Raw genomic sequence first — 55,792 nt, forward strand, 5'->3', positions numbered from 1 at the left:
GACGGTCCTGCAAGGTGACCTGCGCTTCCTGATCGGCCCCAACGGCGCGGGCAAGACCACGCTCATCGACGCCATCACCGGCCTGGTCCCGGCGACGGGTTCCGCGCAGAAGTCCGGGACCGAACTGCTCGGCAAGAAGGTGCACCAGATCGCCCGCCTCGGCGTCGGGCGCACCTTCCAGACGGCCAGCGTGTTCGAGCAGCTGAGCGTCTTGCAGAACCTGGATATCGCGGCGGGCGCGGGCCGTTCGCCGCTGTCGCTGCTGCGCAGGCGCAAGTCGGTGCTGCCGAGTATCGAAGAGGCGCTGGAGACCACCGGTCTCACGGCGCTGCGCGACAAACCGGCGGGCGTGCTCGCGCACGGCCAGAAGCAGTGGCTGGAGATCGGCATGCTGCTTGTGCAGAACGCCGCGGTGCTGTTGCTCGACGAACCGGTCGCGGGCATGAGCGCCGAGGAGCGCGAGGAGACAGGAAACCTGTTGCGCCGCATCGGCGCCGAGCGCGTCGTGGTCGTCGTCGAGCACGACATGGAGTTCATGCGCTCGTTCGCCACCTCGGTGACCGTCCTCGCGGGCGGCCGGGTGCTCAGCGAGGGAACGGTCGAGCAGGTGCAGGCCGATCCGAAGGTGCAGGAGGTCTACCTCGGCACCGCGGCGGCCATCGGCACCGAACTCGAAGACGAAACCACCGCGCACAACGCCGAAACACGAGCGCAGAACAAGGAGTCCGCCGATGCTTGAACTGGTCGACGTCCACTCCGGCTACGGCCGGACCGAGGTGATTCACGGTGTGTCGCTGACAGTTCCGGACGACAGCGTGGTCGCGATCATGGGGCACAACGGCGCGGGCAAGACGACATTGCTGCGCACCGCGGTCGGGTTGGTCGCCACGAAGTCCGGGCGGATCACCTTCGACGGCGACGTGATCACCAAGCTCTCGCCCTCGCGCCGGGTCAAGCGCGGCATCGCGTATGTGCCGCAAGGCCAGCAGAGTTTTCCGCAGCTCACCACCGCGGAGAACCTGCAAGTGGTGGCCGACGGACGCAAGCGGGGCAAGGCGCTGATCGACGAGTCGCTGGATCTGTTCCCGGCGCTGCGTGAGTTGCTGAGCCGCAAGGCGGGTCTGCTCTCCGGCGGCCAGCGTCAGCAGCTGGCCATCGCGCGAGCGCTGATCACCGAGCCCAAGCTGCTCATCCTGGACGAGCCGACCGAGGGCATCCAGCCGTCAGTGGTCGCCGAGATCGAGCGCACCATCGTCGAATTGACGGGTCGCGGCGGGTTGAGCGTGCTGCTCGTCGAGCAGCACATCGGTTTCGCGCTCCAGGCGGCACAGCGGTATCACGTGCTGCAATCCGGCCACGTCACCTCGACCGGCGCGGGCGGGGCGGGTGCGGCGACCGAAGTCCGTGCGGCGATGGCGATCTGAGCTGGTTCAGCAGTCGGTCTGGAACGGATAGCAGTCGCGGGGCCTCGACGGCGACGGGGTCGGGTCCACCGTGGTGGAAGTGGTCTCCCGGCTGGGATGCGGATCGTCGCGCGCCACCGCCGTGGCGACGACGCCGAACACCACCAGCATGCCGATCAGGGCCACCGCGACGACGGCCCAGGTCGCGGCGTGCTGGCTGCGCGACGGCGGAAGCGGTGGTGGTGGGGTGCGCGGCGGTGGCGCGACGGGAACGGCGACTGGCATGTGCGAGTGCGGTGCGAGTTCGTCGAAGCCGTCGGCGATCAGTTCGGCTCGCGACGGCGCGGTCACGCCGAGCGCCGTGGCGGCCGAGATCACCTTGTCGGCGCTCCAACTGCGCGGTCCCGCCGCGAAACCCTCGATATATATTTGCAATTCGGTGGAGTCGGGCACGTTGGCGACGACGACGTCGATACCGGAGCGCAGGTTCGTCCGCGCGGGCCGCACCACAACGCCGCGCAACGGAACAAGCGCGACCACGCCGCACACGTGGCCCGGATCGAGCAGCGCCCGTTCGAGTTTGCTCTTGACCGCGTACACGCTCTGTTCCAGGCGTTCGGCCGGATTCGCGTTGTTCTCGTCGTCCAGCTCGGCGAGATTGTCGCTGATGGTCCACGGCTCGTCGGCCGACACGTGCAGAATGCCGCTCTGCCGCCGCCGGAAACCCCTGACCTCGGCCACCGTGATGCCGCGCGGAGTGATCAGCACCGCGTCGATCTGACGGGTTCCGTTGTCCCCCACGTGCGCATCGATCGCGGCTAGACCGGTCGTCGGAAAGGACCGCAGGCAGTCCACGAATTCCTGTTCGGCTCCGGAGAGCTGCGCTCCGGGCCTGATCTTCACCAGCATGTGCCTCGACCCCTGCTCAACCTGTTCGCCCTCGCGGCGCGGCCCGCCCACGGCCCCGGCGATCCGCACCGGTACTGATGATGCCGGTCCGCACCCGGGAAAACCACTGGAAAGGCGGAAAGCGCGGGTAGGCTCGGCTCTCGGTCCGGCGCCGGCGCCCGGACCCCAACCACGATGGCGCGGCGCACGGGGAGGCGCTCACCGCGCGGAAGGCGGGAAGCATGGTTTCGATGTCGCAACCACGGATCGCACCGGGACGGCTCAAGGAACTCGGTCCGGTGAATTGGGCTGTCTGGCAGGTGCTCTCGCGGGCCGCGGGCACTCCCGACGCGCATCTGTTCAGCACGCTCGGCCGCACCAAGGGACTGTTTCGCGGCTGGCTCCACTACTCCGGTCGGCTGATGCCGGGCGGACGGCTGCCGAGGTACGAATCCGAGCTGGTCATCATTCGCGTCGCCCACCTGCGCAGCTGCGAGTACGAGATGGACCATCACATCCGGCTCGGCCGCCGCGCGGGCGTCACGCAGGAGATCCTGGAACGGCTGCGCAACGGACCGGCCGATCCCTACTGGAACGACAAGCACCGCGCGCTGCTCGAAGCGGTCGACCAGCTCGTCACGACCCGCGACATCGACGACACCACGTGGACCCGGTTGGCCGAGCACTACGACGAGCGCGGCCTCATCGAGATCGTGCTGCTGGTCAACCAGTACGAGGGATTAGCGTCGACCATCACCGCGCTGCGTATTCAACGCGACGGGATCTGAGCGCCTCGGGGCGATCCAGCGCACGGCCGACCCGACGCGACAGCTCCTCGCGCGCCCGACCATGCAGCGCACGGCCATCCCGGCGTGACGGGATCTGAGCGCTCACACGATCCAGCGTGCCCGGGTCGTCGGGTGCGCGGGCGGCGGTGAACTCGACGGCGCGGTGATGCGCGTCCGAACACGAGTGATCCAGCTCATAGTGCAGACCCGTGGAAATTTCCCTACAAAGTACAGCGTACTAAGTAGAGAGTTTTACCGAGGAGGACGTATGCACATCACCGCTTCCGCCATTTCGCTCAACGTCGCGGACCCGCAGGCCTCGGCGAAGTTCGTCGTCGACCACCTCGGGTTCACCGAGAAGATGTCCGCCGACGGGTTCGTCTCGCTGGAGCGGCCCGACGCCGGAATGAACCTCATCTACCTGCGCACCGGGCTGAAGTCCTTCAAACCGGCGAGCGCGGCGGGCAGCGCGGGCGACGGGTTGCTCGTGGTGTTCGTGGTCGACGACATCGACGCGGAGTACGCGCGCCTCCAAGGCGAGGGCGTGCCGATCGTGACGCCCATCGAGACCGAGGAGTGGGGCGAGCGGTACTTCCAGATGTCCGACCCGAACGGGATCATTCTTCAGCTCGTGCAGTGGGTCTGACCCCGTTCGGGTAACTCCTCGCACACGTCGCACAGAGCCGACAACTCTGTGCGGCGTGTGACGGGCTCGGCCGCGACGCGGGAACACCACCCGCACGCGAGACAGGCTTTCGGCCACCAGCCTCGGTCGAGCGAGGACTGCGTGGTCCTCGGGTCAGCTGCGGGCCGAGCGATTCTCAGCTCGGGCGAAGCGCGGCGCGGAAGACCTCGACAGCCGGAGTCGCTGGGCGGTCCAGGAGTTTTTGCAGGTCGCCGGAGTCGACGTCGAGAATGCCCGAGGCGATGCCGGTGTCCGCGTCGGCCAGCGCCTCGGCGTACTGGGCGGGCAGTCCGGCCTGCTCGAGCACAGCCGCGTAGTCCGCCTCGGCAAGGTTCTCGTAGCGCACCGGCTTACCCGCCGCCTCCGAGATCGCCTGCGCCAGTTCGTCATACGTGAGCCGTTCGTCACCGCCGAGCTCGTAGACGCGACCCTCGTGGCCGTCGGTGGTGAGCACGTGCGCGGCGGCCGCGGCGTAGTCGGCGCGGGCCGCACCGGCCACCCGCCCCGCACCCGCCGCGCCGTGCAGCACGCCGGACTCCACCGCGTGCGCGAGTCCGCCCAAGTAGTTCTCCCAGTACCAGCTGTTGCGCAGCAAGACGTAGGGCACGGCCGACTCGCTCAGCACCGCCTCGGTGCCGCGATGCTCCTGCGCGAGGATCAGCGGGTTCTCGGTGGCGCGGGGAATGCTGGTGTACGCGAGCAGCCGGAGACGCGTGCGTTCTGCCGCGCGAATCACGTTGGTGTGCTGGTCGATTCGCTTGCCGAACTCGTTGCCGGAGATCAGCAGCAGCCGGTCGACGCCCGCGAGCGCGCGGTCCAGCGCGGCGGCGTCGCCGTAGTCGGCCTCGCGCACGTCGACGCCGCGGTCGGCCAAGTCGGCCACCTTGCCCGGATCGCGCACGATCGCGACGGGCGAAACGCCCGCGCGCAACAGTTCCTCGACGACGAGCCTGCCCAGCTGTCCGCTTGCCCCGGCGACGGCGACGGTCATGATTCCTCCAGGTGCTGATTCTGCATGTACTAACTATTAGTAAGCACTATGCATTCCACAGCCACTGCGGTCAAGGCGCGTACCATCGACGCCATGGACACCCAGCGCATCTCGGCCGAGGCCGACGACCCGACGCTGGAAGCCGATGTCTTCGCACGAAACTGCACGTCGCGGCCGGTTTTGCAGACAGTGGCGAGCCGGTGGGGCATCCTCGCCCTGGTGGCGCTGCGGGAGGGGCCGTACCGCTTCAGCGCGCTGCGCAGACGGGTCGACGGTGTGAGCGAACGCATGCTCTCGCAGACCCTGCAGGCGCTGGAACGCGACGGCATGGTGCACCGCGAGGTGCAGGAGACCATCCCGCCGCGCGTCGAATACACCCTCACCGAACTCGGCGCCGAGGTGGCCGACCAGCTCGAGGGGCTCATTCAGGTGGTGGAGAAGAACATGCCGCGGGTCCGCGAGGCCCAGGCCGCCTACCACCGCGAGTGATCGGGAACGACCGCGCCCGCCGATCGGTTGCAGGTGACATGGAACTCTCCGAAGCCGTCGATTTCGCCCGCTCCGCTCGCCGTTCCGTGCTGACCACCATCCGCCGCAACGGCAGGCCCCAGCTGTCCAATGTGCTGCACGTCGTCGGCGACGACGACATCATCCGCATCTCCATCACCGCCGACCGCGCGAAATACCACAACCTGCGCCGCGACCCCTGGGCCGCGCTGCACGTCACCCGCGACGATTTCTTCGCCTACGCCGTCCTCGAAGGCACCGTCGAACTCACCCCCGTCGCCACCGACCCCGACGACCCCACCGTCGACGAACTCGTCGCCTACTACCGCGCCGCCTCCGGCGAACACCCCGACTGGTCCGACTACCGCCGCTCCATGGTCGAAGACCACCGCGTCATCGCCCGCTTCACCCCGGACCGCGCCTACGGCATGCTCTGAACCCGAGACCGGCGCGACTCCACCATCACGAACCCGGCCTCGTCCCCTCGATAGGGTGATGTATGGCCACGTTGGACTCGGACGAGGAGCTCGCCGCCGCCACCGTCGGCAAGCTGACGCCGTACGCCGTCGAGATCGTCATCGAGGACTACAACCCCGAATGGCCCGCCTGGTACGCCGAGGACGAAGCCGCGATACGAGCGGCGCTCGGTCCGCTCGCGTTGCGGATCGAGCACACCGGCTCGACCTCTGTGCCCGGGCTCTCGGCCAAACCGCTGATCGACATCCTGCTGGTCGTCCCAGACGCCGCCGATGAGGCCGCCTACGTTCCGGCCCTCGAAGCCACCGGCTACGCATTACGGATCCGGCAGCCGGACTGGTACCAGCATCGCTGTCTCGTCCGGCGAGTGGAGGACGGCGCGCAGTGGAGCGTGAATTTGCATGTCTTCGACCAGGAATCGGGCGCACCCGAGATCGAACGCATCGTGGCCTTTCGCGACCGGCTCCGCACGCATGGCGACGACAGGGAGTACTACGAGCGAGTCAAACGGGAACTGGCCCGGCGTAACTGGAAGTTCGTCCAGCACTACGCGAATGCCAAGAGCGACGTCGTCGAGGAGATCCTCGGCCGAGCGCTTCCCGGTCGGACGTCACCGGGTGAGGAGTTGGGAGATGGGGAGGAAGGTGTAGCCGTCGGCGCGTAGTTCCTCGACTATGCGCGGGATGGCGGCGAGGGAGTCCGGGTTGCTCATGACGTGCAGCAGGATGATCGAACCCGGCCGCACCTGAGCGACGGTTTCGCTGACGATCTCATCGGTGGTGGCGATCTTGCCGGAGTCCGGTTCGACGTCCCACATGACGGTGGTGCGGTCGTGGTCGGCGAGGTATTCGGGCAGCGACCACAGTTTCTTGCCGTAGGGCGGGCGGAAGGTGATGGGTCCGCGATAGCCCGTCTTCGCGATCTCGGCGTCGGTGTCCTCGATTTCGGCGCGTACGGTCTCGTCGGAGACGAACACCATGCGGCGGTGGTTGTAGGTGTGGTTGCCGATCTCGTGACCGGCGGCGGCGATCGCCTTACCGGCCTCGGGCCGGGCCGCGAGATCACGCCCGTTCAGGTAGAACGTGGCCGGAATGCCCGCGTCCGCAAGGACTTTCAGCACTTCGGGCGCGTTGTCGGAGGGTCCGTCGTCGAGCGTCAGCGCGACCACTTTGTCCGCGGTGTCGACCCGATCGACCAGCCGCCCCGCCACTTGATAGGTGCGCGAGTTCATCAGGAAATAGGTGCCTGCCCCCAGCAGCACGACGAGGACCAGGGCGAGCGCGGTCCCGACCAGCAATCGGCGAAGCATCTTCGCTGTATACCAAAAACAATGGCGCCCGGCCCTTTCGGACCGAGCGCCACCGTTTCGCGCGGCTCAGAAGTTGATCATGTGGCCCGCGAGACCGTGGATGGCCTCCTGCAGCGCCTCGCTGAGCGTCGGGTGGGTGTGCACGTTGCGCGCGAGCTCGTTGACCGTGAGGTCCCACTTCTGGGCCAGGGTCAGCTCGGGCAGCAGCTCCGAGACGTCGGGTCCGATCAGGTGGCCGCCGATCAGCTCGCCGTACTTGTTGTCGGAGATCAGCTTCACGAAACCGGTCGCGTCGCCGAGGCCGTGCGCCTTGCCGTTGGCGGTGAACGGGAAGGTCGCGACCTTCACGTCGTAGCCCTCGGCGCGCGCCTGCTCCTCGGTGAGACCGAAGCTGGCCACCTGCGGCTGGCAGAAGGTGGCGCGCGGCATCATGCGGTAGTCACCGAGGGTGACGGTCTCCGCGCCGCCGATGGTCTCGGCCGCGACCACGCCCTGCGCCTCCGCGACGTGCGCGAGCTGCAGCTTGCCGGTGACGTCACCGATGGCGTAGATGTGCGGCACGTTGGTGCGCATGTAGTCGTCGATGGCGATGGCGCCGCGTTCGATCTGCACGCCGGTGTTCTCCAGGCCGTAGCCCTCCACCCGCGGCGCGAAGCCGACGGCCTGCAGCACCTTGTCGACGGTGACGGTCTCCACCGCGCCGGACTTGTTGTCCTTGATCGAGACAGTGACCTTGGACCCGTCGTCGTCGATGGACTGCACGGCCGCACCGGTGGTGATGGTGATGCCGAGCTTCTTGTACGCCTTGGTGATCTCTTTGGAGACATCGGCGTCCTCGTTGGGCAGCGCGCGGTCCAGGAACTCCACGATGCGCACGTCGACGCCGTAGTTCTTCAGGACGTAGCCGAACTCCATACCGATCGCGCCCGCGCCGACGATGAGGACCGAACCGGGCAGGTCACGGGTCATGATCTGCTCTTCGTAGGTCACCACGTTGGCGCTGAGCTGGGTGCCGGGCAGCAGCTTGGTGACGGTGCCCGTCGCGATGATCACGTTGTCGAACGTGACCGTCTCGGTGCCGCCCTTGGACAGCTCGACCGACAGCGTGTTCGCGTCGACGAAGGTGCCCTTGCCGTCGAACTCGTCGATCTTGTTCTTCTTCATCAGGAAGTGGACGCCCTTGACCCGGCCGTCCGCCACCTTGCGGCTGCGGTCGAACGCCGCGCCGAAGTCGAAGCTCGCCTCACCGGTGATGCCGAAGGTCTTGGCCTCTTTGGTGAAAATGTGCGCGAGTTCGGCATTGCGCAGCAACGCCTTCGACGGGATGCAGCCCACGTTCAGGCACACACCGCCCCAGTATTTCTGCTCGACGATCGCTGTTCGCAGGCCGAGTTGAGCGGCGCGGATCGCGGCGACATAACCGCCGGGACCAGCGCCGAGAACGACGACATCGTAGTGGGAAGTCACGCCACCGAGCCTAACTCCGTTGCCGGGAGTTCACCCACCGTGGTCCCGGTTCGGTGAGATGCGCGGCACACGCGCCATCGTCGGGACCGGACGAGCGCCGCCACCGCCGCGCCGACCTGGGCGGAAGCGGCCTCACCCGCGCCGCCGGACGCAGATGGCCGAGCGGATGCGGAGGTATGCGCTATCCACGCAGGCGGACGCAGTCCGACCGAAGCCCGCGCACGGCCGGAGCCAATGCGGAGATACGCCTACCCTGGCGTCGTGACGAACGGCGGATCGAACGGTGACGACGGGGTCCGGCCGCTCGATCCGATCGACGGCACCACCTCGACGCATCTCGTTCGCCTGGTCCGTGATGTCGTTCGGCTATCGGACGTCGACCCGGCGCGGCTGGCCCGCATTCCCGCGATCGACGACGCCGCGCTGGCCGGTGAGCTCAACCGGATTCCGCTGCGCTCGCTGGTCGACCTATGGGAATTGCTCGCGCGAGCGAGGCCGGAGCCGGGAGCCGGTCTGGCCGTGGCGCGGGCCGCCCCGCTCGGGACCCTGACCACCTGGGATTATCTCGTCACCACCGGTCCGACGCTGGCCGACGCGCTGCGGGCGGCCCAGCCCTATCACCGGGTGGTGACCGCCGCCGCCGAAGGCTTCGAGCTGGACCACCCCGGCGAACTCACCGTCGGCTACCGCACCACCGCGGGCGATCCCGACGTCGCCGCGGTGGTCAACGAGTACGTGCTGGCCTACTACCTGCGGCGCGCCCGCGAGGCGACCGGCCGACGCGTCGTTCCCGCCCGACTCACCTTCAGTCACGCCGCCCCGGCCACCCACGAGGTGCTGACCACCGCCTTCGGCACCGACCGCATCGAATTCGACGCACCCGCCGACACCATCACCTTCACCGCCGCCGACGCCGCCGCACCGCTCCCCCGCGCCGACCCGATGCTCGCCGACCTACTGCGCAGCCACGCCGACCTGGTGCTCGCCACGGCCAAGCCGGTCCCCAGCCCCCTCGAAGTCTTCCGCACCGCCCTGGACGCCGCCCTCGACCAGGGCGAACCTTCCCTCGCCTCGGTGGCCCACCGCCTGGCCGTGAGCCCGCGCACCTTGCAACGCCAACTCGCCGAGCACGACACCGGATGGCGGCACGAGGTCGACCTGGCCCGCTACGAACGCGCAAAAAGGCTTCTCGACCAAGGACTCACCACCGCGACCGTCGCCGACCGCCTCGGCTTCGCCGACGACCGGGCGTTGCGCAAGGCCTTCCGGCGCTGGACCGGCAGCTCCCCTTCGGCCCGTCGACACTCCTGACGCCGCCCAACTACCGGCGACGCGCACCGAGCAGTAGGGGGTGCCGCTTCAGCCGACGGGCGTACCGGGCGGTGGCGTGTTCGGACCGGTTGGTGGCGGCGGAGGACCTGGGAAGCCGTCCGAGGCGCTCATAGCGTGATCGGTGCCGGATGGAACAGTCCGGATCGTTCTCCGAGGAAGTGCGAAACAGATGACTGCACAGGCAATTTCGACCACCACATTGCCGGTCACGACGAGGGAGATTCACTTGGCGGCCCGGCCCGAGGGTGCGCCGACCCCGGCGAACTTCGAGCTGGTGACCCGGCCGATGCCGGAACTCGCCGAAGGGCAGATCCTGGTGCGAAACACCTGGATGTCGGTCGACCCGTACATGCGCGGGCGGATGGACGACCGCCCGTCCTATATCGCACCGTTCGAGGTCGGCGCGGCGTTGGAGGGGTCTGCGGTCGGCGAGGTGATCGCCTCACGGTCGGAGCGGATTCCAGTGGGCGCCACGGTGACCCACTTCGCGGGGTGGCGGGAACACTCGATCCTCGACGACGCACTCGCGACACCGATCGATACGTCGGCGGCCGAGCCCGAGCACTTCCTCGGTGCGCTCGGCACCACCGGGCTCACCGCGTACGCCGCGCTCACCGACGTGGCGCCGGTCCGGCCCGGCGACACCGTCTTCGTCTCGGCGGCGGCGGGCGCGGTGGGTAGCGTCGCCGGTCAGATCGCCAAGGCGCTGGGGGCGGGCCGGGTCATCGGCTCGGCGGGTGGCCCGGCGAAAACCGCTCTGCTACTGGAGGAGTTCGGTTTCGACGCCGCGATCGACTACCGCGCGGGCGACCTGGAAGGGCAGCTCGCCGCGGCCGCGCCGGAGGGCGTCGACGTCTATCTGGACAGCGTCGGCGGCGAGCACCTGCGCGTCGCGGTGGCTGCCATGCGGCCGAACGGCCGGGTCGCGCTGGTCGGCGCGATCAGCGGATACAACGGCGCGACCGGCGAGCAAGGCCCCGACCTGTATCTCGCTGCCACCAGGGAGGTTTCGCTGCGCGGCATGCTGGTGAGCAGCTACTTCCCGGTCTTCGGCGAGTACATCGCCAAGGCCGCCGCTTGGCTGGCCGACGGCACCCTGCGCACCAGGCAGACCGTGTACGAAGGCTTGGAGCAGGCGCCCGCCGCGTTCCTCGGCGTGCTGTCGGGCGCGAACACCGGCAAGATGCTCGTGCGCCTCGGCTGAATCAGTTTCGCCAGACCTGCTCGGCGACCCTGCGGAAGTTCTCGCCGAACACCGCGGCGCGCTCGTCTTCGGTGAACCCGCGCGCGGCCAGCTCGGCGTCCAGTCCGGGGCCGACGCCGATCCCGAGCAGGTCCTCAGGCGGAACCCATTGCAAAGGACCCCATTTGGTGTACGAATCGGAAAAGGCGCCTGGGTTGGCGAACAGCTCGGCGTTGAAATCCTCGCCGTCGAAGGAGTAGTCCGAGCCGATGCCGATGTGCTCCACACCGACGAGTTCGACGCCGTACTGGATGTGATCGGCCATGGCCGCGACGCGCCGGGCCCGATCGTCGGGTTCGTTGCGGCCCAAGAAGATGCCGACGCCGTTGACACCGATGACACCGCCGGTCTCGGCGCACGCCCTGGCCTGCTCGTCGGTGATATTGCGCGGGTGATCCCACAGTGCGGCGAAATTGGCGTGGCTGTAGATCATCGGCACGGCGGTGCGCGCGGCGAGGTCGAGCCCGGTGCGCCGCGAGCAGTGCGCGCCGTCGACGAACACGCCGACCTCGTTGAGTTTGCGCACCAAATCCTTTCCGTAGGGAGTGAGTCCGGTGTCCTCGGTATCGAGGCAGCCGCAGCCCGCCGCGTTGGCGTGGTTGTAGGTCGGCAGCAGCGAGCGCACGCCGAGTTCGTGGAACACCTCGACGTTGTCCAGATCGCCGCCGAGCGGCTCCGAGTCCTCCAGATCGAAGGCGAGCGCGATGCGTTCCGGATCGTCGAGGTCCTCGAGACCGACAACCAGGCGAAACCGTCCGTCCGCCAGCGCATCCCGACGAAACTGCCGCACCAGCGCAAGCGAATCGGCGGTGCTCTGCCTGGAGTAGCCGACGTTCACCGACAGGTAGGAGCCCAGCGGGTACCTGGCCAGCTCCGTGATGTCGGCGGTGGGCAGCAGCGGCAGACAGCAGTGCTGTTCCCACAGGAAGGCGGCCAAGGTCGGACTCCTGTCGTTCGGTACGGGATTTCGATCTTAATGAGCGCGGGCAGCGACGAATTCGAGACGCATCCGCGACACAACGGTGCCTAACGAATTGTCGGATCAGACCGATTTTCCGTGTGCTTCATCCCAACTGCCCCAAGGCGGTGCGACGTGCGTCGCTTCCTCGTCCTGATTTCCGCGCTTGCCGCCGGAATCGCACTCTTGATCATTCCCAACTCCGCCAACGCGACCCCCTCCTATTGCGGCTTGGTCTGGGGCTCGCTCGAGAAGACCGAGCCGAACCATTCGTCCGCGCCTGTCACGAACGTGCGCTCCGGTCGCCACCAGTGTTTCGACCGACTCGTCATCGACGTCGCCGGTCCGGTCACCGGCTACCGGGCGACCTACGTCGATTCGGTGAGCATGGACGCCTCCGGCGCGCCCGTGCCGCTGCGCGGCGGCGCGTTCCTGAGCGTGACGGTGCACGCTCCGGCCTACGACAACGCGGGCGATCTCACCTACGCCCCGGCCGATCGCGGCGAACTGGCGAGAGTCGCCGGCTATCGAACCTTCCGACAGGTCGCCTGGGCGGGCTCGTTCGAAGGTCAGACCACCTTGGGCGTCGGCGTGCGCGCGCGGCTGCCGTTCCGGGTGTTCACGCTGGACGGCCCCGGCGGCGGATCGCGAGTCGTACTCGACGTCGCACACTTCTGGTAACCGCGCACGCAGGGAGGACGCCGCTCAGCAACAATAGTTGACATGAGCGGCGTCGAGCAGAGAATGAACGATCCCTACCTGTGGTTGGAAGAGGTGACCGGCGATCGGCCACTGGAGTGGGCGCGCGCCCACAACGAGGTCGTCGGGGAGCGCTTCGCCTCGACCGAGCGGTTCACCGAGCTGGAACGCCGCATCCTCGACATGCTCGACACCGACACCAAGATCGCCTACCCGGGTCGGCGCGGGCGCTGGCTTTACAACTTCTGGCGCGACGCCGAGCACCCGCGCGGCCTGTGGCGGCGCACCACGTTCGCCGAGTACGCCAAGGAATCGCCGGACTGGGACGTGCTGATCGACCTGGACGCGCTGGCCGCCGTCGAAGGCGAGAACTGGGTGTGGGGCGGCGCCGCGGTGCTGCGGCCGGAACAGTCGCGCGCGCTCGTCAGCCTGTCCCGCGGCGGCGCCGACGCCAAGGTTGTTCGCGAATTCGACATCGAGCGAAAAGAATTCATCGAACAGTCGGACGGCGGTTACTTCCTGCCCGAGGCGAAATCGGAGATCCGCTGGATCGACGTCGACTCGGTGTACGTCGGCACCGATTTCGGACCGGGTTCGCTGACCGAATCCGGATACCCGCGCATCGCCAAGCGCTGGCGGCGCGGAACCGAACTCATCGACGCCGAAACGGTTTTCGAGGGATCCGAGGAGGATGTCGCGGTCTCGGCGGGCTACGACCGCACCCCCGGCTACGAACGCCATTTCGTGGGCCGCGCCACCGATTTCTTCAACGAAGAGGTCTACCTCATCGAAGACGACGGCACGCTGCGCCACATCGACGTGCCCACCGACGCCAGCGAATCCTGGTACAAGGACTGGCTGCTGGTCCGCTTGAAGTCGCCGTGGGAGGTGGGCGGCGTGACCTATCCGGCAGGTGCGCTGCTGGCCACCGACTTCGAGAGCTTCCTCTCCGGCGCAAGAGATTTCGAGGCGCTGTTCACACCCGACGCGCACACCTCGCTGCACGGCTACGGCTGGACCGAGAACCACCTGCTGCTCATCACCCTCCAGGACGTGCAGACCAAGCTGCACGTGCTCACCCCCGGCCCCGGCGGGTGGGCCGTCGAGCCGCTGGCCGACACGCCCCCGATGGCGACGACCAGCGTCATGAACCTGGACCCGCTGGAAGGCGGCGACGAGTTCATGCTCACCACAAGCGGTTTCACCACCCCCGCCACGCTGCTGGCCAGTGCGGTCGGCGGCAGCACCGAGCAGCTCAAGCAGGAACCCGCGTTCTTCGACGCCGACGGCGTGGAGACCGAGCAGTTCTTCGCCCGGTCCGACGACGGAACGATGGTGCCGTACTTCGTGATTCGGCACCGCGACCGCAAAGACGAGCCGGGCCCGACGGTCATGTCCGGCTACGGCGGTTTCGAGGTGTCCCGTACGCCCGCCTACAGCGGCGCGTCCGGTATGGGCTGGCTGGAGCGCGGCGGCACCTGGGTGATGACCAACATCCGCGGCGGCGGTGAGTACGGCCCGGAGTGGCACACCTCGGTGCAGAAGGCCAACCGCCACAAGGTGTACGAGGATTTCGCCGCCATCGCGAGGGATCTCGTCGACCGGGGCATCACCACCCCGCGGCAGCTCGGCGCGGTGGGCGGCAGCAACGGCGGTCTGCTGATGGGCGTGATGCTCACCAGGTACCCGGAGCTGTTCGGCGCCATCGTCTGCCAGGTCCCGCTGCTCGACATGAAGCGCTACCACCTGCTGCTGGCCGGCGCGTCGTGGATGGCGGAGTACGGCGACCCGGACAAGCCGGAGGAGTGGGAGTACATCGGCAAGTACTCGCCGTACCAGAACGCGCGCGCCGACGCCGACTACCCGCCCATCCTGCTCACCACCTCCACCCGCGACGACCGCGTCCATCCCGGGCACGCGCGCAAGATGGCGGCGCTGCTGGAGGAGCAGGGCCACACGTTCTGGTACCACGAGAACATCGAGGGCGGGCACGGCGGCGCCGCGGACAACAAGCAGATGGCGTTCCAGGCCGCGCTCATCTACGAGTTCTTCACCCAAATGCTCATGGAGAAGGGCGAATAGGACTCACGCGGTGGCGTGCTCGAGCTCGGCGAGCCCTGTCTCCAGGTGCCGGAGAATCCGCTGGAGGTGGGGCACGCTGCGGCGGCAGCCGACCACGCCGAAATCGAGGTTGCCCGCGTTGGACGTCACGGTGATGTTGAGCGCCTGGCCGTCCAGCACGATCGACATCGGGTAGTTGCCGTCCAGCCGCGCGCCGTTCCAGTACATCGGTTCGCGCGGCCCCGGCACGTTCGAGATGACGATGTTGAACGGCGGGCGCGTCACCGAGACGAAGCCGGGAACGGTGGACAGGCCGAGCGGCGCGATCATCAACGCCGACACCGCGAGTGCCTGCGTCTTGGGCATCTGCGCGAACAACCGCTTGCCCTCGCTCATGGACTCGCTGATCGTCCGCAGGCGCTCGACCGGGTCGGGCAGATGAGTGCCCAGGTTGCACAGGATGGTGCCGACGCTGTTGCCGCTCTCCTCGTCCCCGTCGTCGTGCCGCAGCGACACCGGGACCATCGCGATGAGCGACCGATCCGGCAGCGCGTCGTGCTCGAGCAGATAGCAGCGCAGCGCCGCCGAGCACATCGCGAGCACCACGTCGTTGACCGTGACGTCGGCCGCCGCCTTCACCGCCCTGATCCGCGCCAGCGGCCAGGACTGCGCGGCGCAGCGCCGCGCTCCCCCGATCCGCACGTTGAACATCGAGTCCGGCGCGTCGAACGGGAGGGCGAGCCGGTGTTCGGCGAGCGCCTGCTTGGCCAGCGCCAGGGTCGACGGTGCGATGCCGCCGATACCGCGCAGCGCGCTCACCGCGCGCCCGGCCAGCGACGGACCACCGCCGCGTCGGCCCGCGCCGGAGGAACTCCACGGCACCTGGACGTCGGTCGCGTTCGGGTCGGTGCTCAGCGTGCGCTGGAGCAACAGCTGCGCCGAGACGCCGTCGATCAGCGCGTGGTGCACCTTGGTGTAGACCGCGAGCCGACCGTCGTCGAGACCCTCGATCAAACGCTGCTCCCACAGCGGGCGGTGCCGGTCGAGCAGACTGCTGTGCAGCCGGGAAGTCAGGTCGAGCAGTTCCCGCACCCGGCCCGGTGAGGGGAGCGCGGAGCGGCGCAGGTGATAGTCCAGGTCGACCTCGTCGTCGTAGGACCAGGTGAGGCTGGAGATGCCGCCGAGCACGGTGCCCGGACGTTTGCGGAACAGGCGCTTGCGCACCGGCATCGCGAGCATCTGTTCGTGGATGGTCCTGGCGAAATCGGGACCCGCGTCGTCCGGCGGCTGGAACAGCTGGAGCGAACCGACGTGCATCGGATGCTCCCGCGACTCGTTCACCAGGAAGATCGCGTCGGGTGGAGATATCAACTCGACCATGTGCCCGTCCCTTGCCGAACCCGAGTCGAAGAAATGTACCGCTTTCGTCCGCCGCCCTCGGCCGGATTCGGTCGCACCGTTGCGTGTTCGCGGTCATCGCGCGGCAAACGTCTACGCCGTAGATGGTATCTACAACGTAGATGCGAACGGTCGGCGTCTACCATGACCCGCATGCCCGCCATGTCCTCACCGGCTGTCCCGGTGCGTCGGTCCCCGGCGTGCATCGTCTCGCGGCAGGTTTCGCGACGGCTGGTCGCCGGATGACGCCGCGCAAGCGCACACCGCCCACCCGCACCGCGCTGAACCGCGACTACATCGCGGCGGTCGCGCTGACGGTCATCGATGAGACCGGGCTCGACGGGTTCTCCATGCGCAAACTCGGCATCGCGCTCGGCGCCGACCCGATGGCGGCGTACCGGCATTTCACGGATCTGCAGGATCTGTTCGACGGGATCGCGGCGGCCATGTTCGCCGAGCTGGAGATGGAAACCCTACCGTGGCAGGAGGATTGGCGCGACCTGCTGCGCGCGTACGCCCGCAGGCTGCGTTCGACATCGCGCAGGCATCCGAACGCGGTGCCGGTCTTCGCCACCCGGCCGGTGCGCAGCCCAGCCGCTACCGAGATCGGCAACTGGATGATCGAGCGGTTGCAGGGCACGGGATTCGAGCCCGATCACGCGCGGCAGCTGACCCGCTGCCTACACGACTACGTGATCGGGCACATTCTGAGCCAGGCCGTGGCAGCGGCGCGCGACGGCGATGCGACACGGCGCGGGCCGAAGTCCGGTGCGCGCGAAGACGTCACACTCGCCGAAGGCGGCGACTACTTCGAGATCGGCGTCGAGGCCATGCTGGACGGCTTCGCGGACCGGTTGGCGCGCAGCCGCTGAGGTGATCAGCGGTCGCGCAGCCACTTCTCGATGCGGTCGACGGTCGAATTCGGATCCGGGATCCAGCCGTTGTGCCCCAACCGTTCCGGCTGATGCCAGGTGGTCAGCTCGGCGGCGGGCATCTTGCCGAGCAGATGTTCGGCCGAGCCGCGCGGGGTGAGCTCGTCGCCCGCGATGGTGATCGACAGGACCGGCAGCTTCAGCCGGGCGATGCGCTCCTCGTAGTCGATATCGGCGCCGACCGGCACGAACCTGCCGGTGCGCGCCAGCCGCGCCCAGTCGGAGATGAGCACCTTCGACTGCGGTCCGAAGCCGCCGACGGTGATCCGGTCGCCGGGCCAGAAACCCGCGAGGCTCGCGGTCAGCGAGGCGGCGGCGGTGCCGAACAGCATGCCGGGACTGAACAATCCGCGATAGCCGCGGTAGTACGGCGTGCCCGAGGCGACGAGGATCAGCCCGCCGAGCCTGCCGCGGACCCGCGCCGCGTACATGGCGGCGAGCTGACCGCCCATGCTGTGCCCGAGCAGGTACGGCGTGCTCGCCGGAAACCGGTCGCGCACCACTTGCAACATGGCGGGGAAGTCCACCGAGACCAGCTCGTGGTAGCCGTAGGTGCTGGTCGGGCTCGGTCGCGGGCGGCTGTCGCCGTTGCCGCGCAATTCGCCGATGGCGGCGTCGAATCCGCGCGCGGCGAATTGCTGGGCGACCAGTTCGTAGTACGCGCCCGGCACGCCGAGCCCGGGCACGATCACCACGACGGGGCGCGGCGCGTCGGGCGTCACCGGATGCCGGTGCTGACCCTCGGCCGGAATCAACCGCACCGGAATGGTGCTGCCGTCCGGCACCTGGATCGGAACTGTCTCCATGCTGCGCACGCTACCGCGCGGCGTCACGTACCGCCGCGTCGGCAGCCGACCACCCGGTCTGCTAGGCAGGGCCTATGCGCCGACCGCGCCCATGATCACCCGGCTCAGCACGCGGATCACGTCGTCCAGCGGCGGGCGCGGATCCGAGCCGCTCCACGAATCCACCACGTAGTTGACCGCGCCGATGATCGCCAGCACCCGCATTTCGTAGTCACCCGGCGGGATTTCGCCGTGCATGGCCGCGTCCTCCGCGGCGCTCGCCAGTAGCGAGCCCCACACGCGGCGTAGCTCCAGGCGGAATTTCTCCACCTTCGGCCCGGCGCCCACCACCTCGACGAGCGCGACGCGTGCCTTGCGCGGATCGGCGCCGATGGACTCGACGTAGGCGCGCACCGCGGCGTCGATGAGCTCCAGCGCGGACGCGTCGGTCTTCTTGTCGAGCGCGACGGTCACCGCTTCGCGCGACTCCTTGTCGATTTGCTCGTAGAGCTCGAGTAGGAGTGACTCGCGCCCGGTGAACTCCTCGTAGAACTGTCGTGAGGAGAGCCCGGCGTCTTTACAGATGGCGCCCACCGAACTATTGGCGTATCCGTCGCGCGCAAAGACCGTCAGGCCCGATTCCAGAAAACGCGCACGCCGCTGGCGTTGCCGGTCCTCTACGGGTTGCCCGGCATACATTCGTCCCGTATTCGCATCCTGTGACATTGGGGCAGACAATACCGAAGGGCCCGATCCCCTCGTCATGGATCGGGCCCTTCGTCTCAACCTTCGACCGACCGCGCGTTAGCCGAAAGTTGGCAGCCTGGTAGCTAGATCAAACATTCCTCCGATCCGACCATCGCAACTCCATTGTCACTGGCTGTTTGCCGACACGGACGATACCGAGCAATCCGCCGCGCCGGAAGGCTTTTGGAGGAATTTCGTAGAACTTTTTTCGAACGGACCGGTCCCAATCTTCACCCGGCGACGCCGCTGGTCGACAGCAGTTCCGGCAGTGCGGCCACGGAGTCGATCACGTGGTCCGGCGCGAGGTCCGAGGCGGCGAGCACGCCCGGCCGGAACTTTCCGGTGCGGACGAGCACACCCGTCATGCCGACCGCTTGCGCGGCCAGCACATCCGAATGCAGGTCGTCGCCGACCATCACGATCTCGGCGGGCTCCAGACCCATGAGCTGCGCGCAGGTGCGAAACCCCGTCGGTGCGGGTTTGCCGATCACTTCGATCTCCGCGTTGCCCGCCGCCGAGAGACCAGGGAGATACGCGCCCGCGTCGATACGCAGGCCGTCGTCGGTGGCCCAGGTGAGGCCGCCCCGCATCGCGACGACCGGCACGCCGTCCAGCATCAGCTCGACCACTCTACTGAGCGCGCGGTGCGTGAATTCCGTTCCCGCGCCGCCGATCACGACAACGTCGGGATCTTTCTCGACCAGTTCCAGTCCGGCGAGATCCGCTTCGATGTCGCCGTGATTCAACACCCAGACGCGGGCATCCGAATAGCGGCGCCGCAGGAATTCGGCGGTCAGCCTGGCCGCCGTGACGATTTCCGCCGTATCGATCTCGAATCCGGCCGACTTCAACCGACTGCCGATCTCGGCGCACGTACGCGATGTGGTGTTGGTGAGAAATGCTCGGCGCAAACCCTTTTCGCGCAATTCACGCACGGCGTCGCGCGCTCCCTCGATTGCGCGCCAGGAGGTAACCAGCACGCCGTCGATGTCGTAGAGCACGCCCTCGATCTCGCCGCGTGACATGAATTCAGCCTACGACTGGAGTGGGTGGTATACCCGCGGAACGGGCGGACGGGTGCTGACGGCGGGACGACCGACACCTGAACTCGAGTCAGCGGATCGGGGCGGGATCTGGGGCGGGTTCGATTGCGGCGGAGCGGGACAGGGCGAGGGTGGCGGTGATCATCGCGGCCAGGGCGAGGGCCAGCAGGACGACCTGAGGGCCGTCGACGTCGAAGTACTCGTTCAGCAGCAGGATGCCGAGGGCCGCGGCGACGACGGGTTCGGTCACCGTTGCGGCGGGCAGCGAAGCTTGCAGTGCCCCTGCCTGATAGGAGTCCTGCTGGAGGACCACCGCGGCGCCGCCCACCACGACGAGGGCGTAGGTCTCCGCGGACCCGAACACCGCGGCGGGCCCTTCGCCGAGCAACGCGACCAGACCTTTGGTCAGCACCGCCGCGACGCCGAACAGCGCGCCCGCCGCGATGCCGAGCAACAGCGCCCGCCGCCCGCCCGGACGTCGTCGCGCACCGAGCAGGCAAGCCGCGAGAAACGGTAGCCCGATCGCGGCCGTGAGCGCCCAATGCCAGCCTGCCGCATGCTGTTTCCCTTGCCGTGGATCGCCGACGACCAGTAGCACCACGATGGCGACGCTGAGCACCAAAGCCCACAACCATTCCGAGCGCCGAATCACGCGCCCGGCGAGCGTCGCCGCCAGCGGCAACGCGAACAGCAGCGAACTCACCAGAAGCGACTGCACCAGAAGCACCGATCCGCGACCGAGCGCCATCGCCTGGAAAACGTAACCGCCCGCGCCGACCGCCGTCCCGAGCCACCACAGCGGCCGACGCATCAGGCTGCCGATCGCGCCGAGACGCCCGAGATCCCCGTCCGGCACCCGCGCCGCCTCCCGCTGCCGCGACACCGCGCTGAACGCGATGCACAGCGCGGCGACCAGCGCGAATCCGATCGCATGCAGGTGCGCCATCACCGCAGACTACCGACGTCGGGCGCGGCGCCGGGCCGTTCGCACGTCGCTCTTTGCTGCGCCGCGGACGGAAGCGAGCGTCGACGAGCAGCACCCCACTATCGGCCCGCCGACACCGGTAGGTCGGCATCGTCACGACGACTACTTCGGCGCGGGCGCGTCCTCGGGGCGGGCCGCGTCGAAGGCGTCGGCACAGCGGGTCAGCAAATCGATGAGGGTGTCGCGTTCGGCGGCGGTGAACGCGGCGGCCACCGAACGCTCGACCCGGATCGCGCGGGCATCGGCGTCCTTCATCACCGACTCGCCCAGCTCGGTGAGGCGGGTCTCCAGGACGTTCTTGTGCCAGGCGTGCGGGGTTCGCTCGATGAGACCGCGCTCCTGCAGATTGCCGAGCACGGTGTTCATGGTCGGCGGGGTGACGCCGCAGAGTCGCGCCAAGGCCGCCGCCGAGATGCCTGGGTTCTCGGCGAGGAACAGCAGCGCGGAGTACTGCGCGACGGTGACCCCGGCGGGCTTCAGTGCGGCGTTCTTCGCCGTGGCCAGGGCCTGCTCCGCGCGCTTGACATAGGAGCCGATGCGTTCGGAGGCGGGCATAGGGGTCATGCCTGGCATGGTATCCGCTCGTCACATCGTTCGAGTCTTGACGGATATTAGAACTCTAATCTACGTTCGTTGACGTTCTTCGATATGGATTCATTCGAAAGGTCCTGGCATGTCCCGCACGCGCACCCTTCCGATCGCCCTCCTCGCGCTCGCCGCGCTGACGGCCTGCGGTTCGCCCGACGAAGCACCGCGGGTGACCACCGCCTACGAATTGCCAGGCGAGCGCGCCTATCCCGAGGGCATCGCACTGGACGCCCGCACCGGCGACACCTACGTCGGCTCCTACAGCACCGGCGCGATCTACCGCGCCACAGCCGACGCCGAGCGGGCCGAGGTGTTCCTGCCCGAGGGCGCCGACGGGCGAAAAACCGCGAACGGATTGAAGGTCGACGGGTCGGGCCGCCTGTGGGTGACCGACTCGACCGCGGGAGTCGCCGTGTACGACACCGGCTCTCGCGCACTGATCGCCCGCTTCGACGTGCCCGGCGCCGAACCGCGCTTCGTCAACGACGTCGTCCTCACGCCGGACGGCACCGCCTACCTCACCGACAGCGTGCGCGCCGTGGTCTACCGGGTGACTCCCGAGCAGGTGCGCGCGGTCGCCGCGCAGGGCGGACGCGGCGAGCTGACACCACGATTCGAGCTCGGCGGCGTCATCGAACCGCGCGAACCAGGGGGTTTCAGCCTCAACGGCCTGGTCGCGGACCCGTCCGGGCGGTACCTGCTGGTGGTCGACATGGTCGGCGGCGACCTCTATCGCGTCGACCTCACCGCCGACGCGCCGATCCGGAAAGTCGAATTGCACGGCGGCGATATGACCAACGGCGACGGCCTCGACCTGCGCGGCGACACGCTGTGGGCGGTCCACAACACCACCAACACGATCTCGCGCTGGACGCTGACCGAGGACGGTGCGTCCGCGCGGCTCGACGAACGCCTCACCGACGAGACATTGAGCATTCCAACCACTTTGGTGCGCGACGGCGAGCGCACGCTGGTGGTCGCCTCGCAGTTCGACAAGGGCGGGCCGATGGGTCCCGGCACGCCGAGCGCCTTCCGCGTCGTCTCGGTCGCCGGCATCTGAGCGAGTTGCCTTGTCCGGGCGCTCGACTGGCTCGGACGGCGCAGGCGCGAAGCCGAAGCGGCGATTTCGCTTATGGTGAGGCGCATGCTGAAGGCACTGCTCTACGGTCTCGGCACCGCGGTACCGCTGCTGATCGGCGCGGCCATCGGGCTGCGCTGGTCGCTGCCGAGGCCGCTGCTCGCGTCGCTGATGGCGTTCGGCGCGGGCACCATGATCGCGGCGGTGTCCTCGGAACTGTTCGAACCAGCCTTTCACCAGGCGGGCGCGGTGATCGCCGGGGCGGCGCTGTTCGCGGGCGCCGGGGTCTACGTGGTCGCCAACCATCTGATCGAGACGAAATTGGGCGCGGCGGCCATCGGTTGGGCGCTGATGCTCGGCACCATCCTGGACGGCGTGCCGGAGAACACCGCGCTCGGCGTCTCGCTGACCTCGGGCGGCGGGCTGGTGCTGCTGGTCGCGGTGGCCGTAGGCAACGTGCCAGAAGCCATCGGCGGCGCGGCGCTCATGCGCAGCCAGCACGGATTCGAACAGGCTCGCGCGTTCGGGCTGTGGGCGGCGACCGGCGCGGTTCTCGTGCTGGTCACGGTGCTTGGAAACAGTCTCTCGGACAATCTCTCCGACACCCATATCAGCACCGTGCAGGCTTTCGCGGGCGGTGCGACCATCGCGGTTTTGGCCGATTCGCTCATGCCGGAGGCCTATCGGGAGGGCGGCTGGTGGGTCGGAATGGCCACGGCGGCAGGTTTTCTGGTCGCCTTCGTGCTGGCGGGGTGAATACGCGATGACACCGGCGCGCCAATTCACCAGGGGTTGCGGTAGCGATATTCGGTCCGGTGGAATACGCTTCGCGCGGATGAAAACCGCCTCATGGAGGGACTATTGACCACTCCGAGCATGCCGGAGGACGGTGAAGGCGGAACCGGCGTCCGGCGCGCCATACCGTTGTCGCAGCTGATACACCTGATGGCCGAGTACGAAAAGCTCGGCACACACCGCCAAACATTTCTCCCCGCACCGGTGAGCGACACCTTCGTGCGCGGGTGCGGGATCGTCGCGGGCGGACTCGCGGCCGTCGGTGTGATCTGTGCTGCGGTCGGATCCTTCGCGGGTGGGGTCGCGGTCGGCGTCGTCGCACTGCTGCCCGCCACGCTGGCCTCGGTGCGCGGCCGGCAGAACCAGCAGAACCGCTCGGCGCGGCTCGATCTGTTCGACCACGGCATGACCGTGTACCGATCCGGTGAGCAGATCGCCGGATTCCGCTGGGACACCGCCGAAGTGCGCCAGCAGGTCATCCCGTTCCAGAACACCTCGCGCGTCGAGTATTCGCTGGAGATGAGCGGACCCAACGGCGCGCACGCGGCTTTCGACGACACCGAGTTCGCCGACGCGCGCGAATGGGGCAGGGCGATCCAGTCCGCCGTCACCGGCACCCAACTGCCGCGCGCGGTCCTCAAAATCGACAACGGCGAAACCGTCCACTTCGGCGATATCGGCCTCGATTTGGTCGCCCTGAGCTTCCACAATCAGGTCTATCCCTGGGACCGCATTCAGCTCATCGACGCCCGCAGCGGACTGGTCCGCATAAAAGTCGACGGCACCTGGATCTCCCTCACCCCCGTCGCCGCCATCCCCAACTTCTACATCTTCAACGAACTAGCCGAACGCCTCCGCCTCCCCGCCACCACCTGAAAGGCGCTGCCCGGGGCGCCCTCGGCTTACGTACCGTCGGGTGCCGTCCGGCCAGTGCCCTCGGGCGTCCGGACGAACCGACAGCGCCCAACGGCGGTCCTAGACGTCGAGCGCGCTGAACTCGACCTTCAGGGGATACGGTTCGTTCAGGACGAGCACCTCTTGGTGTGGCTCCGCGCGGCGGTAGGCCGCGCTCGCCCAGTCGAGGCGGTATTCCTGGATGATCTTTACCCGCAGTTCGTCGTCGAGATGCACGACCAAGTAGACGGGTATGCCCTCGGCCGCGTATTCGGCGCGCTTGTCGACGGTGTCGACGTACTCGGAGCCCGGTGAGACCACCTCGATGACCAGCAGCACACTGTCGGTGCTCAGCTTGCGGCCCCGCTCGATGCGTCGGTGAACCACGACATCAGGCCTACGGAACGAGAACCCGGGCGTATGCGGCCGAATTCTTTGGTAGTGCATCTCGAAATCGGTGACGACGCGAATGCACGGCTCCTGCGGACGGGCCGCTTCGAACGCATTGGCCAGCCTGCGGGCCACTATGTTGTGTTCGGAACTTCCACTGCGGCAGAGAATCACTCGTCCGTCGATGACTTCGATCTGCTTCTGCACCTCGTCGGGCAGCGCGTCATAGCCGTCCTCGGTGATGAGCAGCATCTCCGGATCGTTCGCCCAGGCGGGCAATGTGGTCATGGAGTCCCCTCGCTCTCGAGCAGGCGGCACCGCAGATCTTATGCGGAAGGCCGGTCCACCCGAGGGTGGACCGGCCTTCGTGACTAGCGGGAACTCGCTGATCCGGGGATCAGAAGTCCATGCCGCCCATGCCACCGGTCGGGTCGCCGGCGGGAGCGGCGGCCTTCTCCGGCTTGTCGGCGACGACGGCCTCGGTGGTCAGGAACAGGGCCGCGATGGAGGCCGCGTTCTGCAGGGCCGAGCGGGTGACCTTGACCGGGTCGGCGACGCCGGCGGCCAGCAGGTCCTCGTACTCGCCGGAGTCGGCGTTCAGGCCGGAACCCGCGGGCAGGTTCGAGACCTTCTCGGCGACCACGCCGGGCTCGAGGCCGGCGTTGAAGGCGATCTGCTTCAGCGGAGCCGACAGCGCGACGCGCACGATGTTCGCGCCGGTGGCCTCGTCACCGGTGAGGTTCAGCGCGTCCAGCGCCGGAGCCGACTGCAGCAGGGCCACGCCACCACCGGCGACGATGCCCTCTTCGACGGCAGCCTTCGCGTTGCGGACGGCGTCCTCGATGCGGTGCTTGCGCTCCTTGAGTTCCACCTCGGTGGCCGCGCCCGCCTTGATCACCGCGACACCGCCGGCCAGCTTGGCCAGACGCTCCTGCAGCTTCTCACGGTCGTAGTCCGAGTCGGAGTTCTCGATCTCGGTGCGGATCTGCGCCACGCGGCCCTGGATGGCCTCCGCGTCGCCCGCGCCCTCGACGATGGTGGTCTCGTCCTTGGTGACGACGACCTTGCGCGCCTGGCCGAGCAGCTCGACACCGGCGGTCTCCAGCGAGAGGCCGACCTCTTCGCTGATGACCTCGCCACCGGTCAGGATGGCGATGTCGGCGAGCTGGGCCTTGCGGCGGTCACCGAAGCCCGGGGCCTTGACGGCGACGGACTTGAAGGTGCCGCGGATCTTGTTGACCACCAGGGTCGACAGGGCCTCGCCCTCGACGTCCTCGGCGATGATCAGCAGCGGCTTGCCGGCCTGGATGACCTTCTCCAGCAGCGGCAGCAGGTCCTTGACGGTCGAGACCTTCGAGCCGACCAGCAGGATGTACGGGTCCTCGAGGACCGCTTCCTGACGCTCGGGGTCGGTCACGAAGTAACCGGAGATGTAGCCCTTGTCGAAGCGCATACCCTCGGTCAGCTCCAGCTGGAGGCCGAAGGTGTTGCTCTCCTCGACGGTGATGACGCCTTCCTTGCCGACCTTGTCCATGGCCTCGGCGATCAGCTCACCGATGGACGCGTCGCCCGCCGAGATACCGGCGGTGGCAGCGATCTGCTCCTTGGTCTCGACCTCCTTGGCGGTGTCGAGCAGCTTGGCGGTGACGGCCTCGACGGCCTTCTCGATGCCGCGCTTCAGACCCAGCGGGTTCGCGCCGGCCGCGACGTTGCGCAGGCCCTCGCGCACCAGCGCCTGAGCCAGGACGGTGGCGGTGGTGGTGCCGTCGCCCGCGACGTCGTCGGTCTTCTTGGCGACTTCCTTGACCAGCTCGGCGCCGATCTTCTCGTACGGGTCCTCCAGCTCGATCTCCTTGGCGATGGAAACACCATCGTTGGTGATCGTGGGGGCGCCCCACTTCTTCTCGAGGACGACGTTGCGACCCTTGGGGCCCAGCGTCACCTTGACCGCGTCGGCGAGGCTGTTCAGACCACGCTCGAGGCCGCGGCGAGCCTCTTCGTCGTACGCAATTGTCTTGGCCATGGCGTTGTTGAGATCCTCCATGTGTATGGCTGACACACAGGACGACCGCTGGTTGGATCGCCCCAGTTACGCTGGCCAGGTTCGGTGCCCGCGACGGACGACCGGGGGTGTCGATGAAACCCGGTCTCACCGTCCCGACCCTGGCACTCACAGGTCGAGAGTGCCAAAGCCATTTCTAGCACTCGAGGGTGTCGAGTGCAAGGTCCGAGCCTCCACGGTGCGCTCCGCGGTCCGCGTCTCAGTGCCGGTCGTCGATGCGCAGGAACAGCGCGACAAGCGCGTCGGTGCGACGATCCTCCGGTGTTCTGGGTTCCTCGTTGTCCACGGTGACGAGCTCGGCGTCGTGCAGCAGCAGTTCGGCCTCGATGCGCATGACGGCCCGAATGAACGGTGGCGCCACTTCGGGCGGAAGATCACCGTTCACGATGTATTCGCCGTCGGGTCCGGATTCCGTCGACACATAGGACAGAGCGCGCAACAAGTCGGCGCGGCGTTCGCCCGCGACTAGGTCGGAATCCGTATCAGTCGATTCATCCGCCATCGCTATAGCTTAGCGGTCGGCGGTGACACACCCCGGTGGAGCAAGCGACCAGCACATCGCAACCCGGCCTCGTCACCGACAATCGGCGGCTGGGGGCGGAGTCTGCGGGAATTTCCGTCCGCGCCGACCCCCTAAAGTGACCGGGTGAGTGTTGGACCCGGCCGGGATGCGATCGATGGCGTCCTGGCACAGCTGTACGGCGAGCTACAACCGGTGCACTGGACGGTCGGGCACCCCTGGTCACTGGGCGGGCCGGACCCGCTGGAGGGGGTCAGCGCGTACCCGCGCACCGATCCGGTCCCGCATTGGCACTACGTCGGGTACGGCATGAGCGAGCTCGGCACGAAGGAATGGGACGATCCGGACGTCTCCGGGTGGGGGTTCGAGTTCACCTTCCGGCTGGCGGGCGATCCCGCCGAGGCGCAGGCGCCGATCTGGCCCGCGCACTTCCTGCAGAATCTCGCCAGGTACGTCTTCCAATCGGGCAAGTGGTTCGAGCCCGGCCACACCATCAAGGCCAACGGTTCCCTCGCCGCGGACCGGCCGGATTCGGCGATCCAAGCCGTCGGCTTCGTCGCCGATCCGGAGCTCGGCACCATCGCGACCCCCAACGGCCGGGTCGCCTTCCTTCAGATCGTGGGTCTGACGATGACCGAGTACCAGGCCGCGCTGGGCGGGAAGCTGCTCGCGCTGCTGGACGGTCTCGCACCGCGGTTACCGCTGTTCGTCACCGACATCGACCGGCAATCGCTGATCGCCGCCCCCAAACCGCAGGCGCAGTGGCCGCGGTGGGGCGGCGGGTTGCGCGGGCGGGCGTAGGTCCCGCGGACGGGTGGCCCGCTCCCGTGCGGCGCTGTCGCGCATGGGCGGGTATAGGTCCCGGGCACGGCGGGCCGCCGCGCGGACGACGCGGCGGCGGCGCGCATGTGCGGCGGACGCGTACCGAAATGCTCTCAGCGACAGAATCATCCGATCCGCACACGGACCGCGCTTCGGCACGACCGTGCGGAGCGCCACGGCGACGAGGGCGGCGAGCACGATTCGGACGCCGGGACGCCCCGGCTTCACGGCTTCTGCGCGGCGATCACCGAAAGCAGTTCCACCAGGTGCGCTTCGGTTTTCGCCTTGTCCATGCCGAGGTCGGTCAGCAGGCCGGCGCCGTTCTCCTGTTCGAGGATGGCGAGCAGGATGTGCTCGGTGCCGATGTAGTTGTGCCCCAGGCGAAGTGCCTCGCGGAAGGTCAGCTCGAGCGCCTTCTTGGCCTCGGAATCGAAGGGCACCAGACCGGTGGGCGCCTCGTCGCCGGATTCGGCGGGCGGCAGCGCGGCGGTCGCGGCGGCGCGCACCTCCTCCAGGTCGAGTTTCGCGGTCAGCATCTCTTTGGCGGCAAGGCCTTCCGGCTCGCTCAGCAGCCCGAGCACCAGATGGGGAAGGCCGATGAGCTTGTTGCCCGCGGTGAGCGCGGCCTGCTGCGAGGCCATCACCGCCGCGCGGGCGCGGGGGGTGAACTTGGCGAATCCCGCGTTCGGATCCATCGCGGCGGCGTCGGCCGGATCGCCGGGCCCCTTCGCGACGAACCGCTTCTGCGCGGCCTGCTTGGTGACGCCCATGCTGGCGCCGATGTCGGTCCAGGACGCGCCGGAGCGGCGAGCCTGGTCCACGAAGTGGCCGATCAGGTGATCGGCCACTTCGCCGAGGTGACCGGCGGCGATGACCGCGTCGGAGAGCTGTTCGAGCACGTTGTCCGGCCGAGCCTTCTTTATGGCGGAGATGAGGTCGTCGAGACGAATCGAAGAAGTCATGCGTCAACCATAGGTTGACGACACTTCTGCGTCAACCATTAGTTGACGATCTTGGTCCGGCTTCTACTGCTACTCGCCCCGCCTCGCCGCCTGGTCAGGCAGCACGCGATCACAGGCCGCGCCGCCGCGAAGCCGGCTCAGCGGCCGCTACCGCAACCCGGCGGCGGCCGCCGCGCCGCGCACGATGAGCTCCTTCACCCCCGCCCCGAGCCGACCGCGCAGCACGGTCCGAGCCGGTGTGTCGTCGGCGTGCACGAACTGGACGACCGCGTCCCGCCGCCCAAGGCTGATGCACTGCAAGACGTAACGGAACCGCAGGTCACGCGGGTCCCGCCCGCGCATCCGCGCCGCGACCACGTCGGCCGCGTACTTGCCGGTCGGCAGCGCTGTCGCGCAGGCCATCCGCAACGACCGCCCGCCGGGACCGGCGACCACCGCGCTGTCGCCCGCGGCGTAGATGTCCGGATGCGAGAGCGAGCGCAGCGACTCGTCCGTCAGCACCCGGCCCGCACCGTCCACTTCGAGACCGGCGCGGGCGGCGAGATCGGGCACGCCGAACCCGGTGGTCCAGACCGTGGTGTCGGCGGCGACGAATTCACCGTTCACCAGCCGAACCCCGTCCGCGGTCACCTCGACCACCTTCGCGTCCGTGCGGATCTCGACACCCAAGCGCTCCAACACCTTCCGGATGTGCGCGACCGCCGTCGCCGAGAGCCAAGCGCCGGGCTCGTCGGGACTGAGCAGCAGCACGCGCGAATCCGGCTGGGACTCGGCGAGTTCCGCGGCCAGCTCGATGCCGGTGGCGCCCGCGCCGACGACGGCGACGGTTCCCTTCGCGGTCCATGCCGAATCCTCCGGCGTGGCAACGGTCTTGGCGAACTCCGCCGCGCCGGGGACGCCGACGGGATCGGCGAGACTGCCCAACGCGTAGATCAGGATGTCGTAGTCGACGGCGGCACCGCGATCCAGCTCGATCCGCTTGCCGACCGTGTCGATGCCCGTAGCCCGCGCCCGGACGAATCGAATGCCCTTGCGCTCCAGGAGTTCCGCCAAGTCCCAGCGACGTACCCGCTGCCCGGCGACCTGCTGATGCAACCGCACCCGCTCCACGAACTCGGCGCGCGCGTCGACAACGGTGACCCGCGCGTCACCGGCGGCCGCGGCCAGCCGCTTGGCCGCGGCAAGACCCGCGTACCCGGCTCCCAGAACGACGATGTGCTGATTCCCGGTCATGATGGTGGCTCCTCTCGTAGGCCGACACCACTCAGACCGGATAGGCCCCCGTTTCCTGACAGTCCGCGGCATGAGCCGCGTCACACCGGAGAACGGCTACGCCCGAACGGCGGCGAGGTAGGCCAGCTTGTCCGGATTGACGACGAGGTACAGCTCGCCGACGAGTTCGCCGTCGAGCTCGAAACCGACCATCAGCATGGGATTTTTGGCGACCCGCACGACCACCGCCAGTGCGCCGTTGACCTCTTCGATCCCGATCTCCATGCCGGGGACCGCCCAGCGGAACAGACCGGCGAGGTAGCGCGCGACCCGGTCGGCGCCGTGCACCGGCCGCCGCGCGGCGTTGATCCGGCCGCCGCCGTCCGCCGTGGCGGTGACGTCGGCGGCGAGCATCCGGCCTAGCTCATCGATCTCGCCGGAACGCGCCGCGTCCAGGAAACGCTGGATCAGCGCTCGCGCGTGGGCGGGTTCGATCGCGAATCGGGTCCGGCCGTCGCGGACGCGCTGACCGGCCCTGCGGTAGGTCTGCTGGGAAGCCGACTCGGTGAGGTCGAGCATGTCGGCGATCTCGCGGTGCGCGTACCCGAACGCCTCGCGCAGCACGAAGACCGCGCGCTCCACGGGATTCAGCCGTTCCAGCGCGGTGAGCAGCGCCAGCGAGACCAGCTCGCGTTCCTCGACGGTCTCCAGCGGACCCAGTTCGCCGTCCGCGGTGGGCACGGGCTCGGGCAGCCACGGGCCGACGTAGGTCTCGCGCCGCGCCCGCGCCGAAACCAGCCAGGTGCGGCAGAGATTCACGACGGCGGTGGTGAGCCAGGCCTCCGCGGAGCGGATGGTGGCCCGGTCGGTGCCGTCCCAGCGCAGGAAGGTCTCCTGCACCGCGTCCTCGGCCTCGGTCGCCGAGCCGAGCATGCGGTAGGCGAGCGCGAACAACCGCGGGCGATGCGCCTGGAATTCGCGCAGTCCGTCGGGTTCCACGCCTCACCTTCCTCCGCGCTCGCCGCTCGCGTCGCCGTCAGTCTTCGGTCAGCGCGCGGTGCCTGTGTCAGCGCAGAACGTCGTCGGCCTGTTCCCGGCGTCCGCCGGGCCTGCGCAGCCGAAGCCGCGCGGTCGAACCGCGGAAACCGGAGGGGATCGCCGGACGACGCCGTTGCGCCCGGCGCTGCGCCCGGCGTTCGGCGGGCTTGTGCTGCCAGGTCTCCGGCCGCGCGGCCACCCAGCGCTGCGAGTGCCAGGCGAACGGAATGTGGCCCAGGTACAGCGCGACGAGGATCAGCAGCAGCACGATCGGGTAGGTCACCAGCAGGGCCGCCGCCACCGCGACGAGCACGAGCAGCCCGGCCGCCGCCTGCGGCGCCACCGACACCGACTTCATCGCCAGCGTCGGAATCGTGCTGACGCACAACGCCGCCGCGAACACCGTCCAGGCCGCGACCTCGTAGAAGCCGACCCACCAGCCGTCACCGAACTGCACGTACAGCCCGATCGGCACGAGCGCGATCAGCGCGCCCGCCGGAGCGGGCACGCCGACGAAATACTCACGCGACCAATCGGGCCTGGTGTCGTCGTCCATCAGCGTGTTGAACCTGGCGAGGCGCAGCACGATACTCACCGCGAACAGCAGCGCGACGATCCACCCCGCGCTGTTCTGGTCGAGCAGCGCGATGTACAGCACGAGCGCGGGCGCGACGCCGAAAGAGATCGCGTCGGACAGCGAATCGAGCTCCGCGCCCATCTTGGTGGTGGCGTCGAGCATCCTGGCCAAGCGGCCGTCGAGGGTGTCGAGCACCGCTGCGGCGCCGACCATGGCCAGCGCGATATCGAGCTCGCCGTCCAGCGCGAACTTCACCGCGGACAGACCCGAGGCCAGCGCCAGGATGGTCACGATGCTCGGAAGCAGCCGGACGCTGCGGCGCCTGCGCCGTTGGGTGGGCACAGCCGCTTCCATCATGACAACACGGCCAGAACGGTCTCGCCGCCGATGGTGCGCTGCCCCGGCTGCACCAGCAGCTCGGTGCCCGCGGGGAAGTAGGTGTCGACCCGGGAGCCGAAGCGAATCAAACCGTAGGTGTCACCGATGGTGAGCACGTCGCCGACCTGCGCGTCGCACACGATGCGCCGGGCAAGCAGACCGGCGATCTGGACCACGACGAGCTGCTTGCCCGCCGGGGTCTCGAGCAGCATGCTGTTGCGCTCGTTGACCGAGCTGGCCTCGGGCAGATCGGCCGAGCGGAACTGACCCGCCTGGTGGTGCACTGCGCGGACAGTGCCGGAGACCGGCGTGCGCTGCACGTGCACGTCCAGCACGGAGAGGAAGATGCTCACCCGGGGCAGCGGCTGATCGCCGAGCCCGAGCTCCGCGGGCGGCGCGGCCGTGTCGACCAAGGCGATCTCGCCGTCGGCGGGGGCGACCACAGCGCCCGCCCTGTTCGGCGGGACACGCTTCGGGTGCCGGAAGAAGGTGGCGCAGGCCGCCGCGGCGACCAGACCCGTCCGGCGCACCCATTTGCGCTTGCCGCCCACCACCGCGACCGCGAGCGGCGCGGCGACGAAGGGCAGACCCGCGGGATGCAGCGGGGGAATGGCGGCCCTGACCAAGTCGACGACGTGGCCGACTCCGGTGGTTTCGGGCGTGCCGGGCGGGGTGGGACGGCGTGCCACAGGCTCCTCTTTCGTGCTGGATGCATTCGGTTGCGCCCTTCAACGATAGGTCGGGCGCAAGCGATCACACCTTACGGGAGGAGCCTGTGACTCGTCCGGTCAGCGCAAGGCCCGGCGGCCGGTGACCAGGCCGACGAGGAACAGCAGAATCACCGCGCCCCCGAGGCAGGTGAAGAAGCTGAACCACAGCCCGCCACCCTCGACGTCGACGCCGAGCAACTTGAGCAGAAAACCGCCGAGCAAACCGCCGATGATGCCGACGACGATGTTCAGCAGGATGCCCTGTTGAGCGTCTGTTTTCATGATCTTGCTTGCGATCCAGCCGGCAAGACCACCGATGATGATCCAGCCGATAATCCCGAGACCGAGCATGGTGACCTCGCATCACTAGTTGGGATGCACGCCGAGCAGTAGAAGGACGTGCTTTCGGCGATATACCCGGCGATTGTGAGAATACGCACTCGCCCGCCAACCCTCGGGTAATATGAGGGAGCCTCATGTCTAAGTTCGTAGCCATGGCACATCGATGAGGAGTTCGAGGCTCCGCCGGATCCCCGGCTGCAGCGCCGCAGGTATTAGGAGACGCATCATGTCTGCTCGAATCGCCCAGACCACCGGGGCTGAGCACACCGCGATCCTCGGGCTCGGCGTCTATCGCCCGGCCCGTGTGGTCACCAACGACGAAGTTGCGGGACCGATCAACTCCAGTGACGAGTGGATCCAGACCCGGTCGGGCATCAAGACCCGACGTTTCGCCTCCGAAGACGAAACGATCCAGAGCATGAGCGTGGCCGCCGCGCAGAACGCGCTGGCAGCGGCGGGCGTGGATTACGACGAGGTCGACTGCGTCATCGTCGCCACGTCGACACATCTGCTGCTGACACCCGCGGCCGCCCCGCGCATCGCCACCGAGCTGGGCATGAACGGCGTGGCCGCGTTCGACGTCTCCGCGGGCTGCGCGGGGTTCTGTCACGCGCTGGCGCTGGCGTCGGACCTCGTGCGGTGCGGCACGTCGAAGAACGTGCTGGTGATCGGTGTGGAGAAACTGACCAACACGATCAACATGAGCGACCGCTCCACGGCGTTCCTGTTCGCCGACGGCGCGGGCGCCGTGGTGGTCGGCCCCTCCGAGGCGCCGGGCATCGGCCCGACCGTGTGGGGCTCGGACGGCACCCAGCACCACGCGATCCGCCAGGACAAGGACTGGATGGAGTACTTCGCCGAGATCGACGAGAAGGGCCTCGACGCGGTCCGGCCGTACCTGACCATGGAGGGCACCGCCGTCTTCCGGTGGGCCGCCCACTCGCTGGAGAAGGTGTGCCGCGACGCGATCGACCGCGCCGGACTCACCACCGACGACATGCAGGCGATGATCCCGCACCAGGCCAACGGACGGATCATCGAGATCATGGCGCGCGTGCTCAAGCTGCCGGAGAATTGCGCGCTCGCGCACGACATCGAGGAGACCGGCAACACCTCGGCCGCGTCCATCCCGCTCGCGATGGAGGCGCTGCTGCGCAACGGCGAGTCGAAGCCGGGTGACACCGCGCTGCTCATCGCCTTCGGCGCGGGGCTTTCCTACGCGGCGCAGGTCGTCACGCTGCCGAACTGGAAGTAAGGCGTACCTCCGCCCTCGCTCCGGCCATGCGCGGACCGAGGGCGGGCTACCGTCCTGCAGCGTGTTTGTGCGCACCTCCGCGGCGGACTACGTCCGGCTGCGCCTGATGACTAACGTCAACGCCCTCGTCCCGCTCGGGGCGAGGGCGTTCGTGTGCCGCCCGCCGATCGAGCGAAGATCAGGCGCCCGCCTCGGCCGTGGCCTTGATCTTGGCGAGCGTCGCGTTCATGCCTCGAACCAGGTTGGCCTCGAACGCCTGCTCGCCGCCGAGCATGGTGTCGATGGCCTTGCGCACCGCCCAGGCGACGCCGTTGGACACGTCGCGCCGCTCCACCAGCCGGGTGCCGGTCGCGGTCGGCTCCAGGGTGTAGCTCCAGACCGTGTAGTTCTCGTTCATCCGGAAGGCGAAGGCCTGGTTCGGCTCGAACCGCACGATGCGGGACGTCGTCGGCCAGCGCTTCCAGCCGTCCTTGTTCCAGTTCACCGTCCAGGTGCCCGCCTTGGGCGTGCCGAGCGGAATCATCCGGACCGTCATCGGGCTGAACTCGGGCATGCGCTTCAGGTCCGAGACGATCTGCCACACCCGCTCCGGCGGTGCGGCGATGTCGACGGACGCTTCGAGGTGGTTGGGCAACGCTGCCTCCGGTGTTGCGCGGTCCGGACAAACCGGACACATGTGTACGACGAGTAACAGACATCCTAAACGGGCGCCGTTGGAAGACAACTGTGTCACATTTTGGCTTTTTGGTTACCTCCCGTCGTAATGGGCCGCGCACAATGGCGGATAGACGAAGCACAAGCACAGCCACCAACTTTCCCGTCCAGCGTGAGGTGATCGGCCGTGAATCTTCGCTCGCTTCTTCATCGTCGGCAGCCGGACCAAGTCCCACTGCTTCCCTCGCTAGAATCCGACGACGGGCCCGCGGCGCCCGGTTCCATACCGCGCCGAGCCGCGAAGGCGCTCGCCCAAGAGGAACGGCTGGAGCGGCTGCTCACGCCGAGCGAACTCGAGATGGTGCTCCAACACCGGGTGTGACCCACACCTCGGGGGTGATCAGGGGGACGGGAAACTTCGGCGACACACCCGACGCCGAGGCGAGATACTTCTGGGGTGACTTCACCCGCTGCTACGAAACCGGCAATCCTGAGCGTCGACGACGATCCGGGCGTCTCCCGGGCGGTCGTCCGCGACCTGCGCCGTCGCTACGGCGCCGACTACCGGATTCTGCGCGCGGAATCCGGCCCGCAGGCGCTCGAAGCCCTGCGTGAGATGAAATTGCGCGGCCAGTCGGTCGCCGTGCTGATCGCCGACTACCGGATGCCCGGCATGGACGGCATCGAATTCCTCGAGCAGGCCATGGATCTGCACCCGTACGCGCGCCGCGTCCTGCTGACCGCCTACGCCGACACCAACGCCGCGATCGACGCGATCAACGTCGTCGACCTGGACCACTACCTGCTCAAGCCGTGGGATCCGCCGGAGGAGAAGCTCTACCCGGTCCTGGACGGCCTGCTCGACGCCTGGCGCAGCAGCGAACACCGGCCGGTGACCGAGACCAAGGTGGTCGGCAACCGCTGGTCGCCGCGCTGTTCGCAGTTGCGCGAGTTCTTGGCCCGCAACCAACTGCCCTATCGCTGGTACCTGGCCGACGAGCCGGAGGGCGCCCGGCTGCTGGAGGCCGCGGGCGCCGACCCGAACCGATGTCCGGTGGTGATCACCGCCGCCGGTGACGCGCTGGTCCAGCCGACCGACAGCGCGCTGGCCGAGAGCGTCGGGCTCAACGTCACCCCCACCGGCGATTTCTACGATCTGATCGTGGTCGGCGGCGGTCCCGCCGGGCTCGGCGCCGCGGTCTACGGCGCGTCCGAGGGCCTGCGCACGGTGCTCGTCGAACGCACCGCCACCGGCGGACAGGCCGGGCAGAGTTCGCGCATCGAGAACTACCTCGGGTTCCCCGACGGGGTGTCCGGCGCGCAGCTGGCCGACCGGGCGCGGCGGCAGGCCACCAAGTTCGGCGCCGAGGTGATCACCACGCGCGAGGTGGTGGGGCTCGAGGTCAACGGTTCCGCGCGCACTGTGCGTTTCGCCGACGGCGGCACCCTGTGCGGCCACACCGTGATCATCGCGACGGGCGTCGACTATCGGCGCCACCCCGCGCCCGGCGTCGACGAATTCACCGGCCGCGGCGTGTATTACGGCTCGGCGATGACCGAGGCGTCCGAATGCGCCGACCACGAGGTCTACATCGTCGGCGGGGCCAACTCGGCCGGACAGGCGGCGGTCTTCCTGTCCCGCAACGCCCGCACGGTGCACTTGGTGGTGCGCGGGGACTCGCTGGAGAAGTCGATGTCGCACTACCTGATCCAGCAGATCGCGCAGATCCCGAATATCAAGGTGCACACCAACACCGAGGTGACCGCCGCGGACGGCAACGATCACCTGGAGTGGATCGTGTTGCGCGACAACGTCACAGGCACGGAGGAGAAGGCCGAGGCCGAGCGTCTCTTCCTCTTCATCGGCGCGGCGCCGCAGACCGACTGGCTCGACGGCGTCGTCAAGCGCGACGAATCCGGATACGTGCTGGCCGGTCCCGATCTGATGGTCGACGGCGCGCGTCCGTCGGGCTGGGAATTGCCCCGCCCGCCACACCATTTGGAAACCAGCGTGCCGGGCGTGTTCGTCGCGGGCGACGTGCACGCCGAGTCGGCCAAGCGGGTCGCCTCGGCGGTCGGCGAGGGCGCGATGGCGGTCATGCTCGTGCACCGGTACCTGGCGTGATCTCAGGAGGACAGTTGTGACCATCGAAAACGCGGCGCGCCGTTCGCATCTCGTCTGCGACCCCGCCGAGCTGCGCACCCTGTTCCTGTTCGAGAAGCTCGACGACGACCAGCTGGCCTGGCTGTGCGCGGACGGGCGCATCGAGTACATCGAGCCGGGACTCGTCTACCGCGAGGGAGACCCGGCCACCTGCTTCTACGTCCTGATGGACGGCGAAGTGCGGCTGACCAAGTTGTCCAGCGGCACCGAGATCGAGCTGAACCGCACCGATCACAAGGGCGTCTACGCGGGCGCGTGGAGCGCGTACCTGGGCGACAAGGCCGATCCGAACTACACCGGGTCGATGTACGTCACCCGCAAGTCCCGGTTCTACGTGCTGGACGCGGGCACCTTCGCGCGGATGATGCACGAGTGGTTCCCGATGGCGGTGCACCTGTTGGAGGGCGCGTTCTTCGGCAACCGCAACACCGCCCAGCGCGTCGCCGAACGGGAACGCCTGCTCGCGCTCGGTTCGCTCTCGGCGGGTCTGACCCACGAGCTGAACAACCCGGCCGCCGCTGCCGTGCGCGCCACCTCGGGCCTGCGCGAGCGGGTCGCGGGTATGCGGCACAAGCTGGCCATGATGGCCGACGGGCGGTTCCAGCCGGAGGTGCTCGTCACCCTGGTGCGGTTGCAGGAGGAGGCCGCTGCCCAGGTGGCCAAGGCGCCCGAGCTGACTCCGATGGAAGCCGCCGACCGGGAGGACATGCTCGGTGAATGGCTCGAGGAGCACGAGATCGGCGACGGCTGGGCGCTGGCGCCGAACTTCGTGCAGGCCGGATTCGACGTGGACTGGCTGGAACGGATCTGGGGCACCTTGGAGGGCTGCCCGAACAAAGTGTTCGAAGGTGCGATCCGCTGGCTCAACTACACCATCGAGACCGAGCTGCTGATGAACGAGATCGCCGATTCGACCACCAGGATCTCCACGCTCGTCGGCGCCGCCAAGCAGTACTCGCAGATGGACCGGGCCCCGTTCCAGGTTGTCGACCTGCACGAGCTGCTCGACAGCACCCTGGTCATGTTGAACAGGAAGCTCGGCGACGGCGTGAAAGTGGTCAAGGAGTACGACCGCAGCCTGCCGCCGCTGCCCTGCTACGCCGCCGAACTGAACCAGGTGTGGACGAACCTGATCGACAACGCGGTCTACGCCATGCGCGGCGAGGGCACCCTCACCCTCCGAACTGGCAAGGAGAACGACTGCGCGGTCGTCGAGATCGGCGACACCGGCCCCGGCATGCCCGAGGACGTCCGACGCCGCGTCTTCGAACCGTTCTTCACCACAAAACCGGTCGGCGAAGGCACCGGCCTCGGCCTCGACATCTCCTTCCGCATCGTCGTCAACAAGCACAACGGCGACATCCGAGTCGAATCCGAACCCGGCAACACCCGCTTCACGGTCCGCCTCCCGCTGCACCGGCCGGAGCACAATGAAGACGCGCCGGAAGCCCCATGACCGAACGCACCGCCACAGGAGGGAATCCATGACGGAAGCCATCGAAGGCATCAATCCGGTTGTCCCGCCCAGCGGGCCGGGCTGCCTCGAGTGCGAAGAGAATCAGGGCTGGTGGGTTCATCTGCGCCGCTGTGCCGAGTGCGGTCACATCGGGTGCTGCGACACCTCACCGGCCCAGCACGCGAGCAAGCACGCCAAGGACACCGGTCACCCCTTCATCCAGAGCTTCGAGCCAGGTGAGGACTGGTTCTGGGATTTCCGCAGCGAGGAGATGTACGGCGGCGGACCCGAGCTGGCTCCCCCGCACAGCCATCCCGCGGACCAGGGCGTACCCGGCCCGCGCGGGCGGGTTCCCGACGACTGGCAGGCGCACATTCACTGAGCCCGCGTGCGCCTGGGCTTGCCGACAACCCGATCCTTCCCGGTACGCTGCTGCCGACGCCGGAGGCTCCGGCGCTCTGTGGCACCCGGGAAAGCACCAAATGAAGCGAATTTCCGTCATCGTCCTGGCCGCGGGAGCGGTGGCTCTGGCGGCGACCGGCTGCGGCGGGTCGGACGAGTCCTCCGATGCGAGCGGCCTACGCAAGGGCAGCACGGGCACCAGTGCCAGCGCGACGCAGGCTCCGACCACGACCGTTTCGGCGCCAACGACCCCCGACAGCGCTCCGGCGACCACGGAGTCCGCCGACACCTCCGGCCTCGGCCCGGCCTCGCGCACCACGTGCGGTGAGTTCAAGGAACTCGACGGCGAAGCCGAGAAGCGGGTGATCGAGCAGATCCTCGCCGAGAACCCGGAAAGCTCGTTCGCGGGCAGCCCGAACGTCGCGCTCGGCACCGCCAAGCTGGTCTGCTTGTCGCCGAGCAACGCGGACAAGCCGGTGGCCGTCGCCGCTCGCATCATCTAGCCGCCGCTAGCCGCCGCGACAGGGTTCCCGTCGGCCGCGACGAGGGCGCGGCTACGCACGGTCCCTGTCCACCGGCACGCCAACGCGGGCAGAATGGCACAGTGGCAGAACTGGCGCTCACCGCTCGACTGAATACGTCCGCCGCCGATGCGAGACGCGGGGTGGTCCGCCTGCATCCGGAAGCGTTGACGGCGCTCGGCCTGCGCGAGTGGGACGGAGTCGCGCTGGCGGGATCGCGCCGCACCGCCGCGGTGGTCGGCATCGCGCCCGCGGGCACTCCGGCGGGCGTCGCGCTGCTGGACGACGTGACGCTGTCGAACGCGGGACTGCGCGAGAACGCCACCGTGGTGGTCTCCCCCGCCTCGGTGTACGGCGCCAAGCAGATCTCGGTCAGCGGCTCGGTGCACGCCTGCCGCAGCATTCCGGCCGCCACGCTGCGGCAGGCGCTGCTCGGCAAGGTCGTCACGGTGGGCGACGCGGTCTCGCTGCTGCCGCGCGATCTGGGACCGGATATTCCCTCGTCGGCGGCGAGCCAGGCGTTGTCGCGCACCTTCGGCATCGCGTGGACGACCGAACTGCTGACCGTCACCGCCACCGATCCGGTGCGCGGGCCGGTGAGCGTGCAGCCCAACACGGCCGTCGCCTGGGGCGCGGGGGCGGTCGCGGCGCTGGACGCCGCCGAACGCGCGGCGGCCGCGGGCCATACCTCCCGCGCGGTGATCGAGGCCGCCGCGGGCACCAACGGTGCGACCGCGGTGCGCACCGCGCCGCCGCGCGTTCCCGCGGAGGAACTCGTCGGCGTGCACGCCCAGGCTTCGAAGCTGACCGAATGGCTCAGCCTCGCGCTCGACGAACCCGAACTGCTCAGAACCCTCGGCGCCACACCGCATCTCGGGGTGCTGATCACCGGACCCGCCGGTGTCGGCAAGGCCACGCTGGCCAGGTCGGTGACCGCCCCGCGGCGCATCGTCGAATTGGACGGACCTTCGGTCGGCGCGCAGGAGGGCGGCGCCCGGCTGCGCGAGGTGGCCGAGGCGGTCGCCGATGTCGCGTCCGGGCGCGGCGGCATCCTGCTCGTCACCGACATCGACGCGCTGCTGCCCGCCGACCCCGAGCCGGTCGCGACGCTGATCCTGGACCAGTTTCGGGCGGCCATGGCCGAGACCAGCGTGGCGTTCATCGCGACCACCGCGCATCCGGCCGGTGTGGACGCCCGGCTGCGCGCGCCGGACCTGTGCGATCGGGAGCTCGCACTGCCGCTGCCGACGTCGGCGATGCGCAAGGCGCTGCTGGAGCAGCTGTTGCGCAAGGTGCCGACCGACGATCTGAAGCTCGACGTGATCGCGGCGCGCACACCGGGTTTCGTGGTGTCGGATCTGGCGGCGCTGTGCCGGGAGGCGGCGCTGCGCGCGGCGTCGCGGGTCAGCAAGGAGCAGGCCGATCCACGCCTGACCCAGCAGGACCTGGTCGGCGCGCTGGAGGTGATCCGCCCGCTGTCGCGTTCCGGCATGGAGGAATTGGCGATCGGCAGCCTCGGCCTGGACGACGTCGGCGACATGATCGAGACGAAGCAGGCGCTCACCGAATCGGTGCTCTGGCCGCTGCGCCATCCGGATTCCTTCGCCAGGCTCGGCATCGATCCGCCGCGCGGCGTGCTGCTCTACGGCCCGCCGGGCTGCGGCAAGACCTACCTGGTGCGGGCACTGGCCGGTTCGGGCCAGCTCAGCGTGCACGCGGTCAAGGGCGCGGAACTGCTGGACAAGTGGGTCGGCGCGTCCGAACGGGCGGTGCGCGAATTATTCCAGCGGGCAAGGGATTCCGCGCCGTCGCTGATCTTCCTCGACGAAGTCGACGCGCTCGCGCCGCGACGCGGGCAGAGCACCGACTCCGGTGTCGCCGACCGCGTGGTCGCCGCGCTGCTCACCGAGCTCGACGGCGTGGAGCCGCTGCGCGACGTGGTGGTGCTCGGCGCGACGAACCGGCCCGAGCTGATCGATCCCGCGCTGCTGCGACCGGGCCGATTGGAGCGGCTGGTGTTCGTGCCTCCGCCGGACGCCGCGGCGCGGCTGGAGATCCTGCGGACCGCGGGTCGTTCGGTGCCGCTGGCCGCCGACGTCGACCTGACCGCGCTGGCCGCCGACCTGGACGGCTACTCCGCCGCCGACTGCGCCGCGCTGCTGCGCGAGGCCGCGCTCGCGGCGATGCGCCGCGACGTGGCGGCCGCCGACGTCACCGCCGCCGATCTCGCCGCCGCCCGCGCGGTGGTGCGTCCGTCGCTGGATCCGGATCAGGTCGAAGCGCTGCGCAAGTACGCGGAAAACCGCAGCTGACGGACACGGCGCTGGGCCGGTAATCACGGGCTGGGCGCCGTCGCGCGGGTATGTTGCCCTGGTGCGGCGATGGATCGGCGACGGAGTCGACGTGGTCACGGCCCTCCTCGGGGCCGCGGTCGCGGGAGTCGCGCTGTTCCTGCCGATCACCTTCGCCTGGACCGCGCAGAGCACCCCGTACCGGATCGCCAGCCTGATCAACAGCGTGCCGCGCGGCGCGACGATCGGCATGGTCGTCGCGGTCACGGTCGCGGTGCTGATCACCACCTTCGCCCGGCCGCTGGTCGGCTGGATCGTCGCGTTCGTCGGCGCGCTCGGCATGTACGTCAACCACTTCGCGGGCCGCGACGTCGCCTCCGCGGATCTGCTCACCACGCAGAACTATATCGACGCGGTCTGCGGCGGAATCCTGTTGGGCGCGTTGGGCGTCGTCGCGCTGCGCCGCCGCACCTCGGCGATCGGCTACGTGCTCGGCGCGACGAGCATCTTCGTCTTCGGCGATCTCGCCGACCTGCTCGACCTGCCCGAGCAGGACCCGTGGGTAGTACTGGAAACGCCGCCGTTCTCGATGATCGGCATCGCGGTGGTGCTGCTGTTCGTCGCCATCGCCCGCAATCGCGACCGGGCCGAACCGGAGAGCGACTCGACGGTGCCCATCGATCTGCCGATCACGCCGATACTCGCGGCGATCGTGCTCGGCCTGATCGTCCTGGCGGCGAGCGAATGGCTGGCCGGCCAATACAACAATGTCTCCGCGCCCGGCGACAACCGGCTGGAGATCGCGATCGCCGTCGCGGCCATCATCAGCGCCGCGCTGATCGCGGCCATGCTGCTGCCCGGACGCGATGGGATCGGCGTGCTGCTCGCGGTGAGCTTGGTCGCGACCGCCGACTCGCTCGGCTACGCGCCCCGGCCCTGGTGGAGCCTCTTGGTGGTGCTCGCGCTCACCGCGCTCGGCTTGTTCGCCGGTCTGCGCGCGCCGTCGCCGTTCCTGGCGCTGCTGGCGCTGATGGGCGTCGCGGTGTTCGCGTGGGTGGACGCGCACGGCGACGGCACGGTCTACTACTCCGTCGCGACGGTGCTGCTCGCGCTGACCGCCGGCTTCTGCGGCGGCGCCGCCCGACCGCACTACGGCCCGAGCGCCGTACTCGCCCTCGCCGCGCTCGCCCTGCCGAGCGTCGTCACCGCGCTGCCGGTGGAGAACGAAACGTGGCCGCCGCGGGACAACATGGCGCACGCCACCACGCCCGGCAAGGTGGCGCTGATGATCGTGGCCGGGTGCACGTTCGCCCTGCTCCTGCTCTACCGCCTGCGGCCGCGCGCCTACCGCAAACCGGCGCCGCCCGCGCACCGGGACGAGGTAGCGGATATATAGCCGAGCCGCCGCGACATGGCTGACGCCATAGCGGCCACTTCCGCAGAAAACCCTGGCTCCACGTAGGCTGGAACCGCACCACCGCCCGCCACGACCTGACGGAGTGCAGTTTGCTCGTAATCCTGCTCGCGCACGCGCTCGCCGCGCTGGCAGCGCCGTGGTGCGTACGGGTTTTGGGGCGCAACGCTTTCGCGGTGCTCGCTCTCGCGCCGCTCGGCGGTTTCGGCTGGGTGGTCGCGAATTGGGATAGCGCGCAGCAGGTTCGGCTGACCTGGGCGCCCGCGATCGCGATGAACATCGAGCTGCGCTTCGATTCGCTCGCGGCCGTCATGGCCGCGCTCGTGCTCGGCATCGGCACGCTGATCCTGCTCTACTGCACCCGCTACTTCACGGACGACGAACCGCGACTCGGCGTCTTCGCCGCCCAGTTCGTCGGCTTCGCGGGCGCCATGTTCGGACTGGTCGCCAGCGACAATATGCTGCTGCTCTACGTCTTCTGGGAGACGACGACGGTGCTGTCGTTCCTGCTCGTCGGCCACAACGCCGAGCGGGCGACCAGCAGACGCGCGGCGCTGCAAGCACTGCTGGTCACCGGCGCGGGCGGGCTGGCGATGCTGGTCGGCATCGTGATCCTCGGACAGACCTGCGGCACCTACCTGCTGTCGGAACTGCTGGCCATGGACCGCCTTCCGGACGGGATCGCGGTATCGGTGGCGGTGGCGCTCGTGCTCGTCGGCGCGCTGAGCAAGTCCGCGATCGTTCCGCTGCACTTCTGGCTCCCCGGCGCGATGGCCGCGCCCACGCCGGTCAGCGCGTACCTGCACGCCGCGGCCATGGTGAAGGCGGGCGTGTACCTGGTGGCGCGGCTCGCGCCGGTGTTCGCGAGCAGTCCGCCGTGGCATCCGATGGTGCTCGTCCTCGGCGCGGTGACCATGCTGCTCGCGGGCATTCGCGCGCTGCGGGTGACCGATCTGAAACTGCTGCTCGCCTTCGGCACGGTGAGCCAGCTGGGTTTCCTGATCGTGCTGCTCGGCATCGGCACGCCGGACGCGGCGCTGGCCGGGACGACGCTGATCGTGGCGCACGCGCTGTTCAAGGCTTGCCTGTTCATGGTGGTCGGGATCGTGGACCACGGCGCGGGGACCCGCGATCTGCGCGAGTTGTCCGGGCTCGGTCGGCGGGCTCCGGTGCTGTGCGGGGTCGCCGTGCTCGCGGCGCTGAGCATGGCGGGCATTCCACTGCTGCTCGGGTTCGTCGGCAAGGAGAGCGCGCTCGGCGCGATCCTGGACGCGGACACGTTGACGGTTCCGGCGCGCATCGCCTTGTGCGCGGCGATCGTGCTCGGCTCCATGCTGACCGTCGGTTACAGCGCCCGTTTCGTCTGGGGCGCGTTCGGGGACAGGGAACTCGACAAGCAACCGTCGTGGCACGCGCCGGGGCCGCTGTTCCTCGCGCCGCCCATGGCACTCGCCGTCGCCAGCCTCGCCGCGGGTATCGGCGCGCAGTGGCTGGACGAGCTGCTGCGCGGGTATCCGGAAACGCTTCCTGGCGAGCTGGTTTCGCATCTGGCGCTGTGGCACGGGTTCACCGTGCCGCTCGCGCTGTCGGTGCTGATCATCGCCGCGGGCTCGGCACTCTTCCTGGTGCGCAACCGATTCGGGGAGACGGCGCACCCGCGCCTCGGCAACGCCGACCGCGCCTACGACGCCACCCTGCGCGGGATGGATCGGCTCTCGCTGCGGATGACCGGATCGGTGCAGCGCGGTTCGCTTCCGCTGACGCAGGCCGCCATTCTCGGCACCCTGACCATCCTGCCCGCGGTCCTGCTCGCGCTGGGCACCAAGACGGGAGTGGAACTGCGCCTGTGGGATTCGCCGTTGCAACTCGCCATCGCCGGGATCATGGCGGCTATGGCGTTCGCGGCGACCATCCTGCGCAACCGGCTCGCCAGCGTGCTGGTCGTCGGCGTCACCGGCTACGGCTGCGGCGTGATCTTCGCGCTGCACGGCGCGCCGGACCTCGCCCTCACCCAGTTCCTCGTCGAGACGGTGACGCTGGTGGTCTTCGTGCTCGTCCTGCGCGCCTTCCCCGCCGAGATCGAGGAGAGCAGGACCACCGCGTTCGAGACGCGCCGCGCCGCCTTGGCCGTCGCGGTCGGGGCGAGCGTCACGGTGCTGGCCGCCTTCGCCACGGCGGCGCGCGGCGCGGAACCCATCTGGCACCGGATCCCCGAGGCCGCCTACCGGCTCGGCGGCGGCAAGAACGCGGTCAACGTGCTGCTCGTCGACATCAGGGCGTGGGACACCCTCGGCGAGGTCTCGGTGCTCATCGTCGCCGCCACCGGCGTCGCCTCGATGGTGTTCCGCACCAGGCGTTTCGGCGCCGCGCCACGCGCCGCCGACTCGCCGCACTACAACCCGGACCTCGTCAGCTGGCTGCCCGCCGGACGGCTGGTCGACCGCCGGGAACGCTCGATGGTCTTGCAGATCACCGCGCGCCTGCTCTTCCCGACGATCATGGTGCTCTCGATCTATTTCTTCTTCGCGGGCCACAACGCTCCCGGCGGCGGTTTCGCGGGCGGCCTCACCGCGGGCCTCGCGCTGACGCTGCGGTATCTCGCGGGCGGCCGCTACGAACTCGGCGAGGCGCTGCCGGTGGAAGCGGGCCACGTCCTCGGCGCCGGACTGACGCTGGCGGCGGGCACCGCGGCCGGCTCGCTGCTGCTCGGCGCGCCGCCGCTGTCCTCGGCGATCATCGAGGTGACGCTGCCGCTGTTCGGCCACGTCAAGCTGGTGACGTCGCTGCTGTTCGACCTCGGCGTCTATCTGATCGTGGTCGGCCTGGTCCTCGACGTGCTGCGCAGCCTCGGCGCCCGCCTGGACAGCGAACTCGGTGACTCCCCGAGCGACGAGCCCTCCCCGGCGCCGCGAGGGAGTCGGTCATGAGGGAACGCGGTGAGCGAATCATGTGCCAGCCCGCCGATGGCATGCCGGAGCCGAGCGCCAGCGAGGTGGAGGCATGAGCGAACGAAGTGAGCGAATCATGTGCCAGCCCGCCGACGGCATGCCGGAACCGAGCGCCAGCGAGGTGGAGGCATGACGTCGAACCTGACCCTGCTCGTCCTCATCGGCGTCCTCACCGCCTGCGGCGTCTACCTGATCCTGGAGCGCGCCGTCTCCAAGATGCTGCTCGGCATGATCCTGTTCGGCAACGCGGTGAACCTGCTGATCCTGACCGTCGGCGGTCCGGACGGCGACCCGCCCGTCGGCGGCGCCGAGGCGGGCGCGCACGAGGGCATGGCGGACCCGCTCGCCCAGGCGATGATGCTCACCGCGATCGTCATCACGATGGGCTTGGCGGCGTTCGTGCTCTCCCTCGCCTACCGCTCCTACATGCTCACCACCACCGACGACGTGCAGAACGACCCCGGTGACGCGGAAGTGGCGGCGCGGCGCGACCGAGAGGATCCGGAAGATTGAGCCTCTCGCCGCACCTTCTGCCCGCGCTCGCGCCGCTGCCGGTGCTCGTTCCGCTGCTCGGCGCCGCCGCGACGCTGATCTTCGGCCGCAGACCCCGCATTCAACGCGCGGTCACGTTGGTCGTGCTGACCGCGGTCGTCGTCATCACCGGAATGCTGCTCTATCTGGCCGACCGGGACGGCACCGCCGCGGTGCAGGTCGGCGGGTGGGACACCCCGATCGGCATCACGCTGGTAGTGGACCGGCTGGCCGCGGGGATGCTGCTCATCTCGGCCATCGTGCTGCTCGCCGTCTCGGTCTACGGCGCGGGCCAGAATATCCGCGACGGCGACGAGCGCCAGCCGACCTCCATCTACCGCCCCACGTATCTCGTTCTGACAGCCGGTGTTTCGGCGGCCTTCCTGGCCGGTGACCTGTTCAACCTGTTCGTCGGCTTCGAGATGCTGCTCGCCGCGTCGTTCGTGCTGCTCACCGTGGGCGCGACCGCCGAACGCATCCGCGCGGGGGTGGCGTACGTGATGGTGTCGATGCTGTCGTCGCTGATCTTCCTGACCGGCATCGGCTTGGTCTACGCGACCACCGGGACACTGAACCTGGCGCAGATCGCCGTACGCCTCGGCGCGGCCCCCGAAGGCGTACGCACGGCGGTCTACGCGGTGCTGCTGGTCGCTTTCGGCATCAAGGCGGCGGTGTTCCCGCTGTACAACTGGCTGCCCGACTCCTACCCGACCGCACCGGCGCCGGTGACCGCCGTCTTCGCCGGTTTGCTGACGAAAGTCGGTGTGTACGCGATCATTCGGACGCACACGCTGCTGTTCCCCGACGGCGCTTTCGACAACATCCTGCTGATCTGCGGCCTGCTCACCATGGTGATCGGCATCCTCGGCGCGATCGCCCAGCACGACATCCGACGGCTGCTGTCGTTCACGCTGGTCAGCCACATCGGGTACATGATCTTCGGCGTCGGGCTCGCCACGGCGGCCGGTCTGGCGGGCGCGGTGTTCTATGTGGCGCACCACATTCTGGTGCAGACCACCCTGTTCCTGGTGGTCGGCCTGATCGAGCGGCAGGCCGGTTCCACCTCGCTGCGCAGGCTCGGCGGGCTGGCCGCGGCGAGTCCTGTGCTCGGCGTGCTATTCCTGGTGCCCGCGCTGAATCTCGGTGGTATACCGCCGTTCTCGGGTTTCATCGGCAAGGTCGCGCTGCTCCAGGCGGGCGCGGCCGACGGCGGCGTGCTGGCCTGGGTGCTGGTCGGTGGCGCGGTGCTGACCAGTCTGCTGACGCTCTACGTCGTCGCACGGGTCTGGGCCAAGGCGTTCTGGCGGCCGCGCTCCGAAGCTCCGGAGGGACACCTCGCGGCCGCGAAACCGCCGACCCTGATCGAGGATTCGACCGACGTGCTCTACGACGAGCGCACCGATCCCGGCCGCATCCCGCCGCTCATGCTGCTCTCGACGGTGGCGCTCGCCGCGGTCGGTCTCGGCCTCACCGTGCTGGCCGGACCGATCCTCGGCATCGCCGACCGCGCCGCGGCCGACCTGAACGATCCCGCGGTGTACGTCGGCGCGGTACTCGGCGAACCGGAGGCGTTTCGATGAGCGAACGAGATGGGCGAATCGTGACCCCGCGCGTGCCCGAGCCCAGTGCGGCACAGACATGAGGATCGGCGACGAGATCCCCGGCGGGACAAGCGGATCCGGCTCGCGGCGGATCGGCAAGGACAGCGTGGTCCGCGTCGGCGTGCTGCTCTGGCTCGCCGCCGTCTACATGGCGCTGTGGGGCGATCTGAGCGTCGCCAACCTGCTGGCTGGGCTGGTGGTCGGCGCGCTGATCATGGTGGCGCTGCCGCTGCCCCGAATCCCGGTGAGCGGGCGGCTCAACCTGGTCGCGCTCATCGAGGTGATCTGGGTGAGCGCCTACTACGCGCTCGAATCCAGCTTGCAGATCGCGTGGTTCGCGCTGCGGCCCGCGCCGCCGCCGGTCTCCGGTGTGCTGCGGGTCAACCTGAGCACCAAGTCGGATCTGGTGCTGGTGCTCACCACCGACCTGCTCAACCTGATCCCCGGCACGATGGTGCTCGAGATCGACCGCAACCGCTGCCTGGTCTACGTGCATGTGCTCGACGTCGGCAGCGAGGCCGCGGTGGCGCGGTTCTACCAGCAGACCCGCCGCCTGGAACGGCTGCTGATCTCCGCACTCGAGCGGCCCGTACCGAAACCCGTCCGGAGGTGAACCCATGACCGTCGTCGCCGTGCTCGCGGGCTTCCTGCTCGCGGCCGCCGCCGTCATCACCAGCTACCGCATCCTGGCGGGGCCGAGCACGCTCGACCGGGTCGTCGGCATCGACTCGCTGATGGCCATCGCCATGGCGGGACTCGCCGTGTGGGCCGCTTACGACCGGGACGCCACGGTGCTGCCCGCCATCGTCGCTCTGGCGCTGGTCGGGTTCCTCGGTTCGGCCGCCGTCTCCCGTTTCCGCGTCAGGGACGACCGATGACCGGCTGGCAGTGGGCATCGGCCGCGCTGATCCTCAGCGGCGCGGCGCTGGCGTGCACCGCCGCGATCGCCATCGTCCGCTTCCCCGACACCCTGACCCGCATGCACGCCGCCACCAAACCGCAGGTGGTCGGGCTGCTGCTGGTGCTCGGCGGCGCCGCGATCGAGCTGCGCGGCCAGGGCAATGTCTGGCTGCTCGCGCTGGTCGGGCTGTTCACGCTGGTCACCGCGCCGGTGATCGCGCACCTGATCGGCCGCACCGCCTACCGCGAACAGCGGCACCGCGACGGGCTGCTGCGCGTCAACGAGCTCGGCGACGAGATCGACTGAGCGGTCCACCGGCGCCGGACTCGGCAGCGCTCGATGGGTTCAGCGGTCGGCGGGCTCGGTCTCCCGCACCTCGACCACCGGCTCCCGCTGCCCCGCGAACCAGGTCGCGTGGAAGGCGGCCGCCATGCCCGCCAACAGCGCGAGCACGATGGTTCCGGCCGGGACGGCGTACTCCGCCATCGACACCGCCAGGTAGCGGTAGGAGAGCAGCAGGACCGCCAGCACCGCGACGCCGCCCACGACCAATCGGATACGGAACCATCCCCAGCCGCGTTCCGGCTCGCGCAGCGCGGACTCGACGGTCAGGCACAGCACCGCGCCCGCCACCAGGTCGACGCCGTAGTGGTAGCCGAAGCCGAGCGTCGCGGCCAGCGTGGCCAGCAGCCAGAAGGTGCCGCCCCAGCGCAGCCAGGCGGGTGCGCGGGAGCCGTCGATATCGCGGCGGGTGTGCAGGAAGACCGACAGCGCCCACGCGGTGTGCATGGACGGCATGCAGTTGCGCGGAGTCGCCGTGTCGAAGGGCAGCGGCTCGGGACTGCGGTCGATCGGCGGGAGGACGCCCGGCCAGTAGTTGCCGATCTGGAGTCCGTTGCCGTCGGCGCCGTAGGCGAACATCGGACCCACCACCGGGAAGAGGACATAGACGATCGGTCCGACCAACCCGAGCACCAGGAAGGTCCGCACCAGGTAGTGGCTCGGCCACCGCCCGGAATCGACCACCCGGCGCAACTGCCACACCGCGACCACGATGGCGGCCACCGGCAGCTCGATGTAGACCCAGTGCAGCACGGCGTAGACCACCGGGCCGAGCGTGTCGATCACCCGGCCCATCACCCACGACGGGTCGCCGAGCGCGTGATCGGCGAGCATCACGTACTCGTCGAGCACCTCGGGACTGCTCAGCACCGTGATGTGCAACCAGACGTCGCCCACCTTGGTCGCCAGGATCAGCAGCGCGCCGAGCGCGGCGGCGTGCAACGCGTTGCGCCGTTCGTCGCCGGTCCAGCGCAGCCAGGCGATGAGGGCGAGCGCGGTGAGCACAAGCACCGGACCGTTGCCGACCGTGGGCGGATCACCGGCGAGCAGCCGCGCCCCCGCGCACACCAGGTCGATGGCCACCGCCGCACCGAGCGCGACGAGCCTGCGCCGCATGGGGATACCGACCAGCGCGAGGACCAGCCCGGCCCACGGCACCGACATCGATTTCGGGGTGCCGACATAGTCGCGCAACAAGCTTTCCAACGGACCTTCGAAATCCTGCTGGAACGCGACGATCTGGAGCACGATCAGCAATGCGGGCACCGCCGCGACGGCCGCGGTCACCCAGACCCGGGACGGCGGTATCTTCAACCGCCGCACCGCACTTCCTACGCTGGAACCCGGGTCTTCGACAAGCACGACGACCATAGTAAACGGGGGATGAACGCCGTCCCCCTGGCCGGCTGAACGCCAGACGACCGCTCGTGAGCCCAGCGCGCTACTTGTAAAGCTCCTGGACCAGCGCGTCCACCACCGCGATCAGGTCGCCCTGGGTCGCCGCCGCCACCTTGCGCTGGCGCTGATACGACGCTCCACGCTGGGGAATTTCGGCGACAAAGGACAATTCGTCGGAGCAGCCGAGCCGCTTGGCCGTCGGCTCCAGCCGGTTCAGCACGTCCATCAGGTCGTCGGTGACCAGTCGTTCGCTGTTGTCGGAGTCTGTGATGACGATCGCATCCAGGCCGTAACGCGCGGCCCGCCACTTGTTCTCCTGGACATGCCACGGCGGCAACGTCCCGAGATCCTCGCCCTCATCGATCCGCCGGTCCAGATCCACGATCAGACAGTGGATGAACGCCGCGAGCGCGGCCAACTCGGCCCTGGTGGAGATGCCGTCGCAGATGCGCACCTCGATGGTGCCCCACTTGGGGGCCGGCCTGATGTCCCAGTGCATGCCGCCGAGCTGCTCGATGACGCCGGTCTGCATCTGGTCGTGCACGAAACGCTCGAACTGGCTCCAGTTGTCGAACTGGAACGGCAGGCCCGCGGTGGGCAGCTGCTGGAACATCAGGGTGCGGTTGCTCGCGTACCCGGTGTCGGAACCGGCCCACATCGGCGAGGAGGCCGAGAGCGCGAGCAGGTGCGGATAGGTGAACAACAGCGCGTTCAGGATCGGAAAGACCTTCTCCCGGTGCGAGACTCCCACGTGCACGTGCACGCCCCAGATCATCATCTGGCGGCCCCACCACTGGGTGCGCTCGATCAACTCGTCGTAGTGCGGCGAACGGGTCAGCTGCTGGGCCGACCATTGCGCGAAGGGGTGGGTGCCCGCGCAGAACAGGTCGACGCCGAGCGGGTCGGCGGCGCGGCGCACGGTGTCCATCGTGCCGCTCAGATCGTCCACCGCCGCGCCGACGGTGTCGTGCACGCCGGTGACGATCTCGACGGTGTTGCGCAGCAACTCCTTGGTGACCTGCGGAGTGCCGTCCCAGGCCCGCAGGTCACCGACGGCATCGAAGACCGCGGCCGCGGTGTTGGAGAGATCGCGCGTCACCTTGTCGACGAGCGCGACCTCCCATTCGATGCCGATGGTCGGCCGGGGCGAACCTGGAAATGGAACGTTCTCGATTGCCCCGCCCATATCGGCACCTTGTCTACTGGACTACACCGCAGGCGAAGCGGCCGCCCGCGTCGCCGGTCGCCAGTGTGTTGTCGTCCGGGCCTGCCACGCCGTCGGCACGGACGTAACGGTTGGGAATGTTGCCGAAGTTGTCGGCATCGGCGTGGATGATCAGCGCGCGATTCTTCAGGTCGTCGAGGGTCACCGTGTCGGTGGTGGTGACCAGCTTGCCCTGGCCGTCCGAGCGGACCTGCAGCGAGGTGAGGTCGCCGCTGGCCGGGTGGGCGTTGGCGTTGCCTACCTGGAGGTGGCCGCCCGCCGAGAGGAAGTCACCGGCCGCGCCGCCGGTGGGCGCCACGGAGTTGGGCTCGCACTTGCCGACCTGGTGGAAGTGCAGACCGTGGAATCCGGGCTTTAGGCCGTGCGCCTCGACGGTGATCACGAGGTGCTCGCCGTCCTTGGCGATGTTCGCGGTGGCGACCGAGCTGCCCGACGCGTCCTTCAGCTCGACCTTGGTGCCCGGATCGGTGGCCGGGCTGCCGTGCTCGGTACCGGTCCCGTGCTCCTGAGCCGGGGCGGAGGCACCGGTCCACACCGGCGGGGTGGTTCCCTTGACGTCACTCGACTCCTGGCTGTTCGTGCAGGCAGCGAGGCCGAAGACCGCGACCGCAAGCACCGGGGTCACAGTCCGCCAGGACGGGCGACGAGTTGTGGACGGGGCCATCGGGGGAACTCCTTTACGAGTACCGAGTTTACGAGTAAAGCTGGGTGGACACTGTCGTTACCGGACAAGATGATGCCACGAGCGCCGTGTCGCGCCGCCAAGGGGCCGTGCGCGCCGGGCTCGGTTTTCAGTTACCCGTCAAGATGACGACCACACCCGGACCGTTGTCCCCGATTCCCGCCGACTTGGGCTCGGCGGTCGCGCCGATCTCCGCGGCGATCGCCAGCGCCGCCTCCCGCTCGCCGGGCGTATTCCCGTAATACACAGTCGTTTTCGCGATGGTGCCGCCCGCGTAGTTGCCCGGCGCGACGTTCGTCCAGCCGCTCGCCGTCAATTCCTCGGCGGTACGGGCGGCCAGACCGGCGACCAGACTGTTGTTCAGAACACGGACCGGAACGGCCCGGTTCACGCCCGCCGCGGGCGCACCGGCCGCGGGCGCACCGGCCGCGGGCGTCGGCGCGGCGGCGGTCGTGGTCGGCGCCACCGTCGTCGCGACCGGGGTCGTCGCCACCGGGGTGGTCGCGGCCGTCGTCACGGGCGCGGCCGAGGTGACCTGCTGGGCCGCGGTCGACGACTCCTCGGCGTTCGTGGCGTCGGAATCGGAACTCGACAGCGACATCGCACCGAGACCCGCGAACACGATGGCCAGTGCGATCAAAACCATCGCCAGCGCGCGCAACGGCGGCCCGCCGGAGGTGGGATTGGTTTGACTCACGCTGTCGACCCTAGTCGCACATCGGTCCGGGGTGCCCGCATCACGATCCGAAGACGTGTCATACCTGGAAACCGAGACGCCGTGCGGCTCTGGCCTTCTGCCTGCTCGCGCGAAGCCTGCGCAACCGTTTCACCAGCATCGGGTCGACGGCGAGAGCCTCCTGCCGGTCCACCACGGCGTTGAGCACCTGGTAATACCGGGTCGGCGACATGCCGAACAGTTCGCGGATGGCCTCTTCCTTGGCGCCCGCGTACTTCCACCACTGCCGTTCGAAGGCCAGAATCTCGTGTTCGCGGCGGCTGAGGCCGCTGCCTTCGTCCGCCCCGGCCTGGGCCGATGCGCCCGCCGTCGTCTCTTCGCTCGCGGAAGGGTCGTCTTGGATCGCGGAAAGATTCCGTGCCGCTGCGCCGTCCATCTCGCTCCCTCGCCGAGTTGCCACCAGACGAAAATGGTGCTTGTACGTCGCGGATCATTCAACCACGGGGTCACAGGGATGATCCGCCTTCGGTCCGGCGTGTTGATTACGCGCAGGTACGGGCGTCTCACCTGCGCCGGACGGCGGCCACTCGCCTCCGCTGAGCGGCCGGTAGGCTTGCTTTCCATGGCAATCCTCCCCATCGTGATCGTCGGTGACCCCGTGCTGCACAACCCGACCAAGCCGGTCACCGATTCGCCGGAGGAACTGGCCCCGCTGATCGCGGACATGTACGAGACCCTGGACGCCGCCAACGGCGTCGGGTTGGCCGCCAACCAGGTGGGCGTGCCGCTACGACTGTTCGTCTACGACTGCCCGGACTTCGGTCCCGACGGCACGGCCGTCCGGCGCCGCGGCGCGGTGATCAACCCCGTGCTGGAGACCTCCGCGCTACCGGAGACGATGCCGGACCCCGACGACGACGAAGAGGGCTGCCTCTCGGTGCCCGGAGAGCAGTTCCCCACCGGCCGGGCCGACTGGGCGCGGGTCACCGGCACCGACGAGCAGGGCGAGCCGGTTTCGATCGAGGGCAACGGCTTCTTCGCCCGCATGTTGCAGCACGAGGTCGGCCACCTCGACGGATTCCTCTACGTCGACGTGCTGATCGGCCGCAACGCGCGCGCGGCGAAGAAGGCGATCAAGCGAAACGGTTGGGGCGCACCGGGTCTGAGCTGGGTGCCGGGCACCGTTCCGGACCCCTTCGGGCATGACGACTGAGCCGGCGCCCGCGCCGATTCCGCTCGGCCGCCGGGTGGTGATGCGCTATCAACTGCCCGCCGGATATCCACAACCGCTGACCGACGTGATCGGCGAACTGGTTTCGCTGGACCCGCCGACGGTGCGCGACGCCGACGGACAGATGGTCTCGGTGACGCCCGATCGGGTGGTCGCGCTGAAAGCCATCGGGCCGAGGCCGATTCGCACCAGAGAGATCAGGGCACTGGAAGCGGCCGCGGCGGACGCGTGGCCAGGCGCCGAAAACGACTGGCTCGACGGCTGGCTGTTGCGCGCCGGACACGGCTACACCAATCGCGCCAATTCCGCTGTGCCGCTGGGCGAACCGGGTCGACCGGCCGAACTTTCCACCGATACCCTGCATCGCATCGGCGCATGGTACACCGCGCACGGCCTGCCGCTGCAACTGCTGCTGCCCGACCGGCTCGCACCGGCGCCGCCCGGCTGGCGCACCTGGAACGAAACCCTGGTGCTCGGTATCGACATCGACAATTTCGTTCTGCCGCAAGGTCCCCCGATGGTCCGGATCGCGCCGCGGCCCGACGAGGCGTGGCTGCGACTGCACCGCTATCGCGGCGAAGACCCTGCGGCACAGCCTGTTCCGGTGCCCGAGGTGCTCACCGCGGTGCGCGACGGCGAACTGGGTTTCGCCTCGCTCGGGCTGCCGAGCCCCATCGCCATCGGACGCGGCGCGACCACCACCGCGCCGGACGGACGCCGCTGGATCGGGCTCACCTGCGTCGCCGTGGCCGCCGAGCACCGCAGGCACGGCCTGGCCACCCTGGTGTGCGCGGAGCTGATCCGCTGGGGGCACGAGCGCGGCGCGACACACGCCTACGTCCAGGTCGAGGCCGACAACACGGCGGCGCTCGAGCTCTACCGCGGCCTCGGTTTCCTGGACCACCACAGCTATCGCTACGCCGCTCCGCACGGCGGAGAATAGATCGAAGACCGCAGAAGGAAGGCATTTCGTGCGTCTGGCGACTTGGAACGTCAACTCCATCCGCTCCCGGCTCGACCGGGTGGCGGCCTGG

At 68.9% G+C, this 55,792-nt stretch carries 58 protein-coding genes (2 of these 58 cut by a window edge); 32 read left to right on the plus strand and 26 right to left on the minus strand.

The window, feature by feature from the left end; all coding sequences use genetic code 11:
• Positions 1-739, plus strand: the 3' portion of a protein-coding gene (gene urtD / locus AB0H49_RS23605) for an urea ABC transporter ATP-binding protein UrtD (RefSeq protein WP_357254386.1). It extends 113 nt beyond the left edge of the window; only the last 739 of its 852 coding nucleotides appear in the window; the start codon falls outside the window, past its left edge; the stop codon is at positions 737-739.
• Positions 732-1,424 (plus strand): urea ABC transporter ATP-binding subunit UrtE, encoded by a 693-nt coding sequence (gene urtE, locus AB0H49_RS23610; protein WP_357254388.1) that lies wholly within the window; start codon positions 732-734, stop codon positions 1,422-1,424. Before urtD ends, urtE begins: the two co-directional genes overlap by 8 nt.
• 6 nt (positions 1,425-1,430) lie before the next feature.
• On the opposite strand, the gene AB0H49_RS23615 is transcribed toward urtE, so the two are convergent.
• Positions 1,431-2,381, minus strand: coding sequence for a nuclease-related domain-containing protein (locus tag AB0H49_RS23615; protein ID WP_357254390.1), 951 nt, complete (start codon positions 2,379-2,381; stop codon positions 1,431-1,433).
• Positions 2,382-2,533: 152 nt separating this feature from the next.
• Between AB0H49_RS23615 and AB0H49_RS23620 the strand changes: the two genes are divergently transcribed.
• Both AB0H49_RS23620 and AB0H49_RS23625 read left to right on the plus strand, forming a co-directional pair.
• The gene (locus tag AB0H49_RS23620; RefSeq protein ID WP_354998744.1) at positions 2,534-3,079 is read left to right on the plus strand and encodes a carboxymuconolactone decarboxylase family protein; all 546 of its coding nucleotides are present in this window, start codon (positions 2,534-2,536) and stop codon (positions 3,077-3,079) included.
• Between the two features lie 268 nt (positions 3,080-3,347).
• Positions 3,348-3,725, plus strand: coding sequence for a VOC family protein (locus AB0H49_RS23625; RefSeq protein ID WP_354998743.1), 378 nt, complete (start codon positions 3,348-3,350; stop codon positions 3,723-3,725).
• A gap of 175 nt (positions 3,726-3,900) precedes the next feature.
• Here AB0H49_RS23625 and AB0H49_RS23630 read toward each other — a convergent pair whose 3' ends face one another.
• The gene (locus AB0H49_RS23630; RefSeq protein ID WP_357254393.1) at positions 3,901-4,755 is read right to left on the minus strand and encodes an NAD(P)H-binding protein; all 855 of its coding nucleotides are present in this window, start codon (positions 4,753-4,755) and stop codon (positions 3,901-3,903) included.
• A gap of 93 nt (positions 4,756-4,848) precedes the next feature.
• On the opposite strand from AB0H49_RS23630, the gene AB0H49_RS23635 reads away from it, so the two are divergent.
• From AB0H49_RS23635 to AB0H49_RS23645, 3 genes are all read left to right on the plus strand, one after another.
• Complete coding sequence (locus AB0H49_RS23635) at positions 4,849-5,244, plus strand: helix-turn-helix domain-containing protein (protein WP_354998741.1); 396 nt, start codon at positions 4,849-4,851, stop codon at positions 5,242-5,244.
• A 38-nt stretch (positions 5,245-5,282) separates the two neighbouring features.
• Complete coding sequence (locus tag AB0H49_RS23640; protein ID WP_354998740.1) at positions 5,283-5,699, plus strand: PPOX class F420-dependent oxidoreductase; 417 nt, start codon at positions 5,283-5,285, stop codon at positions 5,697-5,699.
• A gap of 62 nt (positions 5,700-5,761) precedes the next feature.
• Positions 5,762-6,403 carry a GrpB family protein gene (locus AB0H49_RS23645; RefSeq protein WP_357254395.1) on the plus strand — a complete coding sequence of 214 codons (642 nt, stop codon included), beginning with the start codon at positions 5,762-5,764 and terminating at the stop codon, positions 6,401-6,403.
• Here AB0H49_RS23645 and AB0H49_RS23650 read toward each other — a convergent pair.
• Together AB0H49_RS23650 and lpdA are read right to left on the minus strand one after the other, a co-directional pair.
• Positions 6,350-7,048, minus strand: coding sequence for a polysaccharide deacetylase family protein (locus AB0H49_RS23650; protein WP_357254397.1), 699 nt, complete (start codon positions 7,046-7,048; stop codon positions 6,350-6,352). The genes AB0H49_RS23645 and AB0H49_RS23650 overlap by 54 nt on opposite strands.
• A 66-nt stretch (positions 7,049-7,114) precedes the next feature.
• The gene (lpdA, locus tag AB0H49_RS23655) at positions 7,115-8,515 is read right to left on the minus strand and encodes a dihydrolipoyl dehydrogenase (RefSeq protein ID WP_354998737.1); all 1,401 of its coding nucleotides are present in this window, start codon (positions 8,513-8,515) and stop codon (positions 7,115-7,117) included.
• A gap of 261 nt (positions 8,516-8,776) precedes the next feature.
• On the opposite strand from lpdA, the gene AB0H49_RS23660 reads away from it, so the two are divergent.
• Positions 8,777-9,826 (plus strand): AraC family transcriptional regulator ligand-binding domain-containing protein, encoded by a 1,050-nt coding sequence (locus tag AB0H49_RS23660; RefSeq protein WP_357254399.1) that lies wholly within the window; start codon positions 8,777-8,779, stop codon positions 9,824-9,826.
• 205 nt (positions 9,827-10,031) lie between these two features.
• Complete coding sequence (locus tag AB0H49_RS23665; protein WP_357254565.1) at positions 10,032-11,051, plus strand: NADP-dependent oxidoreductase; 1,020 nt, start codon at positions 10,032-10,034, stop codon at positions 11,049-11,051.
• A gap of 1 nt (position 11,052) precedes the next feature.
• On the opposite strand, the gene AB0H49_RS23670 is transcribed toward AB0H49_RS23665, so the two are convergent.
• Positions 11,053-12,027 (minus strand): membrane dipeptidase, encoded by a 975-nt coding sequence (locus tag AB0H49_RS23670; protein WP_357254401.1) that lies wholly within the window; start codon positions 12,025-12,027, stop codon positions 11,053-11,055.
• A 156-nt stretch (positions 12,028-12,183) separates the two neighbouring features.
• Between AB0H49_RS23670 and AB0H49_RS23675 the strand changes: the two genes are divergently transcribed.
• Positions 12,184-12,729 carry a hypothetical protein gene (locus AB0H49_RS23675; RefSeq protein WP_357254403.1) on the plus strand — a complete coding sequence of 182 codons (546 nt, stop codon included), beginning with the start codon at positions 12,184-12,186 and terminating at the stop codon, positions 12,727-12,729.
• 42 nt (positions 12,730-12,771) lie between these two features.
• Positions 12,772-14,829, plus strand: a complete 2,058-nt coding sequence (locus AB0H49_RS23680) for a prolyl oligopeptidase family serine peptidase (protein WP_357254405.1) — start codon at positions 12,772-12,774, stop codon at positions 14,827-14,829.
• Positions 14,830-14,832: 3 nt separating this feature from the next.
• Here the strand turns inward: AB0H49_RS23680 and AB0H49_RS23685 are convergent, their stop codons facing one another.
• Complete coding sequence (locus tag AB0H49_RS23685) at positions 14,833-16,188, minus strand: wax ester/triacylglycerol synthase family O-acyltransferase (protein WP_357254408.1); 1,356 nt, start codon at positions 16,186-16,188, stop codon at positions 14,833-14,835.
• A 140-nt stretch (positions 16,189-16,328) separates the two neighbouring features.
• On the opposite strand from AB0H49_RS23685, the gene AB0H49_RS23690 reads away from it, so the two are divergent.
• Positions 16,329-17,078, plus strand: a complete 750-nt coding sequence (locus AB0H49_RS23690) for a TetR/AcrR family transcriptional regulator C-terminal domain-containing protein (protein ID WP_357254410.1) — start codon at positions 16,329-16,331, stop codon at positions 17,076-17,078.
• A 5-nt stretch (positions 17,079-17,083) separates the two neighbouring features.
• Here the strand turns inward: AB0H49_RS23690 and AB0H49_RS23695 are convergent, their stop codons facing one another.
• The 5 genes from AB0H49_RS23695 to AB0H49_RS23715 form a co-directional block, all read right to left on the minus strand.
• Positions 17,084-17,944, minus strand: a complete 861-nt coding sequence (locus tag AB0H49_RS23695) for an alpha/beta fold hydrolase (protein ID WP_357254412.1) — start codon at positions 17,942-17,944, stop codon at positions 17,084-17,086.
• Positions 17,945-18,016: 72 nt separating this feature from the next.
• Positions 18,017-18,649 carry a TetR/AcrR family transcriptional regulator gene (locus AB0H49_RS23700; protein ID WP_357254414.1) on the minus strand — a complete coding sequence of 211 codons (633 nt, stop codon included), beginning with the start codon at positions 18,647-18,649 and terminating at the stop codon, positions 18,017-18,019.
• A gap of 251 nt (positions 18,650-18,900) precedes the next feature.
• Positions 18,901-19,695, minus strand: coding sequence for an HAD-IIA family hydrolase (locus tag AB0H49_RS23705; RefSeq protein WP_357254416.1), 795 nt, complete (start codon positions 19,693-19,695; stop codon positions 18,901-18,903).
• Between the two features lie 88 nt (positions 19,696-19,783).
• Positions 19,784-20,659, minus strand: a complete 876-nt coding sequence (locus tag AB0H49_RS23710) for a DMT family transporter (protein WP_357254418.1) — start codon at positions 20,657-20,659, stop codon at positions 19,784-19,786.
• A 141-nt stretch (positions 20,660-20,800) separates the two neighbouring features.
• A complete protein-coding gene (locus AB0H49_RS23715; RefSeq protein ID WP_354998727.1) occupies positions 20,801-21,262 on the minus strand; it encodes a MarR family transcriptional regulator in 462 nt (153 codons plus the stop codon).
• A 109-nt stretch (positions 21,263-21,371) separates the two neighbouring features.
• Here AB0H49_RS23715 and AB0H49_RS23720 point away from each other — a divergent pair, with 109 nt between their 5' ends.
• The 3 genes from AB0H49_RS23720 (at position 21,372) to AB0H49_RS23730 (ending at position 24,035) form a co-directional block, all read left to right on the plus strand.
• Positions 21,372-22,346: a superoxide dismutase gene (locus tag AB0H49_RS23720; RefSeq protein ID WP_357254420.1), complete on the plus strand. Its 975-nt coding sequence runs from the start codon at positions 21,372-21,374 to the stop codon at positions 22,344-22,346.
• Positions 22,347-22,430: 84 nt separating this feature from the next.
• Entirely contained in the window at positions 22,431-23,120 is a 690-nt protein-coding gene (locus AB0H49_RS23725) for a ZIP family metal transporter (protein ID WP_354998725.1), read from the plus strand.
• 105 nt (positions 23,121-23,225) lie between these two features.
• Entirely contained in the window at positions 23,226-24,035 is an 810-nt protein-coding gene (locus AB0H49_RS23730; protein ID WP_357254422.1) for a DUF6585 family protein, read from the plus strand.
• 99 nt (positions 24,036-24,134) lie between these two features.
• On the opposite strand, the gene AB0H49_RS23735 is transcribed toward AB0H49_RS23730, so the two are convergent.
• The 3 genes from AB0H49_RS23735 to AB0H49_RS23745 form a co-directional block, all read right to left on the minus strand.
• Positions 24,135-24,731 (minus strand): Uma2 family endonuclease, encoded by a 597-nt coding sequence (locus AB0H49_RS23735; protein WP_357254424.1) that lies wholly within the window; start codon positions 24,729-24,731, stop codon positions 24,135-24,137.
• Between the two features lie 109 nt (positions 24,732-24,840).
• Positions 24,841-26,466: a chaperonin GroEL gene (gene groL / locus AB0H49_RS23740; RefSeq protein WP_354998722.1), complete on the minus strand. Its 1,626-nt coding sequence runs from the start codon at positions 26,464-26,466 to the stop codon at positions 24,841-24,843.
• Positions 26,467-26,704: 238 nt separating this feature from the next.
• On the minus strand, positions 26,705-27,007 hold the full coding sequence (locus tag AB0H49_RS23745; protein ID WP_141808449.1) for a hypothetical protein: 303 nt from the start codon (positions 27,005-27,007) through the stop codon (positions 26,705-26,707).
• A gap of 144 nt (positions 27,008-27,151) precedes the next feature.
• Between AB0H49_RS23745 and AB0H49_RS23750 the strand changes: the two genes are divergently transcribed.
• The gene (locus tag AB0H49_RS23750) at positions 27,152-27,826 is read left to right on the plus strand and encodes a suppressor of fused domain protein (protein WP_357254427.1); all 675 of its coding nucleotides are present in this window, start codon (positions 27,152-27,154) and stop codon (positions 27,824-27,826) included.
• Positions 27,827-28,071: 245 nt separating this feature from the next.
• Here AB0H49_RS23750 and AB0H49_RS23755 read toward each other — a convergent pair whose 3' ends face one another.
• The 6 genes from AB0H49_RS23755 to AB0H49_RS23780 form a co-directional block, all read right to left on the minus strand.
• Positions 28,072-28,809, minus strand: coding sequence for a Clp protease N-terminal domain-containing protein (locus AB0H49_RS23755; protein ID WP_357254428.1), 738 nt, complete (start codon positions 28,807-28,809; stop codon positions 28,072-28,074).
• Positions 28,810-28,956: 147 nt separating this feature from the next.
• Positions 28,957-30,042: an FAD-dependent oxidoreductase gene (locus AB0H49_RS23760; protein ID WP_357254430.1), complete on the minus strand. Its 1,086-nt coding sequence runs from the start codon at positions 30,040-30,042 to the stop codon at positions 28,957-28,959.
• 96 nt (positions 30,043-30,138) lie between these two features.
• A complete protein-coding gene (locus AB0H49_RS23765) occupies positions 30,139-31,020 on the minus strand; it encodes an RNA polymerase sigma-70 factor (RefSeq protein ID WP_357254432.1) in 882 nt (293 codons plus the stop codon).
• 67 nt (positions 31,021-31,087) lie between these two features.
• Positions 31,088-31,990, minus strand: coding sequence for a phosphatidylcholine/phosphatidylserine synthase (locus AB0H49_RS23770; RefSeq protein WP_354999029.1), 903 nt, complete (start codon positions 31,988-31,990; stop codon positions 31,088-31,090).
• Positions 31,990-32,703: a phosphatidylserine decarboxylase gene (locus AB0H49_RS23775; RefSeq protein WP_067791146.1), complete on the minus strand. Its 714-nt coding sequence runs from the start codon at positions 32,701-32,703 to the stop codon at positions 31,990-31,992. The genes AB0H49_RS23770 and AB0H49_RS23775 overlap by 1 nt, the downstream gene beginning before the upstream one ends.
• Before the next feature lie 99 nt (positions 32,704-32,802).
• Positions 32,803-33,075: a GlsB/YeaQ/YmgE family stress response membrane protein gene (locus tag AB0H49_RS23780; RefSeq protein WP_067791145.1), complete on the minus strand. Its 273-nt coding sequence runs from the start codon at positions 33,073-33,075 to the stop codon at positions 32,803-32,805.
• Between the two features lie 217 nt (positions 33,076-33,292).
• Here AB0H49_RS23780 and AB0H49_RS23785 point away from each other — a divergent pair, with 217 nt between their 5' ends.
• A complete protein-coding gene (locus AB0H49_RS23785) occupies positions 33,293-34,321 on the plus strand; it encodes a beta-ketoacyl-ACP synthase III (RefSeq protein WP_357254435.1) in 1,029 nt (342 codons plus the stop codon).
• A 178-nt stretch (positions 34,322-34,499) separates the two neighbouring features.
• Here AB0H49_RS23785 and AB0H49_RS23790 read toward each other — a convergent pair whose 3' ends face one another.
• Positions 34,500-34,955 carry an SRPBCC family protein gene (locus AB0H49_RS23790; RefSeq protein WP_354998716.1) on the minus strand — a complete coding sequence of 152 codons (456 nt, stop codon included), beginning with the start codon at positions 34,953-34,955 and terminating at the stop codon, positions 34,500-34,502.
• A 477-nt stretch (positions 34,956-35,432) separates the two neighbouring features.
• Between AB0H49_RS23790 and AB0H49_RS23795 the strand changes: the two genes are divergently transcribed.
• From AB0H49_RS23795 to mnhG, 12 genes are all read left to right on the plus strand, one after another.
• Positions 35,433-37,100, plus strand: a complete 1,668-nt coding sequence (locus tag AB0H49_RS23795) for an FAD-dependent oxidoreductase (RefSeq protein ID WP_357254437.1) — start codon at positions 35,433-35,435, stop codon at positions 37,098-37,100.
• Between the two features lie 16 nt (positions 37,101-37,116).
• Positions 37,117-38,595, plus strand: coding sequence for an ATP-binding protein (locus AB0H49_RS23800; RefSeq protein WP_357254439.1), 1,479 nt, complete (start codon positions 37,117-37,119; stop codon positions 38,593-38,595).
• Positions 38,596-38,623: 28 nt separating this feature from the next.
• On the plus strand, positions 38,624-38,977 hold the full coding sequence (locus tag AB0H49_RS23805) for a UBP-type zinc finger domain-containing protein (protein ID WP_357254441.1): 354 nt from the start codon (positions 38,624-38,626) through the stop codon (positions 38,975-38,977).
• Between the two features lie 100 nt (positions 38,978-39,077).
• On the plus strand, positions 39,078-39,500 hold the full coding sequence (locus tag AB0H49_RS23810; protein WP_354998711.1) for a hypothetical protein: 423 nt from the start codon (positions 39,078-39,080) through the stop codon (positions 39,498-39,500).
• A 101-nt stretch (positions 39,501-39,601) separates the two neighbouring features.
• Positions 39,602-41,830, plus strand: a complete 2,229-nt coding sequence (locus tag AB0H49_RS23815; RefSeq protein WP_357254443.1) for an AAA family ATPase — start codon at positions 39,602-39,604, stop codon at positions 41,828-41,830.
• 61 nt (positions 41,831-41,891) lie between these two features.
• Positions 41,892-43,205 carry a hypothetical protein gene (locus tag AB0H49_RS23820; RefSeq protein WP_354998709.1) on the plus strand — a complete coding sequence of 438 codons (1,314 nt, stop codon included), beginning with the start codon at positions 41,892-41,894 and terminating at the stop codon, positions 43,203-43,205.
• Between the two features lie 110 nt (positions 43,206-43,315).
• The gene (locus tag AB0H49_RS23825) at positions 43,316-46,150 is read left to right on the plus strand and encodes a Na+/H+ antiporter subunit A (RefSeq protein ID WP_357254445.1); all 2,835 of its coding nucleotides are present in this window, start codon (positions 43,316-43,318) and stop codon (positions 46,148-46,150) included.
• 150 nt (positions 46,151-46,300) lie between these two features.
• Positions 46,301-46,684, plus strand: a complete 384-nt coding sequence (locus AB0H49_RS23830) for a Na(+)/H(+) antiporter subunit C (RefSeq protein WP_141808432.1) — start codon at positions 46,301-46,303, stop codon at positions 46,682-46,684.
• On the plus strand, positions 46,681-48,282 hold the full coding sequence (locus AB0H49_RS23835) for a Na+/H+ antiporter subunit D (RefSeq protein ID WP_357254447.1): 1,602 nt from the start codon (positions 46,681-46,683) through the stop codon (positions 48,280-48,282). Before AB0H49_RS23830 ends, AB0H49_RS23835 begins: the two co-directional genes overlap by 4 nt.
• Positions 48,283-48,340: 58 nt before the next feature.
• Positions 48,341-48,916, plus strand: a complete 576-nt coding sequence (locus tag AB0H49_RS23840) for a Na+/H+ antiporter subunit E (RefSeq protein ID WP_357254449.1) — start codon at positions 48,341-48,343, stop codon at positions 48,914-48,916.
• 4 nt (positions 48,917-48,920) lie between these two features.
• Positions 48,921-49,181 carry a monovalent cation/H+ antiporter complex subunit F gene (locus AB0H49_RS23845; protein WP_354998704.1) on the plus strand — a complete coding sequence of 87 codons (261 nt, stop codon included), beginning with the start codon at positions 48,921-48,923 and terminating at the stop codon, positions 49,179-49,181.
• Positions 49,178-49,510, plus strand: a complete 333-nt coding sequence (gene mnhG / locus AB0H49_RS23850; RefSeq protein ID WP_354998703.1) for a monovalent cation/H(+) antiporter subunit G — start codon at positions 49,178-49,180, stop codon at positions 49,508-49,510. Before AB0H49_RS23845 ends, mnhG begins: the two co-directional genes overlap by 4 nt.
• A 39-nt stretch (positions 49,511-49,549) precedes the next feature.
• On the opposite strand, the gene AB0H49_RS23855 is transcribed toward mnhG, so the two are convergent.
• From AB0H49_RS23855 to AB0H49_RS23875, 5 genes are all read right to left on the minus strand, one after another.
• Positions 49,550-50,917, minus strand: a complete 1,368-nt coding sequence (locus AB0H49_RS23855; protein ID WP_357254452.1) for a DUF5933 domain-containing protein — start codon at positions 50,915-50,917, stop codon at positions 49,550-49,552.
• 70 nt (positions 50,918-50,987) lie between these two features.
• Positions 50,988-52,130 (minus strand): glutamate--cysteine ligase, encoded by a 1,143-nt coding sequence (locus AB0H49_RS23860; protein WP_357254454.1) that lies wholly within the window; start codon positions 52,128-52,130, stop codon positions 50,988-50,990.
• Positions 52,131-52,143: 13 nt separating this feature from the next.
• Complete coding sequence (locus AB0H49_RS23865) at positions 52,144-52,833, minus strand: superoxide dismutase family protein (RefSeq protein ID WP_354998700.1); 690 nt, start codon at positions 52,831-52,833, stop codon at positions 52,144-52,146.
• Positions 52,834-52,960: 127 nt separating this feature from the next.
• Positions 52,961-53,548, minus strand: coding sequence for a LytR C-terminal domain-containing protein (locus AB0H49_RS23870; protein ID WP_357254456.1), 588 nt, complete (start codon positions 53,546-53,548; stop codon positions 52,961-52,963).
• A gap of 58 nt (positions 53,549-53,606) precedes the next feature.
• On the minus strand, positions 53,607-53,963 hold the full coding sequence (locus tag AB0H49_RS23875; RefSeq protein ID WP_354998698.1) for a DUF3263 domain-containing protein: 357 nt from the start codon (positions 53,961-53,963) through the stop codon (positions 53,607-53,609).
• Between the two features lie 186 nt (positions 53,964-54,149).
• Between AB0H49_RS23875 and AB0H49_RS23880 the strand changes: the two genes are divergently transcribed.
• The 3 genes in view from AB0H49_RS23880 to AB0H49_RS23890 are tightly spaced (at most 28 nt apart) and all read left to right on the plus strand, a layout consistent with a single transcriptional unit that may run on beyond the window.
• Positions 54,150-54,740, plus strand: coding sequence for a peptide deformylase (locus AB0H49_RS23880; protein ID WP_354998697.1), 591 nt, complete (start codon positions 54,150-54,152; stop codon positions 54,738-54,740).
• On the plus strand, positions 54,730-55,701 hold the full coding sequence (locus AB0H49_RS23885) for a GNAT family N-acetyltransferase (RefSeq protein ID WP_357254459.1): 972 nt from the start codon (positions 54,730-54,732) through the stop codon (positions 55,699-55,701). Before AB0H49_RS23880 ends, AB0H49_RS23885 begins: the two co-directional genes overlap by 11 nt.
• 28 nt (positions 55,702-55,729) lie before the next feature.
• Positions 55,730-55,792, plus strand: partial view of an exodeoxyribonuclease III gene (locus AB0H49_RS23890; RefSeq protein WP_357254461.1) — the start only. The gene runs 768 nt beyond the window's last position; 63 of the gene's 831 nt are visible here — the first part of the coding sequence; it begins with the start codon at positions 55,730-55,732; its stop codon lies off the right edge, out of view.

It is taken from the genome of Nocardia sp. NPDC050713, from assembly GCF_040654315.1.
In the GTDB taxonomy this organism is placed as follows: domain Bacteria; phylum Actinomycetota; class Actinomycetes; order Mycobacteriales; family Mycobacteriaceae; genus Nocardia.

What these genes read in the sequence shown, in the direction of transcription:
- urtE (WP_357254388.1), top strand. Translation starts at nt 732, where the DNA reads ATGCTTGAACTGGTCGACGTCCACTCCGGCTACGGCCGGACCGAGGTG.
- AB0H49_RS23620 (WP_354998744.1), top strand. Translation starts at nt 2,534, where the DNA reads ATGGTTTCGATGTCGCAACCACGGATCGCACCGGGACGGCTCAAGGAA.
- AB0H49_RS23625 (WP_354998743.1), top strand. Translation starts at nt 3,348, where the DNA reads ATGCACATCACCGCTTCCGCCATTTCGCTCAACGTCGCGGACCCGCAG.
- AB0H49_RS23630 (WP_357254393.1), bottom strand. Translation starts at nt 4,755, where the DNA reads ATGACCGTCGCCGTCGCCGGGGCAAGCGGACAGCTGGGCAGGCTCGTC.
- AB0H49_RS23635 (WP_354998741.1), top strand. Translation starts at nt 4,849, where the DNA reads ATGGACACCCAGCGCATCTCGGCCGAGGCCGACGACCCGACGCTGGAA.
- AB0H49_RS23640 (WP_354998740.1), top strand. Translation starts at nt 5,283, where the DNA reads ATGGAACTCTCCGAAGCCGTCGATTTCGCCCGCTCCGCTCGCCGTTCC.
- AB0H49_RS23645 (WP_357254395.1), top strand. Translation starts at nt 5,762, where the DNA reads ATGGCCACGTTGGACTCGGACGAGGAGCTCGCCGCCGCCACCGTCGGC.
- AB0H49_RS23650 (WP_357254397.1), bottom strand. Translation starts at nt 7,048, where the DNA reads ATGCTTCGCCGATTGCTGGTCGGGACCGCGCTCGCCCTGGTCCTCGTC.
- AB0H49_RS23680 (WP_357254405.1), top strand. Translation starts at nt 12,772, where the DNA reads ATGAGCGGCGTCGAGCAGAGAATGAACGATCCCTACCTGTGGTTGGAA.
- AB0H49_RS23685 (WP_357254408.1), bottom strand. Translation starts at nt 16,188, where the DNA reads ATGGTCGAGTTGATATCTCCACCCGACGCGATCTTCCTGGTGAACGAG.
- AB0H49_RS23690 (WP_357254410.1), top strand. Translation starts at nt 16,329, where the DNA reads ATGCGAACGGTCGGCGTCTACCATGACCCGCATGCCCGCCATGTCCTC.
- AB0H49_RS23695 (WP_357254412.1), bottom strand. Translation starts at nt 17,944, where the DNA reads ATGGAGACAGTTCCGATCCAGGTGCCGGACGGCAGCACCATTCCGGTG.
- AB0H49_RS23700 (WP_357254414.1), bottom strand. Translation starts at nt 18,649, where the DNA reads ATGTCACAGGATGCGAATACGGGACGAATGTATGCCGGGCAACCCGTA.
- AB0H49_RS23705 (WP_357254416.1), bottom strand. Translation starts at nt 19,695, where the DNA reads ATGTCACGCGGCGAGATCGAGGGCGTGCTCTACGACATCGACGGCGTG.
- AB0H49_RS23710 (WP_357254418.1), bottom strand. Translation starts at nt 20,659, where the DNA reads ATGGCGCACCTGCATGCGATCGGATTCGCGCTGGTCGCCGCGCTGTGC.
- AB0H49_RS23715 (WP_354998727.1), bottom strand. Translation starts at nt 21,262, where the DNA reads ATGACCCCTATGCCCGCCTCCGAACGCATCGGCTCCTATGTCAAGCGC.
- AB0H49_RS23720 (WP_357254420.1), top strand. Translation starts at nt 21,372, where the DNA reads ATGTCCCGCACGCGCACCCTTCCGATCGCCCTCCTCGCGCTCGCCGCG.
- AB0H49_RS23725 (WP_354998725.1), top strand. Translation starts at nt 22,431, where the DNA reads ATGCTGAAGGCACTGCTCTACGGTCTCGGCACCGCGGTACCGCTGCTG.
- AB0H49_RS23735 (WP_357254424.1), bottom strand. Translation starts at nt 24,731, where the DNA reads ATGACCACATTGCCCGCCTGGGCGAACGATCCGGAGATGCTGCTCATC.
- groL (WP_354998722.1), bottom strand. Translation starts at nt 26,466, where the DNA reads ATGGCCAAGACAATTGCGTACGACGAAGAGGCTCGCCGCGGCCTCGAG.
- AB0H49_RS23745 (WP_141808449.1), bottom strand. Translation starts at nt 27,007, where the DNA reads ATGGCGGATGAATCGACTGATACGGATTCCGACCTAGTCGCGGGCGAA.
- AB0H49_RS23755 (WP_357254428.1), bottom strand. Translation starts at nt 28,809, where the DNA reads ATGACTTCTTCGATTCGTCTCGACGACCTCATCTCCGCCATAAAGAAG.
- AB0H49_RS23760 (WP_357254430.1), bottom strand. Translation starts at nt 30,042, where the DNA reads ATGACCGGGAATCAGCACATCGTCGTTCTGGGAGCCGGGTACGCGGGT.
- AB0H49_RS23770 (WP_354999029.1), bottom strand. Translation starts at nt 31,990, where the DNA reads ATGGAAGCGGCTGTGCCCACCCAACGGCGCAGGCGCCGCAGCGTCCGG.
- AB0H49_RS23780 (WP_067791145.1), bottom strand. Translation starts at nt 33,075, where the DNA reads ATGCTCGGTCTCGGGATTATCGGCTGGATCATCATCGGTGGTCTTGCC.
- AB0H49_RS23785 (WP_357254435.1), top strand. Translation starts at nt 33,293, where the DNA reads ATGTCTGCTCGAATCGCCCAGACCACCGGGGCTGAGCACACCGCGATC.
- AB0H49_RS23805 (WP_357254441.1), top strand. Translation starts at nt 38,624, where the DNA reads ATGACGGAAGCCATCGAAGGCATCAATCCGGTTGTCCCGCCCAGCGGG.
- AB0H49_RS23810 (WP_354998711.1), top strand. Translation starts at nt 39,078, where the DNA reads ATGAAGCGAATTTCCGTCATCGTCCTGGCCGCGGGAGCGGTGGCTCTG.
- AB0H49_RS23830 (WP_141808432.1), top strand. Translation starts at nt 46,301, where the DNA reads ATGACGTCGAACCTGACCCTGCTCGTCCTCATCGGCGTCCTCACCGCC.
- AB0H49_RS23840 (WP_357254449.1), top strand. Translation starts at nt 48,341, where the DNA reads ATGAGGATCGGCGACGAGATCCCCGGCGGGACAAGCGGATCCGGCTCG.
- AB0H49_RS23845 (WP_354998704.1), top strand. Translation starts at nt 48,921, where the DNA reads ATGACCGTCGTCGCCGTGCTCGCGGGCTTCCTGCTCGCGGCCGCCGCC.
- mnhG (WP_354998703.1), top strand. Translation starts at nt 49,178, where the DNA reads ATGACCGGCTGGCAGTGGGCATCGGCCGCGCTGATCCTCAGCGGCGCG.
- AB0H49_RS23855 (WP_357254452.1), bottom strand. Translation starts at nt 50,917, where the DNA reads ATGGTCGTCGTGCTTGTCGAAGACCCGGGTTCCAGCGTAGGAAGTGCG.
- AB0H49_RS23860 (WP_357254454.1), bottom strand. Translation starts at nt 52,130, where the DNA reads ATGGGCGGGGCAATCGAGAACGTTCCATTTCCAGGTTCGCCCCGGCCG.
- AB0H49_RS23865 (WP_354998700.1), bottom strand. Translation starts at nt 52,833, where the DNA reads ATGGCCCCGTCCACAACTCGTCGCCCGTCCTGGCGGACTGTGACCCCG.
- AB0H49_RS23875 (WP_354998698.1), bottom strand. Translation starts at nt 53,963, where the DNA reads ATGGACGGCGCAGCGGCACGGAATCTTTCCGCGATCCAAGACGACCCT.
- AB0H49_RS23880 (WP_354998697.1), top strand. Translation starts at nt 54,150, where the DNA reads ATGGCAATCCTCCCCATCGTGATCGTCGGTGACCCCGTGCTGCACAAC.
- AB0H49_RS23885 (WP_357254459.1), top strand. Translation starts at nt 54,730, where the DNA reads ATGACGACTGAGCCGGCGCCCGCGCCGATTCCGCTCGGCCGCCGGGTG.